Consider the following 57,671-nt stretch of genomic DNA (forward strand, 5'->3'; position numbering starts at 1 on the left):
TATACCGGGAAAGGCGGTTCATTTCACCATATGGTTACGAGGGCAGAGCGAAGCGACACCCTCAGAGAGTTTTTTGTGCAGATATAAGTGCGTTCATATAACGGCTATCATTTAGGCTAAGTGCATTGTTATAAGGATTTCCGCCAGATTTTTTAGTTAGAGAAGTTGGGGACGCCGGCAGTTCTACACTAGCGGTATTAGTAATAAGTCCGATTTCTTTGGCACGAATAAGGGTTGTTTCGGGGCTCGTATTGAAATAGTGGGCAACCTTAATCAGGTCATTCGTGGCAAACAAAGTCCTGAAGGCTGATTCAGGCATTAAAAAAGCGGCCGTAATTTGATTGATATGACGTTCTTCTGTGAGATTGTTATCTCCGTCACGCAGTAATTCATCGGATCCATGGAGTATGTGAATAAATTCGTGAACCAGTGAAAAAATGCGGGCAGTGTACGTATCCTTCTGGTTAATAAAGATGAGCGGAGCATAATCGTCAAGTAAAACGAAAGCACGTAGTTCCTTTATGTTCAAAGGTCGGTTGGTGCCCAAACCGGCATTTCCCTTTTGCATGTTTAAAATACCAATCTGAGCTAGTTGACTTCTCAAATTATTAAATAGTTCCCTTGGACTTTGAAAGTGATGTAAAGTGAGAAAATTAGCGATTACATTTGCGGTTTCAGCATTATCGAAACCCTTGGCGCTGCCGATTAAAGATAATTTATTTGTGGCAGTGCCACTCTCTTCTTTAAACCAGGCTTGCTTACGCTTCATTTCATAAATAATATCACGGACAGTTAAGCTGACCTGCGCAGGTGCATTTTTTTGCGTACGAAAGGCCAATCGGATATCATCCGGTTTCGGTGGCAGTTCTAAAAGAAGGCTACCAAATGGGATATGCAACCTGGTGGCAAATAAGCCAAGCTGTTTGGCAGTAGGCTGAAGATATACAGAAGAATCGGGTTGGAGCCATTTAGATGTTGCTGTAACTTTCTTTTTAGTTTCTTCACTGAGATCAGTAGTGGAAAAAGCCCATTGAATTAAGCTATGCTTGACACGTATTCGCGTAACTCCCATTTTGTAAGCCTCCTTTCTGTTTTACAGTCATTATACCTGAGTCCAGATTGAGCCGCAAAGTTAAGGATTGGGGATTGTGAAATTTGGAAGGGCACACGGATTGTTTGCCGACTAGTGGAGACAATGAGCGTCGGGTTAAGGACCGGCTGGAATAGAAATACTGGCGTTCCAACAGTCGGCGGACGGGTAGTTATGGCACCCGCAGCGTGATGCGTGGTATGGAAAGGCCTTCTAATTTACGCCTATTTTCTATCACATGGTGGCGGAGAACAAGTCATAGTAAAAAGCCGTAACGGTCGACCACCAAATGGGAATAGTCGACCGTTACGGCTGCTTTAATCTGTTATTTTCCAGTTTCAGCCAGTTCGAGTAGGCGTTTCCGGAGGGCATCGTCATATGCGGTCAGGTAGAGACCATACTTGCCGCGCTTCATTAACACGTTGAGGACGTTGGCGATGAACACCTTATATTCGTCACGGGTGAATTGCATGTCCTTGCGCTTCTTGAAGATTTCCTTATGCGAATACTTTTCGGGAATAATGGTCATGGTGTCGGTCTGCGGATCATAGCCAAACGAAGGACCGATAATCATCCCCACATAGTTCAGGTCGAAGCCTTGAAGCGTGTAAATGGTGCCGACCTGTGTGATAGAACCTTCACGCTTTGCCCAGTGTGTTCGTTGCGGGTCCCACTCGTCCCAAGGCAGATTGAAGCTGTCCATTTCGACGTTGTGGCGGCCATCGATCCGGGGAAAACCAGAGGTGGCAACAACGCGGCTCATGCCGTATTCCTTGTTGCGTTTCTTGATGTTTTCGAAGAGCTCGCCAGCGGTATCGAACATTTTAAACTCGAAATCGCTGTTATCTGGGAAAGGTTTCAGCGGTTTTTCGGCGCTCAAATCGTCCATCCAGGCCACTTGTTCGTCACTCGCGACCATTCGGTACTGGAAGTTCATGTCAAACGACTTATGGGGGTGTGCTCCGATTGTCTTGAAAAGCAGGTCCTTGTCCCAGTACATCTTGGACTGGAAGACTTGTTCGAAGTCATAGACGACCACGACCACTTTAGCTAAATTCATCAAATCGGTCAGCTGATTTTGGCCGCGATAGTGCGCGTAGGGTTCCGACTTGGAGTAGAGCAAGTGCGCTTCGTCGACAAAAATGATGTCGTACTTCTTGTTGTTCTTCTGCGCGTAGTTAATCAAAGAAGTTGGCCGGCGAATGTCATTAACCTTCATATTTGGAATTGACTCAGCGAGGTCTTGGTAAGCCTTATACAGTTCGGGATGGTTGACGACTAGAGAGGTCTTGTAGCGATGATCGGTCATGTACTGGCGAACCAGCTCCATCAAAACGACCGATTTACCGGTTCCCGCGGCACCTTGGATAATGGCAACGGAAGATGTATCACCGGTCAGGCCCTGCTTGATGTAGCTATTGATGTTCGTGATAACGTTTTTTTGATCGTCAGCAAGGTCGTCGACGAAAAATTGTGCTTTTAAAATTTTATTCATTCTGGAACTCCTTATGCAATCATTGTTTTAGCGTTAGCGGCGAGAAAGTCGTCTGTGGAAAAAGCTACTGTTCATTATAGCAGGTAAATGCGGGGGTGCTGGAAATTATTGAAAGTTGTGGGGTGAAGGGATCACACTCCGGCTGAGATTGTGTCCGTTGATTTCAAACGTTAAAGCCTAGATAGACGCTAGAGTCAACATCAGTCAATAGCGTTTCTATAGGCATGATCAACGTCGATTTCAGGAGACTGAACTATAAGCCAAGTGGGGTGGTGGTAGATATGGAATCAGGCACGTCGTTTGCACCGTTCCAGCCTATATCTACCGGCCGGTAAGGCGATGACTGGACGACGTCGCCTAATTTTCGCCCAGTATCGCTGTTCTAACAGTCACAGTAGTTGTTTTGAAGACTGCTGACACTATTGCTAACGAAAGAGTGGTGGGGTATGGTTTATGAGTAGCATGACTAATTATGAGACAGTATCTTTAGGCTAATTGTGAAAGGTTGGGAGTAGTCATGAAACGTCAAGAAATTATGAATCTTCTTCGTTGGGCGGCCGTTGCTGATGCACTCGGCGTTCCCGCTGAAATGAGAAAGCGTGGTTCCTACCCAGAGATTACAGCGATGCAAGCGAGTGGTTTTTGGCAGCAACCGGCTGGAAGTTGGTCAGACGATACGTCGATGACGCTTTGTTTACTGGAAAATCTGACCAGTGGCGGAGATTATGACGACATGATGCAACGGCTTGAGAGCTATATGCGGTATGGGACGAATACACCTCGGGGAGAGATATTTGGTGTTGGTCGGACGTGTGCCCATGCAGTTCGCAATTATGCGGTCAATCAAGTGACGCCGCTAGCATGTGGGGACGCCTCACCAGAAGCCAATGGGAATGGTGCGTTGATGCGCATTGCGCCCTTGGCGGTTATGCTCCAGCACGAATCGAGGCTAGCCCGCCGCTTTGAATTGACGCATGACTATACGGTGTTGACACATCGACACGCGCGTTCTGTGGTGGGGAGCTTTATTCTTCTTGAGTTACTGCATCGCATACTTAATGGGCAACATTTGGGACAAGCGCTAGTGACGGCAGGACCTGCTTTGACCGTGTTTTTAAAAGGAACGGCGTACGCTGCGGAATTGCCATATTATCGGGCACTATTTGCTACCGATTTCAGTCAGCTGCCAGCAGAGGCGATTCGAACATCCGGATATGTCGTGGATACTTTAACGGCGGCGGTCTGGTTAGCCTTGACGCAAAAGACGCCTAAAAAAGTGATTTTAAAAGCGGTTAACTTTGGTGGCGATACGGATACCATTGCGACGGTAGCGGCTTCCCTAGTGAGTGCTGAACAGCCCACTGTGCCGGTTGACGCCGAGTGGTGGCGGCAAACATTAAATTCAGAGTTGTTAGATCAGAAATTTTCGGCATTTGCAGATAAATTCGCTGAAGTATCGTAATGTTTTGAAATTGATGGCAATCAGTATTTCCGTGAATTGACGGATAGATTTGGCCTGACACAAGAATGGTATGATTTCCGCACGGTTGCCTATCAGCGCATTGCTAACGACTGGTGTCAGGATAACCAGGTTGAACTGATTGCGGACTAGGTAAATGTAAATGGTCTCTCTGTCTTGAGTTTTTCTCAAGTTAGAGAGACCATTTTTAAATTTTGAATTTGATTAATGGGTATGGTGTGTAGTGGGTTTAAGCAATGTAACGTCCTTTAGTTGTGTCCAACGGGTCTTACCATGGGGACTTTGAACGGCGACATAGGTTTTGATTTTACCGTTGACACTGATTTTGGCTTGTTTAAGTATTTTCCACTTGGCCTTTGGATGCAGACCGGTTTTACCAGTTTTGCCGACTTTGTGCTTCAGGTGAAGATCGAAGAAGTAAGCGCGATGAGCCTTCAAGTGAACAAACTTAGCGTGTTTGAGTTTTTTGACGGAGACGATTTTTACTTTAGTCCGCCGAGATTTTTGCGGTTTAGGTTGGGTGGCGGTTGTATCAGGCTGCTGATTGGTTGCTACCGGTTGAAGCGTTGGCTTGGTGGCGACTTCAGGTTTTGAAGGGGTGGCTGGAATCTGTGGCTTAGGCGTAACTGGCTTTGGTTGTGCGGGATTCACAACGTTAGGGGTTGAAGGCTTTTCGGTTGGCTTGGTCATCCCAGAAGAGACTAAGTATTTCGCCTTCAGAGCGGATTGCTGAGTTGAATCGAAGTTGAGACCGTCTTTGCTAGCGATGTAGTTTTTCATACTGCCAAACTTCTCATCGATCTGACTAAAGTAAGTTTTAAGCCAAGCATAGTCGACCTGTTTGTCAACGTAGTTATTGGACATCAAGTAGTCACTGATGATGTCTTGATTACGCATGCCTAAGATCGACATTAAAATGACCGTTGCGATTCCAGTTCGATCATTACCATGTTTACAGTGATAGAGGACGGGACCTTGTGCGGACAATAAGTCAGTTAGGAAGGCGTGGTAGCCGCTTAGTGCCGTTGCACTAAAGGCGATTGAGCCCCCATTTGCACGATTGTAGTGTTCAACACCAGAAAAGTTATCATCATCAGCTTGTGAATAAATAGAGTCGTCTTTGGAACGGGTTTGACCAATATTTGCATCGACTTTTGTGAGATGAGCTTCTGCCGTGCGTAAATCGATAAGTAACCCAAATTTATAGGCCTTAAGTTTAAGCACATCCGCGGGACTGAGTTTTGTTAACTGTGCTGAACGAAACAAGGTGCCAGGTTTGATCATCTTAGTTTTATCTTGAGTCAGATAACCACCTAAATCACGGGTATTCGCATTGTAACCCTTTTTATCTTTTGATAGCGCAAGGCGTGAACCTGGTTGCCCGGTTGCTGGTACGGTAGGGGTTGCCATGGTTGCTGGCATCTGCTCACCGTTCATCAGGGGCGCTAAATCCGGATCGCCTGAATTGACGCCGTTAGCTGCCAGTTGGGCAGTCGGCACGGTTGCGGCTAGACTGGTGACGACCGGCGTTCCCATACCGAGTAGTGTCATGGTTAGCAAGCTGAGACTTAAAGTACGTTTTAGATGATGAGTCATCGAAATCCTCCAGTAAGCGGTACGCGTATTTTGACTACTGGTTTAAGAATAGCGGACGGACGTAAGGATTTGATGGCCAGCGGGTATGACTTGTGTAAATAATTTATTTATTTTATTTTGAAACCGGATTCGTATGATTAAGGCGCTAGGAACCGTCCTCAAACTATTTCAAGAGAATCATGATAGTGTGCAGATGTACAAGGTGGATAGAAAGATGGTGATCAGAATGGTCATTTGGATTCAGTTCAAAAGGCAACCTAAGCGTGTTTCACATGAAACATTCAGTGGTGACATAAGCCAAGTCGGGTTTGGCCGACTGAACCGAGTCTTTGTGTCAATTTTCTCACTAGAAGGCATACTTAGAAGAGTTAATCTAAACCAAAAATAGTAGCCACTAATGATAACGTTGTGGGCTACTACTTTCTAAATTATTTGAAGCAAAGGTTGAAAACCAAAATGTTCACCCTACTCTTGCGACAGTAGAGGTTATCACCGCTAAAATAGTGGAAAACAGCCGCACTCCGGCTGCCAGGGATTCCGCTTGCTGCGGGGAACGCTTCCAGCTCGCCTGAAAGTCGCCAAGATAAATTCTAGGACATCATATTAACCAAACTGGTCAGCCAAATCATGAACCGGGACTTCAATTGTCATGTCGGATTCCGGGAAGGCGGCACATAGATGAATGTAACCGAATTTTTGATCGGCAGTGCGGCGATAGTCGACGGCTTTAGGCGTATTCACGCGACCTGAGATAACGCGCGCGCGGCACCAGCCGCATTCGCCACTCCGGCACGCCGATGGCACAACGATTCCTGCGCGTTCTAAGGAGACGAGGAGGGGTTCGCGCGTATTGGCCGTAACCGTCTGTTGCGTGTCTTGAATTTTGACGGTGATGGTGACCGTTGCCGGTATCTTGGCGGTTTCTTGGGGTTGGGGGACCTGACCACTGAGTTCCTGGCGGAGGCGACCACCCGGCAAGTGTAGCGGAGATACCTGCTGCGTGACGTATGCATTCAGAGCGTTTGGTCCACAAACGAAGATTGACGTATGATTTAAGTCAGCATATTGCTGCATTAAATCTAGCGTAATCAGGCCATGTTCATATCCTGGATAGTGCTCGTCACTCAGCACGTTTACCACTTTTATATGGTCACTTTGCTTGGCAAGTTGCGCCAGCTCAGTCCCCAGTAGAATATTGTCGTGTCGTCGACTGCCATAGAGAATCGTCAAATCAAAACTCTCGGTCCCGTCAACGATAGCGCCCGCTAGAGCGAGAAACGGGGTAATGCCACTGCCACCAGCGATTCCTAAAACGTGGGATTGGTCGCGGAATTGGTTATAGGTCAATGTTCCCATTGGTCCTGAACTCTCAACCGTTGTGCCGACCTGCCAGTGGTCGAAGATGTAGGGTGTCACGAAACCTTCTGGGACCAATTTGATTGTTAGGATGTAGCAATCGTTGTGGGCATCTTGTGGCGTCGACCGGAGTGCGTACGCTCGGGTCACACGACTGTTACCAATCGCGAAGCGCACGGACAAGTACTGGCCAGCCTTGAAGTAGGCCAAATGTTGCGTCCCCCTGTTCGGATTGGGTTTCAGGTAGAAGCTTTTTGCGTTCGGACCGTGATCAACGACCTTGGTGATACGTAAGTATTGGGTTTCTGGATGTAATTTAGCTGCTAAGTCGTTAATTGGATAATGTTTTGGCAACGGCGTCGTTGCGCCCGCCTTGAAGTGGGCCTGACGTTCGTTGAGTAAGTCAGTTAAAGGATTTGTCATTGTACTGTCGCCTCCTGATTAAGGTTACTGGTTGTCATTTTTGCTGCGAGATAGCCGGATTGGTAAGCAGAACTATAGCCATCCATCAAGAAACCCGTGCCACCGCAGAAATGTAGATTGGGGATGGGCTCATCTTCGTCCTTTAGACTCAACGCCCGGGCCATCATTTGATCCCATGGCTGGCCATAGTAACCGTAGATTTCCCCCTGTGGACCGCGAAGGTAGCGGGCAAAGGTTGCCGGAGTCGCCACTTCAATTTCTTCAATCGCGTCACGAATCTTAATGCCCGTCGCCGCTTCATATTTAGCAACAATGCGTTCGGTCAGCTGATCCTTCAGTTGCGGATAATCTGCTGGCGTGACATCGTTCCAGCTGGGGCCGTCGAATAACTGGGTCGCATATAAAATGCTGGTTCCTTTTGGCGAGCACGCGGGTTCGGCAATGTTTAAGCAATTCATAATCATAAAGTCATTGTCGGTCAGGTGCTGCATGTCCTGATACTGTTGCCGGGAATCCCAAGTGTGATCGATGAAGGTGCTGTAGTCGGTGATACCCAGTTCTTCGGCCGATTTGTTCATCCCCAGGTAGACCAAGAAGCCACTGGTCCCGAGTTTTCGAGCATTTACCTTCTTTAGCTCACTTTGGGGAACCTCGTCTGGCTGCAGGAGGTGACTGTAAACGGTATTGGGATGCAAGTCGGCAATGACCTGTTTGGCGTAGAGGGTTTGATGGGCGGTCTTGACGCCCACGACGGCCTTGTTCTTTACGATCAGTTGTGTAGCTTCCGTGTTGAACCAGGCTTCGCCACCGTTATCTTGCAGGGACTTGATGAGGGCACTCGAAATTTCATGGGAGCGGTGCCGCGGAACGTACGCTGAGAGCGCGACGTAGGAAACGACCATGGACGCAAAGTAGGCAAACTCAAATTCGTCGCCCGGAATGCCGATGTAGCACCAATAAGCCATCAAAATTTCCTGAGCCTTAGTCGATAAGCCAAGCGCGTTCAAAACTTCTTGGTAGGGCTTGTGGCCGTACTGAACGAATTGGGGATGATCTTTAGCCAGAGTTTCCGGCGTTGATTTTGTCGGATCATTGAAGAGTTCCTGAAAAATCGCGGTGCTTTCAGTTGCTAGGGCAAAGAATTTTTTGACCGCGTCTTCGCTACCGGGAGCAGCAGCGTTCAACGCTTGGATAAACGCCGGAATCCCTGTCGGCATGCGGACATCAAAGCCGTCCTTACCGGTATTAATGATCCGATAGGCGTCGGGCACTGGATCTAACTGCACATCCAGATTCAACCAGTCAAATAGGTGGCGGATGCCACCAGGCTGGCCTGCTGGACCATAGCTGGCTAATTCGTGAAGTGAGGGTTCAAATTCAAAGCGACCCCGCACAAAGCTAGTGGCTGCCCCACCAGGCAAGTTGTGGCGTTCAAGTAAAAGCACTTTTTGACCGAGCTTTGCCGCTGTGGCAGCAGCGACCAACCCGCCATTACCCGCGCCAATCACGATTACATCGTATTGTTCTGACACTAGAATGACCTCCTTTTTGTGAAACCTAACCGATTAACAAGTCTATTATTACGGGGATACCCACGGTTGTAAACGGTTTCACGAGGCGTATACTGAAATATGGTGACAATTGTGGTTGTGGTCTGTGGCCCAACCAGAACCAGGAGGTCAAGTATGCAATTCCAACCGATTAAAATCACTAATGAAACGGCACAGATGGTCGCCCAATTTGAGCAGGCTATTTTAACCGGTCAGCTAGCTATTGGCGAACGCCTACCAAATGAGCGTAATTTGGCTCAGTAACTTCAAATTGGCCGAGCCAGCGTCAACCGAGGATTACAGGAGCTATCTCGTTTAGGATTTGTTACGGTCAAGCCGCGTCAGGGAAACTTCATTGCCAATTATAATGAGAATGGAAATTTGGAAACGCTGAATGTGATCATCAACTTTAATGGGGGAACCTATCGGCCGTCACTCCTCTGTTCGATTTTTGCGACGCGTCGGCTATTTGAGAGCGATATGATTATGCATTGCGATGATTCCGAAAAGTTGTCCGCAGTCAGACGTGCTTTGGCAAGTGTCAAGACGGCAGATACGGTTGCTGAGCAATCCCAGAAGATTTTTGACTTTTACCATCAGATTGCTATCGCATCAGGCAATGCGGTCACACCGCTACTCATCCTCCATTTTCAGTCGATCTATCTGACACTTGGTCACTGGCTGTTACAGAGCGGCTATGGCACGGCGCTAATTCACCAAATGGATGCTATGTTGGCGGTATTGTTAGTTGGTGAACGGGATACTACACGGCAGTTGAATGATAAGCTGATTGATTTCTGTTTGACAAGTTTATTACCGGATTAAATTGCAGCGTGCTAGCTATGAATTTAGGTCAAAGTTAATCAGGGGTCATGACACAGCTATTAGGAATAGAATAGTAAAACGCCAGTCATCATTCTCATTTTAGAGGTGATGACTGGCGTTTTACTTGAATTTGTAGTTGGCTATTACGGTAATAATGTCTGAGCTTGTGGCAACCAGGGTGCCAATACAAGGTGGTCTAGTGACACAATTTGATTTTGTCTGAGGTAGACCAGTTGGAAAGTTTGATTGTTGAGATAGAGCTTAACGTTGTCGACAAGTTTAGAAAATGTCGGCAGATTGGCCAGGGATTGTTGGTAACGTTTCAGAATTAAGTCTTCGGGAATACCGTGACCACCTTTAGCAACTCGAGATTTAACCCGTTGAATCGCAACTTGGGGGGAAGAGACAGTAACGTATAGCAAGCTTACTTCGTAGTTGTTCGCATGTGCTTCAGTAATTATCTTTTTTAAGGCGTAACCATTTCCTGCTAGGGTTGTTTCCATGTGAATACTAGTGCCCTGCGCTAAAGCATCATGTATTTCCCTCAGCTCCTCACGCATGGAACGCAAATTGTCAGTGTTATTGTGCCAATCGCCATTTTGGTTTTGAAGAATTTCATCCGCATTGATGCGATGTGTGTTGGCGAACAACTCGTGATTATCTGTATATAATGTAGTTTTACCAGCGCCATTTACGCCAGCAATGACAATAAACGTCGGACGATCCATTAGCGGATAAACTCCTTTTGAGCGATAGTTTTCTTTTGTCGCTCGGCAAGCCGATAGTTATAGAGTGCCAAATAGACAGCTTGTTTTGAAGGGTCTTTTTCATAAGTAACACCATTTAAAAGAGCTGTCATATCAAGCTTTTTTGCAGTGGACAAAACACTAGAAATATCTTCTTTAGACAATAGAATCACCAACTTCCTATGTTGATAGGCTAATTATAGCGTATTTTATCGAATGCGTGACGCGTAATGCCTGTTTGTTTAAGATTCAAAGAGGGGTGTCAAACCACACCTACTATGCCTGTTGTAGCAACAATATTGTGGCTGAAATTAGGTAGCATTGTCCAGCCATCGGCTTACCGGCCGGCAGATATGGGCTGAAACGGGACGAATACAACTTGAAATCTCGATAGTACCGAGTAGCCAAGCTTGGTTTTCTACTAAGGTAATGGGGAAACTCCCCCACTACCTTAGTAGAACGACGCACCTGATCCCATATTTTACGTGGTTATCCTGAGGCAGCATGCGGTTATGCCTATAGAAACGCCATTGATTTAGGCCTAAACTCGAGTATCCATTTGGAGTTCAGCGTTTTTAAATGGACGTGTACAATTTGAGCCGGAAGCCGTTCTTTGGCTGGAGGTGCTCCCCACATTAAGTGGAACACTGGTAGTCGAAGGGGAGATTTTTTTCACTAATTTGGCGGTGATAATCCGTACCGTCGCGAGAGTAATGCGAACATTTTAATTTTCAGATTGGACGCAATAAAAGTGAATCCCCAATTTTTCATAAGCTGGAAATTCACCTCAAAAAGTCTATTAAAGCAGCATCAGTTAAGTTCGCAAATACCCTTTCTCCTGGCTCACAGCCAATTGACCGGCCAAGTTTAGGTAGTTATAGGTGTCGTTAAAGTTTGGCGAGAACAGCATGTCTAGGAAGGCCAGCTGATCGATCGTGCCGTTGTTTTGAATCAAAGCGGAGACCGTATTGGCCGCCTGGGAGACGTCATGCTCGCACATCAACTGGGCGCCTAAAATCTTTCGGGTATTGCGGTCATAAATTACTTCTACCGTGACGGGGTAGGCATCTGGCATGAACTCTGGGCGGTAGGGACCTTGGTAGACCGCGCTGGCCGCATTGAGTCGGGCCGCTTTAGCCGCCGCTAAGGTCATGCCGGTGCAGGCAACCGTATAGTCAAAGATCATCATGCCAGTCGTAATCTGCGTGCCAATCGTCCGCAAGCGACGCTCAAAGGAATTGATGCCGGCTAGAGCACCTTGCCGAATTGCGTGCGAAACTAGCGGTGCGTAAGCGTTTTCACCTGTTGGATTGTAGTGACACATGGCGGCATCACCAGCCGCTAAAATATCCGGGTCAGATGTCTGCATGTAGTCGTCCGTCAATAGAGCACCATTCTTGGCCATCTTGACTTGGCCCTCCAACAGGTCAGTTTGGGGAATCATGCCGGCACTGATGGCCGCCATATCCACTTCATAATCCTGACCATGTTCCGTGTTGATTAAGAGCTTGCCATTTGAGGCGTCCTTAAAGGCCGTCACCTGCGTATTGGTCAACACGTGAACGCCGCGATCCTGCAACACAGCAGCCACTTTTTCAGCCACCAAGGGTTCAACGTACGCATTTAACAAATGGCTTGGCCGTTGAATCAGGAGCACCTCGTGTCCCGAGGTCGCATAGCCTGAGGCCAGCTCAACCCCAACATATCCCCCACCAATAATGGCGATACGTTTGGAATCCGTCGCGTAATCGCATAAATCATGGGCTTGGTCATACGTCTTGCACAGTTGGACCTTGGCGTTTTCAATCCCTGGGATGGCTGGAATCGCGGTAATCGAGCCAGTGGCCATAATTAATTTATCATAGGTCGTGGTCGTCAGCTTTTTCGTCAATAAATCCTGAACTAGCAGCGTGTGGGCCTTGGCGTCAACCCGAACAACATCATGGTTGACTTGCATGTTCACGCCCTGTTTCACGAAGTCCTCGGGATCAGCGTAACGGGCGTCTTCAATGGTTGGAATTGTACCTTCAAGTTGTAAATAAGAAGCGCAAGATAGATATGAAATTTCAGACTGACGCTCATAGACAGTAATGTCTGCTTCGGGGTAATAGGTCAATATTTCTTTGACGGCGGCAATCCCCGCATGGGTGCAGCCAATAACGACAGCTTTCATAGGATTAATCATTTCTTTCCGCTATTAGTTAACTTAGTATAACATATAATTGGCAAAGACAACGCGGGTCAAACAGTTTAGGGGGTCACTTTTGTAAAATTGAGCATTTCTTTCTGTCATTAATTAACCTAGTATAGTGTACTACGCTCAAAGTTAGTTATGGATAAATAGTTAAGGAGGAACGCTTATTGACACCAGTTTATCGATTCTTTGTTCAGCCACAGATTGATACCGCCACGAAGACGGTTTTTGGCTACGAACTTTTAATGAAGCAATTAACGCCGGAAGGGTGGCGGCTGCCAAAATCATTTGTGGATATTGACCCGCAGATCACAGCCGACTTACTCGTTGAAACGACCCGTGTTTTGTCGCTAAAGGTGCGTTATTGTTCGGTCAACGTCAGCCGGGAACAGCTGATGACGACGCCGATCGCCAACGCCATCATTAAGAGTCAAGAACAATTGTACCCGACAAAATTAGTGGTCGAATTGACTGAAGATGACGGCCCGCAGGAGTATCAGACCCACGATCTGATCCCTCAATTGCAGTCCTTTTTGGATCGCGGTATGGAGCTATCACTCGACGATGTCGGCACTGGGGATAATTATTTTTGGGAAATTGAAGAGCTTTTGCCATTGGCTTCCGAAATCAAGTTTGCGCTACAGAACTTTAACCAGCAGTTCAAGGACCCTAACATCCAGCAGAAAATTCGTTTTTGGCGCGCTATCAGTGCAGAATATGGCTTACGGATGGTCTTAGAGGGAATTGAAGATCAGGATGACAATCGCTTAAGCAAGCGTCTTGGTATCAGACTCAAGCAGGGCTACTATTTCAGTCGGCCCCAGTTGCTCCGGTTACCAGAGGATACCTATTCGGCATAGTGTAAGAGACACAGCGTATGAGTAGCCGCGTCGTGAGAATTGCATAGAGATAAAACATTCCGACACTGGAGACAGCTGTCGGATTTTTTGTCGGGTTAAAAATGATAAGGATCATTAATAATTAGATGGTCGACGTGAATAATTGCGTTGACCATCCTTTGTTATAACCGATTAGTTAACAGGTGTTAATCCTCTAACAATGGGTTTAATGATGACATAAGTAGTAGTTAGTAAATATAATTTACATTTGCAATGGTATTCGGACGAAAATGTAAGTATAATATAAATAGACAGGTATTGGAAAATGTAACCTTTAATAAAACAAGGAATTCTAATACGGATAAGTCTCTATAGATGCTAATTTAATAGGCTTTATAGTACGGCATAGACGCAAATAAGTGGCTCTATAGTCATTATAATAATTACAGTATAAAATAAAATCAACATTAATAGAGCCTTTGAATGAACGATTTGGAGCACCCACCAAGTTCTTGGAGGCAGGCAACGGATGATCACCTGAACGTAATCAGTGGGTTTAGCAACCTGTGGGAAGGAAGGGTTGGACGATGAACAAAAAATGGCGTGTGCTTTTTATAGCAATTTTAGAGGTAGTGGTGTTGGGGCTGGGTGGGCTCCAGGTGGCACATGCCGCAACTACGACCACCGTTCCTGGGAAGGGGACACCGAGTGCCAGTGCCACTAGTGTCATGGGTGTGTACATGAATACCGGGTTTAGCTTGCAGCCGGAGGATCAATACGTTGTTATCAATAAGGCGACAACGCTGACAACGGCAACCGGGCATTCGGTACTTGATGCCATTAATTTATTGGCGAGTGATCATTTTCAATGGTATAGTTCAGCTGACAAAGGCGCCACTTGGGCGAAGGTGACTACCGGCATTACGGCTAATTTAACAGTCACACCGACGACGCTTGGAACGACCTACTATCAACAGAGTTTCCAATACTACTCGGGCCTGATGCCACCGATATTGGGAGCGACGACTTATTATTCGCGGGTTGCCGCCGTAACCGCTGTTGCTGCACCTATCCCAGCAACGAAGCTGGATGTGACGGCTGCCAGTGACTATCTATACAATAATCAGTCCACAGCCATGACCACCACCGTCGACGCTACGCCAACACCTGCTGATGCGACGGGTCACGTGACGTGGGGGAGTGATAATACGGATTTGGCTAGCGTCGACAGTACGACGGGGGTCGTTACGGCAAATACCAGTGGTAAATCAGGTACTGTGACGATCACGGGGACCATGACTAATGATGATGGTTCGACTGTTATTGGCAGTACCAAAATCACTATTGGTGGCGGATTGAATGACCAGACTACTGACGAGGGGAAGACGGCCACCTTTGACATTCAAGGGGACTTTAATGGAGACCCAAGTGCCATCGTCTGGCACAAGGTCGATTCATCTGGAAATGATACGGTCGTGGCAAGCGGCACTGATCGCAGCTACACGACACCGGTGACGACCGCGTCTGACGACAAGGCAACCTATTATGCGGTCCTGACAATGGGAACTGGAACAACGGCCAAGACAATAACGACGAACAAGGCAACGCTAAACGTCACGATCAACCGGACCCCTAACGTGACAGTTAAGACTAGTGTGGAGAATTTGACGGATAATTCTGGCAATACGGCCACCGCCGTTACGAATATCATAAATGGTGACACGGTTAAAATTTCAGGGACTGTGACGGAAAATAACGTCAATTCTAATCTGAATGATGCCGATTTTTTATTGAAAGTGCCTTCAAATATTAATAATACGATACTTACAATAGATGGTAAAAACCACAGCTATTATCCGGCGTCAATCGATGGCGAGTCCTACATTGTTGCCAGTGGACTTAATTTTGGGGATCAGAAGAGCCACACTTTTTCATTCCAATTTGATTCCATGGAAACGGAGAATATGACTGCGATAACTAAAGTTGAGTTTCAAGGCTATGACAGCAGTAATACGATGCTGGATACCTTTAGCGGCGACGATATTACCCTAGGCTTCACGGATGGGCAGTTACAAGCCACGGCACACGATGTGGACTTTGGTACGCTGACCTACGATAACGTCAATCGGGAGGTCACGGGAAATGTCGTTGATGGCGACGACCTGCTATCCGTTACGGATAATCGGCGGGATAAAACGGCGATGAACATCACGTTGCAGCAAAAAACGCCATTTAGCGATGGGAGTCATGATATGGCAGCGACGCTGAGCTATGACGATGGAGACGGACTGCTCCCATTGTCGACTGATGCCCAGATAGTTGCTTCAAGCACGGCTGACGCGCCGGTGCCTTCACTGGGAACTAGCACTGGGGCATCACTGAAATTAAGATTAGCGAACGCGGGTATCGTGCCTGGAAATTACGTGACAGTTTTAACCTGGACGATTACGGATGCACCATCGTAGGCGGCTTAAAATGGTCACGTAAGAGTGAAAATTCTAAAATACGACTAATGGACGGTTGTAACACCGATACTGCGGTTAAAGTTAGGCACCGTCGGCCAGTCATCGACGTACCGGCTGGCAGATATAGGCCGGAATGGGGCAATCACTTCTCCTAATTTAGGGGGTGCCGATAGCTACTGTCACAAGAGTAACGTGAATAGTTTGGCCTTCAAATGGTCACCATTAAATTGGTGGCCATTTTTGAGGACACATAAATGTTTCATGTGAAACATTCTCGGTTGTCTGTGCGACAAATGGTTGGCAATTTCCGTTAGTCGGCGTAGGGGGCAGTTTAGTTTGAGAGCCATTTCATGGTATGATTAGTGAAAACTTGTAAACCGTTAAAGGAGAAGTCAGTCATGGCAAAAACAAACGAAGTTGATGCGTTATGGCCCCAGTTTTGCGCGTCAGATCAGTATAAATCAATTGCTGATATTCCGGCCGAATATATTGAAATGTGTGTACAGCAGTTCGGTATGATGATGCAGACAATGTATTCAAGTTCCTTAGCACAATGGAATATTGTGGATGTTCAGCAGGCCTTAACAATGTTAGGTGACACGGCAACGTCAGATTCCGATCCAGAGGCTGGCGAAACTTTACGGGTGACCTATGACAGTATTCAAATGTTCATTGAATTTATGGTGGTTAATCGGAAGACCAATATTACACGTCAAGAATACAATCAATTAGCCAGTAATTTAGCTGAAATCGTTGCTGACATGCCGGATGACGATTCACTTGATGAAGATCTATTTGATACTGATCCGTTTGATGACGATTACTATGATGACGGTTTGCCACAATGGCAGCAATACACGGCTGACGACATTAGCAGGTACACGGCTGAGTGGATTAGCGCTTATGTCGCCAGTCCAGACTGGAAGAAGCGGCCAAAGGGGGTCACCGAAGATTTCCTACGCACCGCGCTCGATACGCTATCTGAAGAAGGCTATAACACGTATCGTAAAACACCTAGGTCCTGGAGCAAGAAGGCAATCGTCGGCGTTTTCTCCGGCTACTTTGTCTCCAATGTCACGTTGGAACCAGAAGAGTATGCGCTGGTTGCACCAGCGTTGTGTGCGCTATTGGGCTTTGTAGGTCAGCAGGGGTGGCTCAATGGCAATAAAGTCAGCACGTATCAACGTCAAATAACGGCTGCTGCGCCAGATATGATCAAGCGGGCACAAGACCCCAATAATTACGGCACCGCCAAACGCACCTGGCGCCAAATGGCTGCAGAGGATGTTGATATAAATGATCCCCAAGCCGTGCAGCAGTTTATGGATAAAATCAACGCACAGGGTGGTTTGGATAGCCTATATGAGGGTGGTAATCGACTACCAAATGGGTTAGATTTATCGGCAGATGAAACTGAAATGGCCTTAGAACGCCCCGCAACGCTCAAACTGGCTGCCGAGGGCTGTGATCCAGATACACACCAGGATTTCTTGAAACAACAACACCTTCCAAAATCCGCAGGTTGGCAGAGAGCAACGGCAATCAAGGTTCATCAAATCGGTGTTCAGGCCGGCGTTCGTCTCTGGCTGACCCGTCAAGATTATGACCTGCCAACGTGGATGAAGACCGCAACTGATTGCATTGCTAACGCTTATGATATTGGTGACCTTTTTTACGCACAATATGGAACAATACCTGCGCAATGGACGACTGAGAGTTGGCAAGAGTTTGGTGCGTGGTCTAAAGAGGGGCAAGCGGCATATCAGGAAAACGGGCACTTTTTTGCTATTGTGATGCAGATGTTGGTTGCTAACGATGATCTCGACGCCAAACAGGCTAAGGCGTGCGCGGATGCTTTCTTTGGTAAAGTAGCCAAGCGTGAAACCGGTAATGTGATCTCAATGAAAGATGCCCGTAAGTTATTGAAAAAGAAGAAGCACAAGAAATAAGAAAGGGATCCTGGCGATGAAACGAATCGTAGCGGGCATTATTGCCCACGTTGATGCGGGGAAGACGACGTTATCCGAAGCATTACTTTACCGTGCTGGCGCCGTACGGCAGTTGGGACGGGTAGATAATGGTGATGCCTTTCTGGACTCGGACGACTTAGAAAAACAGCGCGGCATCACGATTTTCTCCCACCAAGCCAGCCTACAACATGGTGATCTGGACTTAACGTTACTAGACACCCCGGGCCACGTGGATTTTGCTTCCCAAACAGAGCAGGTCTTCAGCGTCCTGGATTATGCCATCCTGGTGGTTTCGGCCACCGACGGCATTCAAGGGTACACGCGCACGCTCTGGCGCTTGCTGGCGCACTACCACGTGCCGACCTTTATCTTTGTAAATAAAATGGATGCACCGACTGCTGACCGCGCTGGCGTATTAGCCCAGCTGCAAGACGTCTTCTCAGCGGGGTGCATCGCATTTGGTGACGCCGATGGAAACACCGCCATTCCGGCCGATGCGACCGAAGACATTGCCATGCAAAATGATGCGGTTCTTGAGCAGTATCTGGATAGTGGTGAATTGACCGACGACGCAGTTCGCCAGATGATTCGACGGCGTGAAGTATTCCCCTGTTACTTTGGGGCGGCTTTGAAATTGGCGGGGGTCGACGCCTTTCTCGCGGGTTTGGAACATTGGACGCAAGCGACTGAATACGCGACTGACTTTGGCGCCAAGGTCTTTAAGATCTCCCACGATGACAAGGGCGAACGGCTGACGTGGTTGCGGTTGACCGGGGGCCAGCTGGCCAACAAGGCCGTTATCTTAGGCGAACAAAAGGTTAATCAGCTCCGGGTCTACAACGGGACGAAGTTTACCATTCGCCAGTCAGTCACGGCCGGCGAGGTCTGCGCGATTCCGAATTTAACGGACACGCACGCCGGTCAAGGACTTGGTACCGCGCAGGATGCGCCCAAGCCGGAGATTCAGCCCGTCCTGACCTATACGTTGGATCCGCAGGGCCATGATAGCCATGATTGTCTCCGTATTTTGCGGGAGCTGGAAGATGAGGATCCACAGTTGCACGTGACTTGGTCCAGTCATCTGCAGGAGATCCGGGTGCAGATCATGGGTGCCGTTCAGTTGGAAATTTTACAACAAATCTTACACGATCGTTTCCAGCTGGATGTCAGCTTTGGTGAGGGGAGTATTCTCTACAAGGAGACCATTTCTCGGCCAATCGAAGGTGTCGGTCACTTTGAACCGCTACGCCATTATGCGGAGGTACATTTGCTGATGCAGCCGGCACCACGCGGGAGTGGGTTAACGTTTGATGCCGACTGCTCCCTGGAGATTCTGGGGAAGAACTGGCAACATCAAGTGCTCTCTAACTTAGGCGCCAAGGAGCACCTCGGCGTTTTGACGGGCGCACCACTGACCGACGTAAAAATGACGTTGGTGACTGGTCGTGCCAGTATCGTCCATTCGGTCGGCGGCGACTTTCGCGAGGCAACGTGGCGGGCAGTTCGTCAGGGCCTAATGATGTTGCAACGGCAGCATGCCTGCCAATTATTAGAACCCTGGTATCAATTTCGGTTAGAGGTTGGTCAAGACCAAGTTGGGCGGGCTATGAATGACATTCAGCGGATGAGTGGTCGTTTTGATGCATCGGCCGAAGCGACGGCTACAGCGGGGATGACGACGTTGACGGGGACAGCACCCGTTAGCGAGATGCAGGACTACTCGCAGGAGGTTCAGGCTTACACGCATGGTCAGGGACAGTTGGAATGTCTGGTCGATGGCTACCGGCCATGCCACAACGCCGCGGAGGTCGTAGCGGGCGCGGATTATGATCCCGTGGGCGACCTAGATAATACGCCAGGTTCCGTCTTCTGTGCGCATGGCGCTGGCTATCCGGTGCCATGGGACGATGTGCCAGGGATGGCCCACGTAGAGTACGCGTATACGCCGGAAGCTTTGGCAGCGCTAAGACCGGAGACAGAGGACTAAATGAATTCGTTTAATAATTAATTATTAGCTATTAATCGCTAAAGACAACATTTAATAACAAAAAAGGAGCCTGGGAAAAATCCCAGACTCCTTTTGTACGTGTGCGGTTACTTTTTCTGTGCTTCCAGCCAGGTTTCCAGGCTAGAACTGTGGTCGATCAAGGTGTTGTAAATTTCAAATCCAGGTAGAATTGTGGCGTCAGGCGCTAGCTTACGGATACGGTCGACACTTTGGCCAAAGCCACTCCCACCATTCGTGCAAAAGGGGATGATATTCTTGCCACTCAAATCATGCGTGTCCAAGAAAGTACGGGACACGGCGGGCAGGTTGTTGCTCCAAATGGGGTAACCAAGGTAGATGGTGTCGTATGCGCTAGTATCTACCGTCGTTGAGAGGTCGGGACGTAGGTCGTTGTCGCGTTCCTGGTGCCACCGGGTCATCTTTTCTTCGAATGTGTCTGCGTAAGGTTCTGCTGGGATGAGCCGTTCAATCGGAAAATTAGTCGTTTCGGCTAACCGTTTCGCCACCGTTTCTGTATTGCCAGTGGTTGAAAAATAAACAATAAGTGCTGACATATAAAGTCTCCTTTACTTAAGTCATTTAAGTTGAATTAAATGTTCCAATAAATGCAAGGAGTGGTAACTAGTAACGGCATAACTAGGTAATCCTGTGATGCATTTTTGCATACGGCTATCCAGAAAGCCACACTGATACCAGTCCACGCCATTTCAGGAGGGCGTGGCGTCATTAGCCGGTTTAGCACCAGTCAAAGACCACGTTGCTTCATTCTCATAGTACAACATTATCAGCGGATAAGCCAAAAAAACTCGGACGATTTCCGTTTTTTGAGACCTAATGACTAACTAAGTAGCTGAGTACTGAGTTAGTCAAACGCGGCGATTAGGGGATTGGCCGTCTGTTGACGACTAATAGTTAAGGGCTGGGAAAAATTTTATGCGGGCAAAAAGAGTCTAGGACGAACCCCAGACTCTTTTGGTATCTCCGAATTTACATTGCTAAAATGTGGGATAAGAGGCAGCTGACTCCGCTTAAAACTGCTAGCTGAAGGTTGAAAGTCAAAATGCTTATTCTACTCTTGCAACCGTAGAAATTGTCACCGCTAAATTAGTGGTACTGGTCGCACTCCGGCTGCCAGGGATTCCGCTGGCTGTGGGGAACGCTTCCAGCTCGCCAGCTAATCGCCTTTTATCCCACTCTCTCGGTGTCATTAGCGTTCGGTTAGGCTGTCAACGGCCGCTAACACGGCATCCGTGGCGCTACTGATCGGCTGCCAGCCAAGGAGCGTCCGTGCGCGTTGGTTGCTCACGTTGTGATTGAGTCGCATCATCAAGCCGACCTCTTTGATCTGCTGGCTAAAGGGTGTGAGGCTTCGGACCAGCCAAGTTGGCAGTAAATGGCGTGTCAGCCCAGTGAGCGCCGGGCGGTTTGTCCGAATAGCTGTTAACATTTCTCGTGCCGTAATGGGGGTGTCGGCGACTGCTAAGATTCGTTTGCCCGCTGCGGTCGGGGTGGTCATCGCTAGAACGTGGATCGCGGCCACGTCGCGGACATCGACGACATTGACCGTGAAGTTTGGGGTAGGTTGTCCCGCGAGTAGTCGTTTGACCAGTCCAAAGCTACCGCTGACGTGGGTACCCAACGCCGGTCCCAACATAGCGCCGGCGTTGACCGTGACTAGTTCCAACTGCGGATGTTTGGCAGCAAAGGCCCAAGCTTGCTGTTCGGCCACTAACTTGGACTGTTCATAGGGAGATAAGCCGGGTTGTTCCGGGTCCGTCCAGTCCGCTTCGGTCACAGCTCCGGTATGGTCGAAGCGACTAAAGCCCACGGCCCCTAAATTAGCAGTCATAATGACCCGCCGAACATGGGCAGTGACCGCAGCCTCCAGGATCCGCAGGGTGCCACTAGTCGCTACTGAGGTCGTGGTGTCAGTCACCGTCTCGCCGTTGACAAAGACCGGTGCGGCGACACTCATCACGGTATCGATGCCGGCCATAGCGCTCTGCCAGCCGGCAGCTTGTGTTAAGTCGGCCGCAACGAATGTGAGATTATGCAAATGGGGTGTTTGGGCGGCGGCTAAAGTATCACGAACGGTCTCGACTTGCGTCAATGTGCGCAGGGTAGCCCGCACCTGGTAACCTTGTGTCAGTAAATTTTGGATGATGTGTAAGGCTAAAAAGCCGTTACCACCAGTAACGAGCACAGTCTTCATTGAAATTCTCCTTGGTTAGTCTTTTAATTGGTCAAACATAGCTGAATCAGTTATGATAGGTTCAGCATAAACCCTCGACCTAACTCCAGGGCAAGCCGTAGGAGGAAAAAATATGATTTATACCATTAAAGCCGTGGCGGAGAAGACCCAATTGTCGATCGATACCCTCCGCTATTACGATAAGGAAGGGCTGTTGCCGTTTGTGAGTCGCAATCGCTCGGGCTACCGCGCGTTTACCGACGGCGATTTACGATTGCTGAAGACCATCACCTGTTTGAAGAATACCGGGATGAAGTTGCGCGAGATTCGCCAGTACATTGCCTACGTCATGCAGGGGCCTAGTAGTGTGCCACAACGGCAAGCTATGTTGACCGCACACCGGGCGACTATTTTGGCTGAACAACAACGTGTTCTCGCGAATCTTAAGGAACTCGATATGAAGCTAGATATTTACAATTCGCCACAGGCTACCGAATTGATCACGGTCGAGCGCGCATACGCCAAGGCTGAGAAGGTAGCCAATGGTTTGCAGGACCCATATCAATAAGATAGAGGCGTAACGGTGAAAATCCAAGAAGGCTTCATGCCATTTGGCCAGTACCAAACGTACTATCGCGTCGTAGGCGACTTAGCTGCGGAACAAGTGCCCTTACTGTTGTTGCATGGCGGACCGGGGTCAACGCACAACTATTTTGAGGCGTTCGATCGGCTTACGGAACAAACTGGGCGGCCAGTCGTGATGTACGATCAGCTGGGTTGCGGACGCTCCTCACGGCCAGATGACCCCAAGCTGTGGCAAGCGGCGACCTGGGTGGAAGAACTAGAGACGTTGCGGGCTTACCTGGGACTTGAGCGCGTCCACTTGCTCGGTCAATCCTGGGGTGGGATGCTGGCAATCATTTATCTGTGTGACCACCATCCGGCCGGCATTCAGAGTTTGATTCTGGCTAGCACATTGTCATCTGCAAAATTGTGGGCGCAGGAACAACACCGGTTGATTCGACTCATGTCGCCAGCGGATCAGCAAGCTATCGCGACAGCGGAGGTCACTGGGGACTTCACCCGTCCCGCCTATCTAGCGGCCAATCAACGATTCATGGAAGCTCATGCGGCGGGACCGGTGACGGCGAAATTACCAGATTTTTTACGACGACCGAAGCAAGCTGGAACGGTCGCCTATAACACGGCCTGGGGACCAAATGAATATTGCCCGACCGGAACTTTGAAGGCGTACGACTATACGACGAAATTAGACCAAATAACGGTGCCAACGCTGGTTACGAGTGGGACTAACGATCTCTGTACACCACTGGTCGCGAAGACGATGGTCGATCAGCTACCAAATGCTGAATGGACGTTGTTTGCCCGCAGTCGGCATATGGCGTTCATTGATGAAGCAACGACCTATCGTGAGCGACTGACGCGGTGGTTGCGGGAAAATGAGTAAAGAAAGAGTGGGACAAAAGGCGATTAGCTGGCGAGCATTAAGGCTAATAACCAAATAATCCCGGTCTTGGGTTATTTGGTTATCAGTTTTAAGCGGAGTCAGCTGCCTTTTGTCCCACGTTTCAGCAATGTAAATTCGGAGATACCAAAAGAGTCTGGGGTTTGTTCCAGACTCTTTTGGTGGACAAAATGTTTCATGTGGAACAATTTTTCAGTTTTCTATTGAAAATGAAAACGATGGGGGTCGGGGATTCCGGCTTACATCGTGGGATGACTTGGGAGAATGCATGAGCTTGCAGGCGAGCCGGAAGTCCGTTCTTTGGCTGGAAGCATTCCCCCACAGCAAGCAGAATCCCTGGCCGCCGGAGTGCGACGGGCTCAACTCGTTTAGCGGTGACAACGCGTACTGTCGTAAGAGTCACATGAACATTTTAACTTTCAGCTTTCAAGCCTTAGCTTTTAACCTTTTAGGGCTAAAGGTCACTAGCGTTTTGCATCATCCGTTCCATGACTTGTGCCAGCGTGTCGAGGTCGGTTTGTGGAATGCCTGCGGTGACTTGCTCGCGAAAGGCCTCCGCGAGAGGAATGGTCTGTGCCAAGAGGTCACTTCCGGCAGGCGTCAAGGTCAACAAGCGCTCGCGGCGGTCATGTGCGCTGACCGTAACCGTGATGAGCCTGGCCAGGTTCAACTGATTGACGATTTTAACCATGCTGGGCCCGGTAATACCAATCAGGTTGGCGAGGTCACGTTGATTGGGCTGTTCCTGCTGATCGATGTAGTAGAGAGCCATCCAGGCGCTGCGATTCAAGCCCATGGGTGCCATGACATCGTTAAATTTATTGGAGAACAGCTTACTGCTGCGGGACGTAATGCACATGATGCAGCTATCTAAATCAAATTGGGACGTGGCCATGGCCGTACACCTACCTCATAACTTTTTTTACATTATACCATTTTTTAAGCGAAAATAGATAGTTAGCTAACTATTGACTTTGCTCAGTATTTCATTATACTGGGGATATAAGCGCTTATCACATTTCGCAATAGGGGGCTACACTGATGGAACGTTATCAAGCTTCAGCCAGAAAAACTGATGCCAGTCTGCAAGTCGATGTTCATTCCCGAGGTATCCATACCACGATTGATGAGCCGGCTAGTCTGGGCGGTGGCAATACGGGGATGAATCCAGTTGAACTGGTACTCTCTGCCTTGGGGACCTCGCTGCAGGAAACGGCAGCGGATCTCGCAGTTAACGACAAATTCAACTATGAACAAATGACGGTCAATCTCGAGGGTGATTTGGACGCAGCGGGCTTTATGGGCGATCCAGATATCCGCAATGGATTTCAAGAGATTCGCTATAACTTACAATTTAAAACTAAAGAGACGCAGGCTGCGTGTGACCAATTTGCCGACCAGATCGAAGCTAACTGTCCGGTAAAGGACATGCTGAGTAACGGGGTCACTATCGCGCTTGACCAAGTTGAAATCGTGTAAAGGGGGAACTGAACATGGCAATGGAGACGTTCAAAGTTAAAGTGACGGGCACGGATCGACCAAAAGCATACCAAGCGGCCGTTCGTGATTTCAAGGTCAACTTCGCTACGGATTCGCCGGCAACGGTCGGCTCCCATGAAGCGATTTTACAGGCACTAGGTGCGTGTGAAGCCATCGTAATGGCCTCATTTAAGAAGCAGCAAAACTTTACTTACCGTGATTTTTATTACACCCTGGAAGGCCGAAAAGCCGACGATTCGCAACGGCTGGGACTAGATAGAATCGGGGTTGCCGTTCATTTTAATACGGATGAAAATAAGCAGAAGTGTCATGAATTCATGGAATTTGCCGAGAACACCTGTCCCGTGATGGATAATTTGACCAATACCGTACCGGTTAAGCGGACTGGGGTTACGGTGGTTGGGTAGCTGGAACGAGAGTGGGATGACCTGGGAGACGCCTGAACTTGTCGGCTTTCAGGTGAGCCGGAAGCCCGTTCTTTGGCTGGAGGCGTTCCCCCACAGGCTACCTTTTGTCCCCCGTTTCAGTAATGTAAATTCGGAGATACAAAAGGAGTCTGGGGCAACCCCCAGACTCCTTTTTGAGATGCTGGTACTTAAATCTCCGGAATATCCATTTCCTTAACCCGACCATGCCGGCGTGCATAGAACAGGACACACATCAGCGAGAAGATCAAGGTGACCGCGAACAGAACGGTCATTTCCGGTAATGCTGAGTGGCCGATCATCAGCGTTTCCCGTAACCCGCTGACCGAGTAGCTCATTGGCAGCCACGGGTGAATTGCCTGGAAGAAGCCATTGGTCAGCTGTAGCGGGTAGGTACCGGCCGAGCTGCCCAGTTGCAGTACCAGCAGGATCATGCTGAAGAACGCGCCGACCTTACCGAAGACTAGATTAAGCCAGTAGACGATGCTCATGAAGGCCGTTCCGGTGACGAGAATCATGCCAAATGTGGCCCATGGATGGATTGGCGCCAGGCCATCGACGCCCGCCATGAATGCCGTCATGAAGAGAGCCTCGCCCAGAACGAAGGCGTTCATGATCGATGACTTGCCGAGCCACCACCCCCAGCCGGTCCGCGGGTATTTACGCGGTGTATACATATCAAACATCAGGTTGAATGCCAGCGCGCCAACGAACAGAGAGACCGACATCATGTACGGCGCCATACCAGTCCCGTTGTTTTGGGCATCGTCATGGTCGCTATGCGTGGTAGTGGTTGGATTGGCAAATTGCCGGTACGTCAGCTGCGATGGGTGAACGGTGGCCTGTTTGCTGGCAGTCTTCAGTGAGGACGCCAGCTTAGCGTTGCCGTTAGTGACGGTGGTCGCCCCCGTGGTGGCTTGGTTGGCACCAGTTGTGAGTGTCGTCGCCCCGGCTGTGAGCTGACCACTACCGGTCGCGGCCGTCTGCATGGCGTTGGTCAGCTGCGGACCACTGGTTGCCAGAGTGGTGAGACCACTGGTCAGCGTGTTTGCCCCGGTTGCCAGTTGGGAAATGCCCTGTTTGAGCTGGGGTGTCTTACCATTCAACGTGTTCAGTCCAGTTGACAAGGCCGTCGCGCCACTGGTTAAGGCGGTATTCTTGGCGATTAGACGTTGCGTACCGCCGGCAAGTTGCCTGCTGCCACTTACGAGTTGTGCCGTTCCTTGTGAGAGGCTACCACTCTTCGTTGCCAGTTGTTGCGTGCCGGTTGCGAGGTGGGTCGCCCCCGTGGTGAGCTGCGATAGACCACCCGTTAAGGCCGATGTTTTACTATTGAGCGTGGTTAGGCCCGTGCTCAGGTCGCTCAGCGATTGGTTAGCTTGTTGCAGACCCGACGTTAGACTTTGGGCACCGGTCGTCAGGGTACCGAGGCTGCTGGTAAGCTGGTTTTGTGCCGTGGCAGCAGTGTTCAGGTCGTTCTGAAGCGTGGTCAACGCATCGGTTGAGGTATCGAGCGTGCTAAGGGCACTGCTGAGCTGTTTCGCTGCCGTTTGCGCTGCGGTCAGCGCAGCGTGACTGTCGTTGCCACTGACGGCTTTGAGTATCGCTGCCTTCTGCGTAGCGGTCAACCTTTGGGCATCCGCCGCTGCGGCCACCTTGCTCTGGAGGTCGTTTGCCTGATTGGCCGTGGCTAGGGTAGTCAGGGCTGTTTGAAGCTGGCTGGCGTCGTTCTTCACCGCCGTCGTGCTCTGCGCGCTTTCGGTAAGCTTACCGACTGCAGATTTGAGCGCGTCCTGCTGACTTTGGGAGGTCTTTAGTCCTTCCTGAACCTGCTGTAGGCCACTAGTGAGGGCCGTGCTGCCGCTGAGAAGCTGGTTAAATTTGCTGGCGAGCTGCTGGCCGCCGTTGGCTAGGGTCGTGATACTGCCAGTCAGCTGGCCGGTGTTCGTATTGAGCGTCGTTAAATTTGAGCTAAGTTGTTGCGTACCGGTATTTGTGGCGGCAATCCCGCTGACGACCTTTTGCGTACCGGTGTTTACCGTTTGACTGCCACCGGCTAGTTTACCGGCCGCCGTATTGATTGTGCTGGCGCCTTGCGTGTAGGCGGTCACGCCACTGCTGACCTGTTGGCCGCCGTTGGCCAGTTGTTGGATACCACTGATCAGTTGATTGGATTGGCTGAGCAATTGGTCAAGACCGGTACTCAGTTGGCGACTTCCAGTCTGGGCCTGACGTACGCCACTAACGTAATCGTTGAGCTTACTGGTAATGGTGTGTTCGCCGTTGGTCAGCTTTACGCTACTGGCGGTCAGGGTGGTTAACCCCTGCGCGATTTTCCGGTCGGCGGTGGTCAACTTTTGGCTGCCAGTCGCCAGCTGTTGGCTCCCTTTTCCTGCGGTAGCTAGTCCGGTTCCCATCTTCTTAATCGATGTAAATAGGGTGTGGGCGTAGCTCTTGGTCACTTGTTCACTAACGGATTGGGCAGCGGACTTGGCAGCCGTGGCCGTCAGTTTGGACGCCGTGTAGTTGTGACCCGCACTGGTCTGGTAGTGCAACACCATCTGCTGCGGCGTCTTTGCCATCAGCGTGGTCGCGTTATACGAGAAGTTACGAGGAATCGTAATCACCATGTAGTATTTACCAGCGACCAGCCCCCGTTCGGCCGCTCGTTTCGTGGTGACCGGCTTGAATTTCATCGCGGTCGAGGTTTTCAAATTCTGGGTGAGGTCTTTCCCCGCCGCCAAATGGGTACCCTGATAGGTGACCGGTCGATCCTGATTGACCACGGCAACTGGCAGGTCAGCTAACTTACCATAGGGATCCCACAATGACTTCAAAAACGTAACGGCGTAGATGGATGGAATCAACATGACCACCACCAACACCACGAGTAAAAATTTGTGCTTGATTAAATACCGCCATTCTGCGTGAATCATCGGCGACTCCCCCCATTCTATGGTATCCTGTGAGCATAAATAGACCTCACATGTGGTCAAATAATACCGAGTCCGGTACTGAACGTCCACAACAAATAAGGGCAACTTGAGGATTAAGCCGCAGGTTCACCACATCTGGGGTCTAACAGGGGGAATTTGATGACGGATCGACGAGTTATCCGAACTAACGAAGCACTGCGAGCGGCCTTCAGAAAGCTGGCTCAGCAGTACCGCTTTCACGAAATCACCGTGCAACAGCTGACCGATGAAGCCAATATCAATCGGAAAACATTCTATCTACATTTCGACTCGATCAACGACTTGGCCGATAGTTTTACGGCGGAAATCGCCGACCAATTACTTAACTTACTCTTACGGGAACCAGCGAATCATGACCCACTCAACCACTCTGGTGTTTGGTTCGACCGGCTGAGCGTGTTCTTTGACCAGGCGCCCAAATTCTATACGTTCGTGTTAACTTCAGATGATTACAGTTTCCTATCACGGCGGGTAAAGAAACGGGTCGTGACGGGACTAGCAGCCAACTTCCAAACGGATTACCAGCTCAGTGAACTCGACGCGCAAATTGGCGTGAACTTTCTGATCAACAGTACGTTGACACTGTTTCGGCTCTACATCACGGGGGAGTTAGCCATGTCTAAGACGGAATTTCGTCAACGGGTGATGGCACTGGATTTGAACGGATTACGGGGATTCTTGCAGACGGTAAAGGGTTGAGGCCTAAAAACAGCAATACTGAGACTAAAATTAGGTAACCTAGGCCAGTCAGCACCTTACCGACCGGAGTGCGGTTAGCGATGATAATTCTTACTGTTGCAAGAACGACGCGAATAGAGCTGGTAAAATAACGTCAAAAAGACCGCTGACGACTTGTCGGCGATCTTATTTTTGGTAAATAAAGACAATTTCACTTGGTGTTGAATGGGTTGGCGAGAATAGCCAATCGGGGTGGTCGAAGTTTTTAATTGCGGCAATCGTCGTGGCTTGGTGTTCGGCCAGGAAGCGGACCATTTCACCGCGCGCCATCTTGGCTAGCGTGGCTTTGGTTTTAAGTTTACCAGCAACCAGACTAGCGAAAACGACCGTGATGAACGGTTGCTGTGGCCGCAGGTAAGGTTGAATCGTCTTGGCATACTCCTGTGAGGCCAGGTTAACGATGGGCTCGATGGTTGGCGTGAGTGCTTGGTACAGACTGTCTTGCCAAAAGGCATATAGGTTAGGTTTGCCGGCAATCGGCAACTTGGCCTGCATTTCCAAGCGGTAGGGAACAATGCCGTCAAAGGGTCGCAAAATACCGTAAAACCCGGAGAGGATACGCAGGTTGGCCCGCACGTAGTTCAACGCCGGGGTGGTAAACAGGTCTGGGGCCATGTATTGATACTGGATACCGGAAAAGGCGAGTAGCGCCGGTGTTAGTTGGCGAGTGAGATCGAGTCGCTGTAACCAGTCGTAATTAGGTTGGGCGAGCTTATCGCTACAGTGCCAGAGTGTTTTGGCTTGAATATAGCTCAGTTGCCGAAGTTCGGCCAGGATTTTTTGCGTTTGTGCTAAGTATTTAGGGGTGTCTTCGCAGCCGAAAGTATCGGTGTCGACGACCATTTTTTTAGCTGGCGCGATGATGATTTTCAAGCGGGAGGCTCCTTTCGGGGGAGAAACTGATGTTTCACGTGAAACAAATCGACTTTAAAATTAGAATAATTTTTCCAAACGGTAGAGTTGTTCGTCGTCTACCTGCTCATGGCCAGCTTTGAACTGATATCCCATTTTTTGGTAAAACCCCAAAGCCGTGATGGAAGCCGGGATTTCCACTCGCTCGGCGCGTTGAAAGTAGGAATCGTGTTCCAGGGTGGAGATGATTAGACGACCAATTCCCTGACCCTGATAGATAGGGAGGACGAAAATGTCGAAGAGACTAAATTCCGTGGAGCTGCCCCAGTAGGAGCCAATGGCGCCGGTGCCGACGATGCAAGCGGCGTCACAAACGACGTAGAAGTGCGTCTGCTGTGCCTTTTCTAGAAAGAATCTTGGTGTGAGTCTTTGAATGGTGTGTTCGATGTAAGCTTCGGTATAATCTTGACGGTTGGTCGTCCGAAGCGTTTTCGCAACGACTTGGGCAACTGCGGCTGCGTCTGTGGGAACGAAACGGCGGATAGTCAACATGAGCAACACTTCCTTTTTTTACAGAATAGCATTTTAAGTCAAAAAAAACAGCCCCGCGCAGAACGCGAGACTGAAGTGGTGAGGTGCGGCGACCTTCGGAATGCTTGCGCACCGATCGCGTACCCCCACCTTGGTTTGGCACCACGAGTAGTATCGCACGCCAGGCTAAGGTAAGTCAAGTAGAAGAGAGTGGGACAGAAGGCGATTAGCTGGCGAGCATTAAGGCTGATAACCGAATAATCCCGGGCTTGGATTATTTGGTTATCAGTTTTAAGCGGAGTCAGCTGCCTTATGTCCCCCGTTTCAGCAATGTAAACTCGGAGATACCAAAGGAGTCTGGAGTTTTGTCCCAGCCACTATGAAATAGCTGGTACTGCACGGTTAGTTGTGGAATAATTGGAGAAAAATGAATTAGCAAGGATGGTGAAGTTAGCATGCGGGTACAAGCAGTAACGGCAAATAATGCACTGATGCCGGTGTATTTCCAAGGCCGCTGGGTTGAAAAGACGATTTGTGGCCAACGAGTTATGTACAGTACAAATTTGGGTGCGGAGTTCTGGTTTCGCGTCGATCAGGCTAGTGTCGTGACGCTCAACATGCTAAATCTAGCTCAAGACGTGAGCGCGTGGATCGCAGTTCAAATCGATGGCCTACCGTATCAACGAATGGCGGTCAAAACGTTGCCGTGGCGCCTGAACCTGGACGGGCATCAGCACGTGATTCGGGTGGTCATGAGTGGCAATACGGATGCAGATCCGCTATGGGCGACCGATGCTGGCTTCGCCGTACAGTCGGTGCGGAGCGATGGTGAGTTGCAGGCGGTCCGACCGGGTCAGCATAGCATTACGTTTATTGGTGATTCGATAACGGCAGGATGCTGGGTGATTCCAGGGCGCCACGCCGCGGTGGATTATCGCGCGGAGGCCAACTATGCCGCCATTGCCAGTGACCTGTTGGGGCTACGTGATGTCCGGGTGGCCTACAGCGCGGCCGGTGTGTCTTGGCCGGGAACTGGTGGTGTGCCGCCACTGCCGCAGGTGTTGACGGCGATCGACGACCGAACGTCATGGCAACCAGAGCAAACGGACCTGGTTGTGGTCAATGTGGGGACGAATGATCGACGAATTACAGTTGCGGCCTTCGAACCACTATTTGAACAATTTTTGCGGCAGATTCAAAACCTGTACCCGCTGAGTCGCGTGGCAGTAATGGTGCCGTTCAATCAGCGTTTTGCTGCAGCGGTCTCAACGATAGCAATACAGGCGGGGGCCAACCTGATTACAACGGCCGACTGGCAACCATCCACGACTGACGGGGTTCACGTGGATACGGCGGGGTCACAGTTGGCGGGTCATAAATTAGCAGAGAAATTACGCGAATTATATCCCGATTTATTAATATCAAATAATTAATTATTAATAACAAAGAAAACTTTAGTATGCCAGAACAACCGCCAGTAGCAATGGCAATAACCATTAAACTTGAGGACGTGATACCCGCAGTTTGGTGGACACCTCTTGTGCCGAGTTCACTGCGTTATGACCAATTGCACGTCCTCCTGTAACTGACATTCAAGTGGGAAAATGAACATCTCTACCTGTTTCAACCCAAAGATAATCCGGATCGCGAACATGTCCCCGTGCCAGATGCTAATTCTATCAATGGGATGTTTGGCATTGAGGAGATTGGCACGAGCGAGGCTTATGGGACTTGGTCAACTGCCCCTGAATGAATTCAGTTAAAACATGTGTTGACCTTTGACGAATCGGCTGGTCGAAAGTTACCGAGTTGTGTTCGGGAATCTGGTACGGTACCTGGAGAAGACGCGCGGAGCATCGATGAAGATGTGTCGACAGCCTATTATCGATCGGCTACTAATGTTAGGCTTGAAAAATGGACGACAGCCGGGAATAACGTGCTGATTAACCTGAGTGATTATTGAAAAGTCGAAATAGTGGTCAGTCAGTGAAACAGTCACGAGTTCTACCAGGGTAATTGACGAATAAATCGGCTGGTTAGTTGCCCCAAAAATCCCTTGACGCGTAACGGATGAACGTGTAGTCTAGCTATTAAATGATAAAACAATTAGAATTCTCATTTATTTCAGAAGTAGAAGGAGTCTTGCGTGTGAAAGTCGAGAGTAAACGGTGGTGGGTCGCCCCTTTTCGACCTAGTGAAACGTTTCGAACATCGCCCAATGTCATCACGTTTTTTATTGGGTGGGGAATTATTATTTTGCTATTAAATTTGAGCTTATTCACGAAACAAGGCTATACACCGGCCATTCCGACACCAATTCATTTTACGGGAAGCTCACTTTTAGATGCGAGCTGGGTCGGTCTACGGTTCGTGGGGGTGCTGGCTCTATTCTCGATGTTACCAGTGAAGTGGCCGTTGGCGTTGCCGGTGATGTGGGGAATCAGTATCAGTGTAAGCAGTCTAGCACAGTTGGGCCTGTCATTTAATGATGGGGTTGCTATCTTTTTGATGCGGATGCTATTGGTCGTCAGTCAATGGGGCATGCTGTACTGTGTCGTGCGGTTGACCCGTGGAACGCAGCTGAGAACTAGAATGGTGGTTAGTGACCACTACATTATCCGGTGGGGAAACGCCTTTCTAACCAGTTGGCGACAAAATTGGGCTGGGGTCGTTGTGACGTTAGCCAGTTATATTTTAGCGCTAGCAGCATTGAATCCGTTGGCGTTGTGAGCAAATTGTTTGCGTTCAAAATACATAATTCGATATACTAATTGTCATAATAACTATTGTCTAAAGCAACTAATCTTAGGAGGCGAACCGCATGAAAAATTTACTGTTAGGTGTTAGTTTAGCGGCTAACGTGGCGTTGGGTTACTTGCTGTTACAGGATAAGGAACAGTTGCAAGCGTTGCGCGCCCATGCTGATAGCGCTGCCGACAAGATGGTGGGTAAGGTGGAACAACTGAAAGGATCAGTCACTGATGATCCAGTTGAACGACTCAAAGGTAAATTTCACGAGGGTCGGGGCGAAGTTAAGGATGCCATCGAAGACGTTCGGGAAGATTTAGCAGAATAAGTTAGGTAGCGGCGCCAGAAGTGATTGGTGGCCGCTTTTTTGTTTCACGTGGAACAAAAATACACTTATTTTTAAGTAATTAGAAAAACAGTCAATATCAGTGACATCGGTTCATGCTATCTCCCAATCTAGACGTGTATAATAGATAGTGGAGTCTTAATTTAGATGAGGTGAGTTTTTGAAGAAGTTAGCACCCCTATTTGTGGGGTTAGGCGCGCTTAGTTTTGGTGTGCCCGCGTCGTTATTTAAAATTGCTGCTCGCGAAGGCGTTGTCAACGGGCCGTTATTGTTCTGGTCCTTTTTAAGCGCCGTCATTATTCTTGGCGTGATCCATATTGCCCGCCGGCGATGGCTGCGGTACCAACATACCAACTGGAAACAGATCTTGCTGGTGATTGCCGCTGGGACGGCGTCTGGATTCACGAACACGTTCTACATACAGTCCTTGAAATTAATCCCGGTCGCTGCCGCCGCGGTCATGCTGATGCAGGCCGTCTGGTTGTCAGTCCTGTTGGGAGCGATTATCCACCGGCAATGGCCGACACGACTGCAAGTGCTGAGCATTGTCTTGGTCTTGATTGGGACGGTATTGGCCGCGGGGCTTTTTCCAATTGAACAAGCACTCTCACCGTGGGGGTTATTCCTCAGTTTTTTGGCGGCTTGTGCCTACGCCTGCACGATGCAGTTTACGGCCAGCTTGGGCAATAACCTTGATCCGTTGAGTAAGACCTGGTTGCTGTGCGTTGGCGCCTTTCTCCTGATTTCCATTGTCTGGGGACCACAAATCGTAACGGCTCGAATCACGGCACCGACGATTGGGTGGGGGATGTTGATTGCACTATTCTCCATGGTCTTTCCATTGGTGGCCTATTCGATTTTTATGCAGTATTTGGACTTGGGTATCGGCCCGATTTTATCTTCGCTGGAATTGCCGTCATCCATCACGGTGGCCTTTATTTTGTTAGGTGAAACTGTGAGCTGGCTACAAATGCTGGGTGTGGTGATTATTATTTCGGCCGTTGTTTTGCCCAATGTATGGGGCATGCAGCGCCGCGGGCAACTCGACTAAAATGTTTCATGTGAAACAAAAGGGCGATGACGATTTGTCATGGCCCTTTTAGCTTGTTTGCTGCACGAGAACAATTGATGGTTCGATGGCTTGACTACGGACAATGCGATGGCCCAACACGATACTGGCGGTAGCGCCCAGAATAATAATGGCGAGAATCATCTTCAACGTTTTACTCATGGCCTGACCTCCTCACCGGTAGTTTACCATGAATCGGCTATTGTGAGGGAAAAGTCGTTACGGTCGGTCACCATTCATTGCTACGCGGTTTGATTGACCGGGTACGATGGGACTGCTAGGTTGAAAGGAAGAGCAGAATCGTCTAGACCGCGGGGAAAGTTTTACGTATACTGAAAGAAAACTAAGAGGAGGCCGATATCATCGCCGTTACTTTATCCGACAAATTAAGAGACCTGTTGTTAGCCAGCAACCTGGGATTGAGTCGCGACCATCGACTGGCAGGTTGGAATGTGCTGACCATTTTATACCACGACGGCGCAACGAGTGGCGTCGTGACAACGCTGGGGACTCTGCTACAGGCATACAATGCCAACTACCTTGAGCTGGACGAGCGGCCACTGACCGATGTCGTCTTGAAGCGGATTTTGGACGTATTGAGTGATCAGGCTAAATTGGTCGAGGTGGCGCCACGAAAAGTGCGCTTACCGATGAAGAATGGGGCCTATCACATTCAGCAATCGTTCGTGTATAAGATCACCAGTAGCGGCATCGAATATTTGAGCATGATGCAGCGGGTCATCGATGCCGACAACACGGTGACCGCCAATATCACACGGATTCAAGAATACTGTGATTTAGTCGTAAAACTGACGGACCCTAGTCTGGCTGCAGATAGTACGCAGTTGTACAACGACTTTCAAAATATGCTAGCAGCTTACGCGGATGTGATGAAAGGGATGCATAAGTTAGACGAGGACCTCAGCGAACTGGCAAATGACTTGGCCTTCAACCATGGTGGGGAGGCGGCCAATCACTTGCAAGAAATGTTGCGGGATCGTGCCATTCCGGCATTTCGAAAATTACTCGCGCAGGGGCCAAGGCTACAGGCGTTGGCCAATTCAACAGATTTTAGCCAACGAGTTGCTCGTAGTCAACAAGGGAGCGATGACTTAGACGCCGCGCATGCCGTGGGTGATCAAGGGAAAATGTTGATTCGGTTTCGGAACGCACGGGATTATTCGCAGCGGCAATTAGATCGCTTAGCTGCCAGTTTCGATCCCAGCCCAACCGCAATCGATAGCAGTATGGACACGGTCTATCTTCTCTTTCAAACAATTCTGGATGCGATTCGCCTGCTCAGTCAGGAGTACGACCACATTCAGGGGCAAACGGTCGATATTCAAGCATTGACGGGTAAAATCGATGAGTTGCTGACACATTATCAAGCAATCGTGGTTCAGCAACCGTTGCCACGGCACCTCCCGCAGGATCGAGAAGTGGACGATGCCGCTGATTTGTTGGACGCCACGACGATGGGAGCCGTCGTTTACGAAGCCATGCCGCAGCGAACCGTTGCCGTTACTGAGGCGGACAACCCGCAGTTAGCGGATGATGATCCAGACGTAGCGGATGATCAGGAAGGTCTGGCAGAGTTTCAACGTGTGGTTATGCAGCGTACTGATTATGGCGTGGTCGACCACGATTTAGAGATGACTTCAATTCATGCACGTGATGAATTGATTCGGCTGTATAGTGCGACTGGAATTGACCATTACGATAGCTTTGCGCCGTTTGGCCGACCGGTCGTGAAAGTTGAGGCTTTATCAAATAGTCACCCAATTCACGTTCATTGTCGGGGCGAAGCGTACACGGTGACCTTGCCGAGCGGTTTTGCGGTTTGGTTTTCACCGACGACGGATACCTTATAGGAAGTGGCAGATAACTCATGAGCTGTATTAGGCGAACGGTCTGTACCGAGTTAGTAAAGGTTGTATTGTTTATGTAAACGAGAACGTTTGTTCGGATTAGCGTGCTATACTGACAAAACAGAGAAAGGAAATATGTAAATTTGATAAGCTTGGTGCGTTATTTTGACCGACCAGACTTTTTCATCATTTGCATAGCGGGTGCCTATGAGTGATTTACACGGACCAGAACAACTAATCGTCAATGAACTACTAGATCATGGTATTTTCACCAGTACCATCACGCCACAAACCAGTAAGCAAAGGGCGGATGCGATTAATGCCTTAAAACGGCCCTTGACTCAGCAACGGCTAAATAGCTTTTTCAAGGGCCTACTAGGCGTTGTTCCAGACAACTATCAGGAAAACCTCTTGTTCCTTCTGAGTAACCAGCGACTGGACGCCGATTCTGTCCATGTCTTGTTGGCAACCCTCAAAGCCGTTATTAATTTACCGGAATTACAGAATCAGCAAAGTGACCGCGTCGTCTTGACCCAGACAATTGTTCGTCAGGTTCACAGCGAGGTTGTGAATCTCGATGAAAAGGAAATTCGGCGACGGATTACGGCGTTATTTGTTGACCGATTTGGACTGTTCACACCAGATATGCCTGAGGTCAGCGCCGTTGAACGAACGGAAGAAATCGATGATTACTGGGACGTTAGCGCAGACTTCAACTACGTGGCGGCTTGTTTGGTGGAACATTTGCAGGCTGCTACGGTGGCCCCAGAACCAACACCGTTGCAACGGGTGAACCGGACCTTACTGACACAACGGTATGTGGATCGGTCGTCACGTGTCTGGTTAGATTTGGTCACGCATAAGACAGAGATTGCCGAGCAGTGGGCGCAATTGGACCGGTTTGATCTTGAGTGTGGGGATGACTATGCCCCATTATTGGATAAGTCACGGAAAAAAAGTGAAGCGAAACCCGCGGTCGTTGCTGTCGCAGTGGCACGTTCACTGGGAGTGGGGCTACCAACGGATATGGTGACGACACGGATTCATCAGATTGTTCATCAGTTGTTCCCAGAGAGTACGATCAATGTCACACTGGTTAAACAAGCCTTAACTGATATGGCGTTAGTTCGTGAGCGCGACGGGTATGTCAGTCCGACCCCGATTGCCCACCGATTTTCCATGCGGACACAGCAAGTTACAACGGAGGAAAAGTAAATGAAATTAAGAACCCAATTAACGCCAGTGAGCTTTCACCTGCGAAACTTTAATAAGTATTCGAGTTTAGACTTAGCCGCTGCAGAAAATGGGAATCTCACGCTGATTGGGGAAAATGCGGCCGGAAAAACAACCCTAGCCAATTGCTTTTTCCCGATGTTGATTGACGGATCAATCGCAACGCCATCGTTTAATTCTGCCAAAGGGACTGATCGCTTAGAGAGTACGGGAGCCCCGCGGAATAGTCAGCGAGACACACGGAATTTCGAGAGCATGCTACTGGGGTGGGGACCAGGTGCGATGAAGGTCCGTACCGGCTATAGTTATTTGTTGCTGCGGTCAAAGACACGACAGGTCATCTTAGGCCTAGGTGCCCACCGTGCTGTGGGTGAGCTACGTAAGCCAACCTGGTGGTTTGTCGTCATCAGTAATGAGACAACGACTGGTTTAAACATCGTAACCACCAATGCTGACGACAATAGTCTGGATGAAGATGCTTTTCGTGCGGCTAATGCTGGACTGGGGAAGCAATTACATATTTTTAATCAAGCACCGGCTTATCGCGAGTACGTTGCCACCCAGGTTTACGGTTTTTCGAACGGAGAAGCTTTGGGCAAGCTGGCCGCAGTCTATCGGTTATTGGCGTCTCCTATTTTGACTGGGGGAAATGCACGCTTTACCCCAATCAGGGAAGCCCTGAAGAATGCACAAGAGGGTATCGATTCACAGGTAATCAGTCAGGTCGCGGATAGCCAGCGAGAGGTTAATCGGACCAAGGGTGTGCTCCAACGGCTGAAGAAGGCAGAAGAACGCCTTCAACGGATGAAAAAAGAAATTTTTTGGCGTAATTTGAATCATTTACGAGAAGCCGCTTTAGACCCCTATAGTCAGGTACACCAGGACTTTGAGGGCAAACAAGAGACGGTGAGTCAAAACCAGCAGACCATTGGGCGGGTCACGCAACAATTAACATTGATGGCAACGAACCTCACGAAAGTTGAAGATACTTTGAAGGGGTTACGTCAAGAAAAGGCCAATCAGAATGGTATTGTGCAGCGCCGGCAAGAGTATGAGCAACAGATTACTAGTCTCCAGCAACGGTTGGTGACGTATCGCAAGCAACAGGAACAGTTGACAGACTTGCGAAAGAAGTTAGCAGTAGTTACGACGCAACAAGGTGAACTGACAGCCCAGCAACAGGCGCTAAACGAGCAAGAGTTGCGACCGTTATTGACCAAGTTAGCCGCTCAGGCAACCGAGCTCCCGGAATTGATGGACGTGGTCACGGAGGTCGATTCGACTAAGTTGGCCCAACGGCTGGGCGAGTATCTCCAGCAATTCAAGGATCTCCGCAATCAGTATGAGGACTGTGAACGAGCCAAGGAACGAGTTAGTAAGGATGTTCAAATCGTCGTGGAAATGCGGGATGAACTACGTGGTCGCATTGATGAACATGCCCAAGGACCACTATATGGTCGTGTAAGAAAGGATATTCACCAGGATAACCAGGAGGTCCATGATGCCGGTGCGACCCAGATGAACGGTGAATTTCAGTTATTATTGGCAAAACAACAGCAATTGCTGAAAGACCACCCAGACCTAAAGCGTATCCTTAAAGCGCCAGATTTCTTGAATGATTTACGTCAGCAACGCCGACGATTGACGGAGCTGTTGCAAGAAATGGCTGAGGGTCAACGACAACTTGACCAACTGACGCAACAGCAGCAATTCTTTGATCAACAGATTACGGATGTACTAGCAGCCGTTGAGCCCGATTTCGATGAACAGCGCGTGACCGCAGAAGTAAAGGATACGCAACAGCGGCGTGACGCGTTAATTGTTGACACTGAAATCGACAAAAAGATTCAGCAAACAGAGGCAGAACAAACACAGTTGAATGGGGAACAGCAACGACTAAACAATCAACGGGCCATAGCTGAGGGGAAAATTGCAACGGCCAAGGAAGATATGGCGCGGTTGACGACCCGGCTAGAGCAGTTGGCAGAACAGGGACGGGTTGCGTTGGAAACGTTGGCACCCTACCAGCCACAAGATGCACGCTTAACGACGATTACTAAGGCGATTGAATTTGTGCAAGAAAATCGGAGTATCGTTCGGAATAGTAGTTACGGTGATATCAGTGATTGGATTGGCCGGTTGATTCATCACAATGACAGTAACGGCATCGACCGTAATGCTTTAGATACCTTGTTTGAAGAACGAGGATACGCTGATTTTGCTAGTGCCATGCGCCAGCAGCGTTCTATTAATCAGAACGGCTTGACGGTAGTTGCTTTTGATATCAATCGGGCATTATTGTTGATGACCACAGATCAGAACCACGTGACAAAATCTTTGAAGGAACTCACGACGGGAAATGATGTCGCGCAGGATACGTACTTAACGGCCGCAATCCAGCGAATTACGGCGCAATATCGATTGATTGCAGACTATAACCGGATGTTAACGGAAGGGGTTAGCCGCGAACAAAGTATCAAACTGAAGGTTGAGCTGACGCCAACTGAAGTCAGTGATCAAGTCATTAAAGAGGCTTGTGATCCACTGACCGATAAGCGGCCGGCCTTGGTTGCGGAGATTCGTAATCGGCTTGAGAAATTGGCTAATGACTTAACGGTTGCTGATGATGACGATCTGTTTATGGATGCGGCCCAGCGCTTGCTAGATACGCGTCAATGGTCAGCCTTTAAGGTACTGATCAAGCGGCGTCAAAGCGCAGAGGACAACTATGAAGAGGTTGATGATAAGTTCGTTCAGTCTGGGGGATCAGGAGCTGAAAAGGCTCAGGCGATGGTCTTACCATTGTTGCTAGTTCCGAAGATGGTCTTGCAGCGTGCACAAAATGAGGATGCCCCATATTTAGTGATGTTTGATGAGTTTGCTGACAAGTTAGATCCTGAAACAGCAAAGTCATTTGCTAAAACGATTGCGCGTTTCGGATTCAATTTCATTGCGACCATGCCGAGCGGTGCGCAGAACAAAATTTTGGCCGACCGGGTGGACAACATCGCGTACGATGTGATTGCGCCACAAAATCAAAATGACGGCCGGTTCCATCGCAATATCATCCGGGAAGCTTTGAGCTGGGGGGATGCGCATGCCAAGTCAGTATCGTAAGCGTTATGTTGCGGAAACGGGGAAGGTCGTACCAAAAGAAGCCAGCCAATTGGATAGTCTATTTGACAGGATTGCGGTGGGAGAGACTCTACCACCTCGTGGTCAACAGGCAGTCGAAGCAGGATTAACGGCACATAGTTTAAATGATGCGCAGGAAAATCCAGCTGTTTATGAGTACTATCAGTGGGTGCTAGCCAATTGCTTTACCGGACAACAGGTTCACGAGGTGACGGCGAAGTTAATTGGGATGGCGTTTATCTGTGCTAATATTTTTGAGACGGATTTGCCGCAGCCACTGACATTGAATCCATGGCAGATTGCAGCAATGAAGGACTTTCCTTTGCGTCATCGGCGGGTCGTAATTGTTGAAAATAATGGTGTTTTTGCTTGGTTACTTCGTCTCCACCCAGAATGGCCGCTAATTGATCAGTGTGGAAATGACTTCAACGCAGCGTACATGGCATTGATGCGAAATTTAGTGAAGCGTGACGTACAGTTCACCTATCTCGGTGATCTCGACAGTCGGGGTATTCAGATTGCTGATCATTTATTAGGCGAATTGGCGGTTGATCCGGCTACATTCACGGCCTTGCAGACACCAGAAAATGTATTGAAATGGGTGACATTAAAGGGAAAAGTTGACCCACAACGGACGCGGCCAGTGACGGTGACCGCATCAGTGTTTCAACAGGAGTTAAATTCGCTAACGTTAGTCAAAAAGTTCGTGGAACAAGAACAGCTGATTGCGGCGTATGAAACGCTGATTACCGAATGGTTGAAGGAAAACTAGGGAAATTAGAAATGGCGTCGAAAACTCTCTATCTGAGTTCTCGACGCCATTTTGAATAAAAATCAAAGTTGTTTGTCATGAACAGTCAAATCGCCAGCAACCTGACTTGTTCCTAAAGTTACCAGGGTAACGGTAATGAATAAAGCGGCAAAAGACGCAATTAATTTAATCAACATGGGCCTTACCTCCTGACAAGATTGGGTGCTTATCGAAAGTGTACCACGGAAGTTGAGCGCGTGGGAAAGAGTCGTTTTGCCCGTTAATACGAGTTCTTGGATAACTAATCAGTGGGCAATTATTTTGCGAGACGTGTATTTAGGCGCTATGGCAATGAGCGAGTACACTGGACCTAACAGTTAGGGGGGACCAACGTGATTAGTATAGAACCGGCAGTCGTAAGTAGGGTAGAACCCATGATCAGTGAAATTTTTGATCAGCAATTTCAAGCGACTGGGTTGGCACAGCCTAGGAAAGCAGCCGGATTTATTGCGTTTGGTGTATATGACAAAGGACAGCTAGTTGGCGGTCTGATTGCGCGTCACCGCTATGATCATTTAAAAATTACTGAGTTGGCCGTAAAGCCTGCCTATCAAGGTCAACGGCTTGGCACACAACTCATCCAAACGGCAGAGGCATTTGGCCGGCAACATCATGTCGTGACGATTACGCTGGGCACGCGTAGCTATCAGGCCGCCGATTTTTACCGCAAATGTGGTTACCAAGTTTACGGGGAGATTGTTGACCTACCGATGCGTGGTGTGACGACCTATTACTTTGTGAAGCGTTTGTAATTAAAAAGGCGAGCTATGTCAACTCGTCTCACGACATTAACCACTAATGCCATCGTATCCAATAAATGTAAAGTAGCGGGTCCCATCAACCAAGTAGAGGCTGTTGAAGGTTCCGGCAATACCGTTATCTTCGTCACCTAACGTATGCTGAGGATCATGCAAGTTCTTCAAGGTTATGCGGTATTGATAAGCACCAGTCTGACTGACTCGCTTGGTCTTGATACCCTTGATATCATGGCTAAAGTAAAGTCGCCGGTAAGGGTCGTGGTAGTCCGTCTTGGTGATTTTTGCCAGACCCGTTGGTTTTTGGTAAAAACCTAGGCCAGCACTCGCCGTGGGATCGTAAGTCAGGACTTCGGCATAGCCATCCGGTGTGATTCGTAGACTCTTGCTCGCGGGCTCCACGGGACTCAATGCGGCTTTAGCACCACCAATGTAAAGGTCACCGTGACTATAACCAGGCATGTAATCAGGAACCTTAACTCGCTTAAATGCAGTGAGTTCGGTTGTAGCTTTTAAGGTGATCTGCGGGTCGTAAGCACCGGCGCCAGGATCAATCGTATAGCCCTTGGGCGCACTTTGCTGAAGCAAGGGATAGCTAAGGCGTGCTAAGTAAAGTTGTAGGCTGGGGACCAAATAGCCGTGCCGTTTAGTGGTAGTCAGTGACCCGGCAACCACTGTCCCGGCAGGAAGTGTCAGTGCCCGTTTGACTGGCGCACCTACCTTTTTCGTAGGGACATAGGCCACTTTGACAGTGACGTCACGAGTCGTCTGAAAGTACTGGCTCAGGTTTAAAAAGTCCGTGCTGGCAGCGAAGTCGCCTACCTTGACGATGGCACTTGGCTTTTCAGTTTGCGCGTTGCCAATCAGCGTGCTCATTAGAAACGTGGCACACAATGCGAATAAGCCAAGCCCAAATTTACCAACTTTGCTCAAGATATTTTAGCCTCCTCAATTTTGATGGTACACTCAATTATACCTGATTTAAAGATTGATGATAGCAAACAAACGTTCCGGGTGTGGTCGCTTGTTTTCCTTAAAATCTTGCGCTAAGATAAGCACAAATGAGAACTTGATAAGCGTCACGGATCCTTAGTCCTTACTAGGTTTGAGGGGATCCGTGACGCTTTTTTGATGGGAGGAATGCGCTTGTTTCGAATTGTGATGCAACATATCCATCATGGCGCGCGCTGGTGTTTTTTTCTAGCCCCGTTAATTATGTTAGGTGAGGTCTTCTGTGACTTGCAGCAACCCACATTGATGTCGCAGATTATCGATAATGGATTGGCTAAGGGCGACTTGGGCTATGTTATTCAGCACGCGACTTGGATGTTGGCATTTGCCTTGGTAGGGGTCCTTTTTGGTGCCAGTAGCGGGGTACTGGGAAATTATGCCTCGTTGAAAATGGGAGAGGCGTTGCGCAGTCACCTTCTTCAAGTCGCGTTGATTGATCGTAATCCAGCTGGGTTGGAACCGGCCACGCTAATTACCCGGATCACGAATGATGTTATTCAAATGCAAAATCTCGTGATGATGGTCACTCGGGGTCTAGTGCGTTCGCCGATGTTGCTACTCGGCGGGATTGTGATGTCAGCAATTGTTTGTCCAGACTTGGCGCCCATCCTATTTATCATCATGCCTTTGCTAGTTATTTTCTTACTGATTGTTGTCCGCCGGAGTGTTCCGCGATATACGCGGATGCAGCGAGCTGTCGACACGGTCAATCGGGTTATGCGGGAAAACTTGCAAGGTGCCAAAACTATTAAGGCCTATGTTTTGGAGAATCATCAGCGACACCAATTTAATCAAGAAAATAGTCATTTACGACAATCAAGTCAGTCGGCGGCGATGGCGACCGTCATTCTTTCACCAGTTATTCAGTTGATGTTAAATCTTGGTGTGGTGATTGCACTGAGTTATGGTGGGAGCTTGGCCATTAGCAAGACGATCAGTGATGGCCAAATCATCGCATTTGTTAACTATATGATTCAAATTACGACTGCAATGGTTCAAACGGTCAATATTATCACGTCCTTTTCACGGGCGATTACCAGTGCCAATCGCGTTCAGGCGGTGTTAGACGAAGAACCCGCCGAGCAACGGTCCACACCAACTGCGCAACGGCCCACCGGTAGTAGCATCGACTTTGACAATGTAACATTTGGCTACCAGCAAAGTAAGCCCATCCTCAATCAACTCAATTTTCACGTGGCAGATGGTCAGTGGCTGGGTATCGTCGGCGCGACTGGTTCCGGGAAAAGTTCAATCATCAAATTGTTGACGGCCAGTTTTGATCAGTATCAGGGCACGATTCGGATTGGCGGTACAGATATTAAACAGCTAGACTTGCCAGTAATTCACAGTAAAGTGGCAGTGGCCTTGCAGGATTCCCTGTTATTTTCCGGAACTGTACGGGGAAATTTGACATACGGTGCACCTGGCACGGCGGCCCAATTAGCGCAAGCAGCCACGATTGCTGACGCCGACAAATTTATTGATCGGTTGCCGGGACGGTACGATGCAGCCGTCGAACAAAACGGGAAAAATTTCTCTGGTGGTCAGCGGCAACGGTTAAATATTTCCCGGGCAATAATTCCCGATGCGGATATTTTGGTGTTGGATGACGCGACAAGTGCGGTTGATCAGGAAACCAATGCCCGGATTAAGTCGCGCTTGGAACAGGCCAGAGCGCAGCGAACAACAGTGATTATTTCGCAACGGGTCACCAACGTCATGGCTTGTGACCAAATCATTGTGTTAGCTGATGGGAAATTAGTTGCGCAGGGAACCCATGCGGAATTAGTGCAGCGCTCTGATTTTTACCGGCAGCTGGTTCATACGCAGCTAGGAGGTGGTAACAATGGACATGCATAAACGCGTTCCCCGTAACATTCATCGTGAGAAGGTCTCACTGGGTGATTGGCGGCAAACAGTTGCGCGGATTTGGCACTACTTAGCGACTCGGCGGCGACAACTGGCAATCGTTTTTCTTCTGACGATAGTTACCACGGTGGTCACTATCGTCGGCAATCGACTCAATGGGGTCGTAGTCGACAGCTATATTAGTAAGAACAAGCTGCGGATGCTGCTGATTGTCTGTGCGTCGATGGCTGGTATGTATTTGATTTCCAGTGTTTTTACCTACTTTCAAAATTCTATCATCATCAAGGTCGCGCAGGACACTAGCGCGCATATTCGCCGCGACGTTTTTGCTAACCTACAGCGTCTGCCCATGCGTTATTTCGACACGCACGACAACGGCGACGTCATGAGTCGGCTGACCAATGATGTCGATAATATTAATACCGCCTTGATGCAAACATTCGTCCAACTCTTTACTGGAATCATCAGCGTGATTGGTATGGGGTTGGCGATGTTGCTGTTGTCACCACTGCTGACAGCAATCACGTTGCTCAGCCCAATTGCCACGTATTTTTTCTCACGCCGGATTGCCAAAGTCACTCAGAAAGTTTTTATGACCCAACAACAAGCACTGGGAAACCTGAACACTCAGATTGAAGAATCCGTTTCGGGTAAACAACTGGTTCAGCTCTTCGACCACAGCGAACAGACCATGGCCGACTTTAATCGGACAAATGCGGAGTACACCAAAGCAGCCTTTCGCGCGCAGTCTTTTTCGTCTGTCATTGGGCCCTTCAACAACATGACAAATAATCTGGCCTACGTGCTGATTACGGCAGCAGGTGCTATTTCCATTCTTACTGGTCATGGTGGCATCACCGTTGGGATTATTTTTACGTTCTTGATTTATTTGCGCAATTTTACTGGTCCCATCAACAACGTTTTGAATCTGATCAATACACTGCAGTTATCGCTGGTCAGTGCGCAGCGGGTATTTAGTCTCATCGATGAACAACCAGAAAAGGATGTCCCCGGTGCGGTTCACGTGACGCAAACGGCGGGAAATGTGACTTTTGATCACGTTTCTTTTGCTTATGAGACACGGCCGATTCTGCGAGACGTAAATTTGACCGCCAAACAGGGCGAGGTTGTGGCGCTAGTCGGACCAACGGGTGCTGGGAAAACGACCATCATGAACTTACTAACAAATCTGTATCCGCTCCAACAGGGCAAGGTGCTGTTAGATGGGCGCGATGTCACGACGATTAAACGGCAGGACTTGCGGAAACTAGTCACAGTTGTGCAGCAAGAATCGTTTCTATTTTCGATGAGTATTCGCGAAAATATTCGTCTGGGCCGATTAGATGCGACCGATGATGAGGTGGTCGTGGCTGCCAAACGCGCTAACGCTGATTTTTTCATTAGCCAACTACCTGACGGGTATGAGACGGTGCTCAGTGAAAATGCCAGCAGTCTATCTCAGGGACAACGCCAATTGTTGAGTATCGCACGGGCCTTCATCACTGGGGCGCCAGTTCTGGTGTTAGATGAGGCGACTGCCGCCATCGACAGCAATACCGAAGCTGACGTACAAACGGCGATGACCGCACTGATGGTAGACAAGACCAGTTTCGTGATTGCCCATCGCTTGTCGACCATTCAGCGGGCCAACCAAATTCTAGTCATCAACGACGGCCAGGTCATTGAAAAAGGAACCCACGCCAGCTTATTAGCGAAACAAGGATTTTATGCAGGTCTGTATAACAGCCAGTTTGACACGCAGAAATGAGTGGAAATAATGCAAGTGAGCTTCGGAAAATTTGCGCGGGTTAACCCGGGTTATAATGTCCGGGAAATGAGCAATAGAGACGGAAAATAGTTAGACCAGTACAAGTAGCCCGACTGGATTTACAGCTACCTATTCGGACAACTAAGGTCTGTGGCCGCAATTTTTAGCTGCTAATTTTAGAAATCAAATTCTAAATGACAAGTTTAAATAGCCAGCAATGTGGGGCAGATTACCCCTGTTGCTGGCTATTTGTGTATCTAAGTGAGACTGGTTGTCGATTTTTATAAGTAGTAAAAGCGAAAATTAATATCCTGATCATGATTGCCAAAACCCTTACCATACAGAGTTAGGCCACCAACGTGTTGCGCCGACTTCTTGACGGCGAGTCGTAGATTCCAATATTGCGTTTGGCGGGAGAAGTCGTCGATGGTCACGTCGGAAATCTTCTCACCACTGACAAACGTTCCCGCGTGCGTGACCTGTAGCGTCTTCAATAGGCCGTACTGGTTCATGTTATTCGGCCACCATTCTGGGTTTAGTTCACCGCGGACATCCGCGTAGTCGCCGGGACTTTCCCAGAAACCCAGATCGATACCATTGAGTTCAAAGCTGATATCTGACGGCCAATTATCATTGGTAAAGGGAAATTCCGAGGCCACTTCAAAGCTGATTTCAACTTGCTGAATCGTTTGTGACCGGTCCAACAGGTTAGGCACCTTGTAGTCAACATACCCCTTAGCAAACCAGAGAATACCGGCGTTGACGCGGTCGGGGTCCATGAAATATTTCGGATCGTCTAGATGGCCGATGTAGCTCTTAGTTGTCGCCAATCCACAGACGGGGTCAACATCGTAGTCAACGTAGTGGCCGATCGGTAGACGCGTCTCGTAGTGCGAATAGGCCGATTCCTTACGGTTGGGGAAGTTGATGCCCAGATAACTGACGCGGAGCCGCGAAATTTTTTGGACGCCGTTTTTACCAGGTTTCCGCGTGGTCTCTATGATCTTAGCGCGTTCCAGTTGGTTCACGTGAGAACTCACGATGGACTTGCTGAGGTGCAAATGGGCGCTGAGCTCCTGAATATTCATTTCTCGTTTGGAGAGTAGGTCGATGATGCGGAGCCGAATTGGACTGGCTAGAGCTTTCAGTACGTCAACGGACGACTGATTTAGGTCGATTTCCATTAAATATTCACCTCGTTTGCATATTATGTTCATATATATATTAACATAAAGCGGCCACAAAGCCCGTAATTAGGCTAAAAATAGCGTTACTAGTGAACGTAACCCCAAGATTTACTCATTTAGTTCTTCTTTTTGTTAATCATCTATTGACAGCGCTTACACGCGACTGATACTATGAATTCGGAAAACGAAGGAGGGGGTGAATTTATGCAAGGAAAACTTTATGCAACGGACTTATTTCCCATTGGTCAGATTGACCACCGAATTAATTCGTCGCTAGCAGAGCATATGGGGCGCAGCATTTATGGCGGTATTTACGATCCAGACAGTCCATTAGCGGATGACGCGGGACTACGAAAGGACGTCATGGCGGCCGTGAAAGAACTCAATGTGCCCCTAGTTCGGTATCCGGGTGGTAACTTTGTTTCCAGCTACCATTGGGAAGATGGTATCGGGCCACGCGACCAGCGCCAGCAGAAGGTTGACTTGGCCTGGAAGAGTGTCGAATCCAATCAATTTGGTCTTGATGATTTTATGGACTGGACCACGAAGGTCGATGCTGAAGCCATGATCGCCGTCAACTTGGGGACACGGGGAATCGAAGACGCCTGCAACTTACTGGAGTATTGTAATCTCGATACGGATACGTATTGGGCGAACAAACGCCGCGAGAACGGACACTCAGAACCCTATCACGTGAAGTTTTGGTGTCTCGGTAACGAGATGGATGCGCCATGGCAGATTGGCCATAAGACCGCGCATGAATACGGACAATTGGTCAATGAAACTGCGAAAGCCATGCGTAGTCTTGATCCCAGCATTAAAATTGTTGTCTGCGGTAGTTCTAATGAACATACGCCTACATTTGGCAAGTGGGAGACGACGGTTCTGGATGAATGCTATGACAACGTAGATTACCTGTCGATGCATCAATACTATGAACTGCCATCGCAAGGGACGATGCACCACGTGGCTAAGGCGATTCGGATGGATCAATTTATCAATTCCGTCGTGGCACTCTGTGACGCGGCGAAGGCGACGAAGAAGTCGGCTAAGACACTCAACATTTCCTTTGATGAGTGGAACGTTTGGTATCATTCTAACGAACATGATGCGCACCTCAAACCTTGGCAGCAGGCACCGCACCAGTTGGAAGACGTCTATAATTTCGAAGACGCACTGCTAGTTGGATCGTCGCTGATTACGCTGTTAAAGCACGCGGATCGAGTCAAAATTGCCTGTTTTGCACAGCTGGTCAACGTAATCGCGCCGATCCTAACGACGAAGGAAGGGGTGTTGAAACAGACCATCTTTACGCCATTACGCGACGTTTCTCAATACGCTCATGGGACCGCGCTGCGAACCAGTGCACAGTCACCAACGTATCAGGTGCCGGAATTCGGCGACGTACCGTACCTGGATGCCGTTACTGTTAAGAACGATGCGCACCACTATACGATCTTTGCGGTCAATCGGCACCAAACAGAGGCGCTGAACCTGATCGTGAAACTCAACGATGATCGTTACCAAGAGACCAGCCATCTCAGCTATAGCTGTTCTGATCCGGAATTCAAAAACTCAGCGGACCAAGCAGTACGCGAGGAGAATATTCAGGATGCCGGTCAGATTATTTTGAAACCGTTTTCTTGGAACGTCATCACGTTTACCGTCTAAGCGAATTAGGCGGGCCACACAATTTTAAAAAAGAAAGTGTGATTTACAATGGATGCTACAAAAACAGCTACCCACAAGAGTAAGATTTGGCCAGTCGTCAATTTTGCTTTTGGGAACTTTGGTCATTCTGCGTTATCAATGATGTTTGGGACTTACTTTATGATCTACGTCACGACGGCCATGTTTACCGGCGTGTCAAAGTCTCAGGCCACCAAGTCAATTGCCATGATTACGGGACTCATTTTCGTCCTCCGAATTCTTGAAATTTTTATTGATCCAATCATTGGGAACATCGTTGATAATACCAACACGCGTTGGGGCCGGTTTAAGCCTTGGTTGATCGGTGCGGGGACGGTTTCCGCTTTACTACTGATCGTCTTGATGTCTGGGATCTTCGGACTGTCACGGTCAAATGCAACTTGGTTCATGATTCTCTTTATTCCAATCTTTACGATTTTTGATATCTTCTACTCGTTCCGGGACGTTTCCTACTGGGGCATGATTCCCGCTTTGAGTGAAGACAGTCACGAACGGTCCATCTTTACGGCCGCTGGGAACTTTACCGGATTTGGTCAAAATATCGTCACGATGTGCATTGTGCCGGTCGTAACCTACGTGACTTACTTGGCCACTGGGAAGCATAATGAAGGCCAAGCTGGTTGGACGGCTTTCGGGATTATTATTGCCGTTGTTGCTATTATTTGTTCATTTATCGTTGCCTTGGGGACTCACGAAAAGCAAAATGTTTTGCGGAATGCTGCTAAGGATAAGACGAGTTTGAAAGACATGTTCTGGGCCTTGGCACACAACGACCAGATGCTCTGGACTGCACTGCCTTACTTAGTTTATGGGTTCGGGAATGCTGCGACTGCTGGACTGATGTTCTACATGTTCAAGTACGTCATGGACAAGCCAGGTCTGTTCTGGATTGCCGGGTTGATTCCAACTATTTCTGGTTTCTTCACGTCACCCCTGTACCCCATCATTAACAAGTGGGTCACCCGGAAGACGATTTATGCCGTCAGCATGTGTGCCATGATCTTGGCCTACATCATCTTGATCGTCTCAACCGACAACTTATTCATGGTCATGACCGCCTTGGTTCTGTACTACGTGCCACAAGGTTTCATCTTCATGGCCGTTATCTTGACGCTGACCGATACCATCGAATATGGTCAACTGAAGAATGGGACGCGGAGTGAAGCCGTGACGTTGGCGATTCGGCCAATGCTCGACAAGATGTCCAGTGCGATTTCTAACGGGGTCGTTGGTTGGGTCGCTGTTGCTGCCGGGATGACCGGGACTGCCACAGCTGCTTCCATTACAACCAGCGGTATTTCCTTGTTCAAGGCCGTGGCTTTCTGGGCTGGCTTAATCGTCCATATCCTGGCGTTACTCATCTACGTCTTCAAGGTTAATATCTCCGAAAAGAAACATGCCGAGATCGTTGAAGAATTGCAGAAGAAGTTAGGTGCTGAAAACGTCAACTAGCGTGAACTGACCGGACTCCGACCAGTTATCACCAATCAAAATAACCAATTAGTCTAACGCATAAGTGACTAAACCGGTCGTCTTAATGATGAATTTGGACAAAATCGGTTTAGTCACTTTTCATATTACAATTTAATCTGACTTCGCTGGCATCACAGCTCTTCTGTTGTATAATTACCAGTGTAAGCGTTTTTAAAAAGGAGGAAGACTTTTGAAAGCAGAAATTTCATGGCTGGATGATCCTCAGACTTTTCGGGTCAATCAGTTACCAGCGCATAGTGATCACCGCGGTTACGCGACGGTTGCCGAAGTTCTGGCCAAACAGAGTAGTTTGGTTCAAAGTCTCGACGGTTCCTGGGAATTTTCTTTTGCGAAGGATCCCCAACACCGTCCAATCGGCTTCTATGAGACCGACTATGACCGTTCCGGCTTCGATCGTTTGACCGTTCCGGGTCATATCGAACTCGCCGGTTATGGCCAACTTCAGTACATTAACACGACCTATCCTTGGGAAGGCAAACACTACCGTCGTCCCGCCTACAGCATGGGTGCCGACCGTCCCGAAAAGGGGATGTTCAGTACCGACCCCGAGAACACCGTTGGGGCTTACGTCAAGCACTTTACGTTAGACGCCGCGCTCCAAAGTAAGCGGGTCAGCATCGAATTTGATGGGGTCGAACAGGCGATGTATCTCTGGTTGAATGGTCAGTTTGTGGGCTACGCCGAAGATAGTTTCAGCCGTTCTGAATTCGACTTAACGCCATATCTCCAAGCTGGGGATAATGTGTTGGCCGTTGAGGTCTTCAAGCACAGCACCGCCGCTTATCTCGAAGATCAGGATATGTTCCGTTTCTCTGGGATCTTTCGCAGTGTGCGGTTGGTTGCTAAGCCCGCCCTCCACGTCGAGGATATGACGATTCGTGCCGGCGTCGACGATGCGTTTGTGACCGGCGACTTGCGGGTTAATTTGAAATTATCTGCCACCGATAAACTAGTGGGGGCCGTTAACGTTAGCCTCCTGAACGACACGGGTGAGGCCATCTGGACAACCGAAAATGAAGTTACCGACACGTTGGACTTGTCCGCAACCATCAATCACGTTCACCTCTGGAACCACCACGATCCGTACCTTTACCAGCTGCAAGTTGAATTGCGCGATGTTACGGGAAATCTGGTCGAGGTCGTGCCTTATCAAGTCGGATTCCGCCGCTTTGAACTGAAAAATAAAGTCATGGAACTCAACGGGCAACGCTTGATCTTGAATGGGGTCAATCGTCACGAATGGGACGCCCACCGTGGTCGGGCCGTCACGCAAGCCGACATGGACGACGACCAACAAATTTTTAAGGAAAATCACATCAACGCCGTGCGGACCTGTCACTATCCTGATCAGGATGCTTGGTACCATCTGTGTGACCGCAATGGGATCTACATGATGGCTGAAAATAACCTCGAAACGCATGGCACTTGGCAAAAGATGGGCGCCGTTGAACCCTCCTATAACGTACCTGGAAGCTTGCCACAGTGGCAATTAGCCGTGCTTGACCGGGCCAAGAGCAACTACGAAATGTTTAAGAACCATCCGGCCGTTTTAATCTGGTCGTTAGGGAACGAATCCTACGCTGGCGATGATATTGCGGCCATGGACAAGTACTACCACGACGTTGACCCAACGCGGCTGACCCACTACGAAGGTGTTTGCCGTAATCGGGATTATGCGGATCGCATCTCCGACATGGAAAGCATGATGTACGACCATCCGGATGCCATCGAGGACTATCTGAAAAATGACCCAGCCAAACCGTTTGTGAACTGTGAGTACATGCACGATATGGGAAATTCCCTGGGTGGCATGAAGAGTTATACCGATTTAATTGATAAGTACTCCATGTATCAGGGCGGTTTCATTTGGGACTACATTGATCAGGCACTCTGGGTCAAAGATGACGTTACCGGACAGCCCGTTCTTCGCTACGGTGGGGACTTCGATGACCGGCATGCCAACTATGAATTCTCCGGTGATGGTCTGCTCTTTGCGGACCGAACGCCGAAGCCAGCACTACAGGAGGTGGACTACTACTATGGCCAACACGACTAAATTAAACGTGATTTATGGCGACGAGACTTTGGGGCTGAGCGGTCCCGGGTTCCACTACATCTTTGCTTACGATCGACGGGGCTTGGAATCGCTGGTCCAATATGGCAAGGAGTGGTTGTACCGGACACCGACCCCGGCTTTCTGGCGCGCCACGACCGATAACGACCGTGGTAATGGCTTCTCCACGAAGTCTGCGCCGTGGCTGGGCGCCGATCTGTTCAGTGCTTGCACACAGATCGACGTTGCAGTTGACGGGGAACCGATTCAGCTGCCAATTGCACCGGTCAATAATCAGTATTCCGACCACGAAACGGCGGATACAGTTGCGGTGAAATTTACCTATATGACGACCACGACACCAGCCACTACGGTGACGGTCGAATACGTCGTTGCTGGTGGTGGCCAGATTACCGTGAATGTTCATTACAAGGGTGCGACCGGCTTACCAGAGCTGCCAACGTTTGGTTTGCGGCTGGTCATGCCGACCGCTGCTACTGGATTCGACTACCAAGGCCTCTCGGGTGAAACGTATCCCGACCGGCAAGCGGGTGGTCGTCCAGGTACGTATCACGTTGACGGGCTACCTGTCACACCGTACATGGTGCCACAAGAATGTGGCATGCACATGAACAACGACTGGGTTAAGGTAACGCGGGCCACGACGCTCAATAACGCCGACCCCGACCACCAGCCATTCAGGCTGACGATCCGGCAAGCGGGGCATCCATTTGCCTTTAGCTGCTTACCCTACACGCCAGAAGAACTAGAAAGCGCCACGCACATTGAGGAGTTGCCGCTGGTTCGCCGCACGGTCCTGACCATCTTTGGCGCCGTTCGGGGCGTTGGTGGCATCGACAGTTGGGGCGCTGACGTTGAACCGCAGTACCACATTGCGGGTGACATCGACCATGACTTTAGCTTTGAAATTGCTGGAGTTAAGGATTAGCGTAAGTTGAATAGAGATAATAAAAGTTGCTTCTTTCAGAGTCATCAGATTCTGAAAGAAGCAACTTTTTGAGTTATGTTCCAGACGCTTGGTAGCTCCGAATGTACATTGGTGAAACGTGGGACAAAAGGCAGTTGAGAGGTCGGCAGATATGGGATTAGGCGCGTCGTTCTACTTAGTCAGTGGGTGATTTTCCCACTGTCTTAGTAGAAAACCAAGCTTGGAGACTCAATCCTTTCGAGGCCTAAAGTTGTGTTCGCACCGATCCAGTCCATATCTGCCGGCCGGTAAGGCGATGGTTGAACAACGTTGCCTAATTTTAGACCCAGTATCGTTGTGACAACAGTCATAATGAGTGTTTTGGGACTTTCAGCCTTAGTGCTCATCAGCTAATCGCCTTTTGTCCCACTCTCAATAAAACGTTACTTCACCAACCCCAACGATATCAATCGGTCCGCTGCTGCCAGCACCGTTTCTGTCGGTGTGTGTTGTGTCCAGCCGAGGTCGTGTTCTGCGGCAGCCGTGGTGTGGTGATAACGGCGGTCGAGCATGGGAACTAGCGAACGCAGGGCAGGCATGGGCTTGGCCAGCAGACGGGTGGCCCAATTAGGGAGTGGCCGTGCGTGAACCCTAAGTTGCGAGTAGTTTTGTTGATACAACTTGGCCACGGCCGGCATCGAAATGGTTTGTGAAGCGGCCAGGTAACGATTACCAATAGCGGCTGACTGCTCAAAGGCTAAGCGGTGAAGGACGGCGAGGTCGCGGACATCACTGACTTCTAAGGGGACTTTTGGGACGGCAGGGAGGCCCTTGAGAAGTTGGCGTAAAAGTCCGTTTGAGCTGAGATTGGCAGTCATGACTGGGCCGAAGATGGCGCCAGGCAGAATGGTCGTCAGGCTGAGATCGTGTTCCTCGGCGAACGCCCATGCGGTTCGTTCGGCCTTAACCTTTGAGATACGATAAGGGTCCAGTTCGGGATTAGCGAGATCCGTCCAGAGGCTTTCATCGAAGGTTCCGGTTGCGTGGCTATCCGGCGTCGAAGCGGCTTGAGAACTGGTCATGACGATTCGTTTGACCCCAGCGTCAGCAGCGGCTTGAAAGACGTTCAGCACACCATCGCGAGCAACTTCAACCAGCTCTGCTGTGGATTCGGTGCCATTCCCCAATGGTGAAGCAACATGAATGACGCCGTCAGCGCCGGCCATGCCTGCTTGCCAGCCAGCTGGACGCGTCAGGTCGGCTTGGAAGAAACTTAGGTTGGCGAGTTGGACAGCCGAGACATAGCGACTGAGTCCTTGCTTGATTCGTTCGGCCTTGTCGAGGGACCGTAAACTGGTCGCCACCGCGTAACCGTGTGTGAGAAATTCTGTAATGACCCAGCTGGCCACAAAACCGGAACCGCCAGAAACAACAACTTTTTTCATAAATAAAAACTCCTTTGAAATTTAATTTAGACAAATAATATAACATATTGTCTAAAACGTCAAGAAATGTTATTCTAAAGTCATAGGAGTTGAATGCCATGATTGACCAAAAAGAGCTGACAGTCAAGCTCAATCACGTAATTTTAATTAAAGGATTTCAAACATTATCTATGAGTAAACTAGCAGCGGATGTGAACGTTAGCCGTGCGAGTCTCTATCTATACTTTAAAAATAAGGACGAAATCGTTCAAGCCGTGGTGGCTCGCCACCTGCAATTTATCGCGGAACACCCCGTTCCTCGTCATTTTGCGCCGGCAACATTTCTGCCAATTTGGTTGGATTCCTTACTACTGATGGGGTCGACGACCGAAACATTTACCGCAGAACTGAAGAAGGCCTATCCGGCGTTGTACCAGCAATTTACGGGTGCTTACCGGGTGTATTTCGGCCAATTGGAGGTTTACGTCGATCAGGCTCAACAGGCTAATTTTATCGTCAAAGAGCTCCCGGCAGACTACGTGTTGTTCCAGGCAGAGGCTTTGGTTCAGACAGTCTTACAGCGCGTACAAAGACATCGGCTAACGCTGAATCGCGCCGAGGCTTATTTGGCAGCCACGTTGCGGTTTCAGTTGATTGGACTGCTAGTGCCAGCCGTTCAAGAACAGCTGGATATGAAACAGATCGAAGACTTTAAAGCGACTATCTTGCGAGAATTTCGGGCGACGTATGCCTTGATTGCGTAGGACCTTTAGCAAAATGGCGTAAAGATTATAGCGAAGTTTTAGAACACCTAGTATGACTGCTGTAGTAGAATACTGCGGCTAAAATTAGGCAACGCAGTCCAACCATCGCCTTACCGGCCGGCAGATATGGGCTGGAACGGTGCGAATACAACTTGAAGCCTCGAAAATGCCGAGTCTCCAAGCTTGGTTTTCTACTAAGCCAGCGGGAAAAAACACCCACTGACTAAGTAGAACGACGCGCCTGAGCCCATATTTGCCGACCTCTCGGCTTACTTGGTTGTTCTAAGACAACATAGATTATGCCTATAGAAACGTTATTGATTTACGTTAAATGTTAGCACTCATCTGGAACGCAACATTTGAAATGGATGGGTACAGTCAGAGCTAGAGGCGTTCCCCACAGCAAGCGGAACTCCTGCTAGCCGGAGTGCGCCTGTTTTCCATTATTTTAGTGGCGATCGTCTCTACCTATTGTAAAAGTAACGCGAGCATTTTAACTTTTAACCTTCAGTTATAGCGACTAGTAAGGGGCACAACCAACGCGTAGTGGTAGCGGTCTGTGGCTCTTGTTTTCGCGTTAAAAGAGTCCTAACAGTATATGTATATGAAGATGAGGCAGTCTGGTGCGCTCTGACAGGCTGAAAAGAGTCCCAAACGATGCTTTCAATCTTGCGTAGGCGGAATCTCTAAATAAAGGCGATTTAAACGAAGTTAGCGGCACTGAATCTAATGCGCACTGGGATGAGAGGTGCAAGTTAGTTGC

Annotated in this window: 46 protein-coding genes; 28 read left to right on the forward strand and 18 right to left on the reverse strand. The window is 49.1% G+C overall.

Translation table 11 applies throughout. The features are described from left to right. Positions 1 to 61: 61 nt before the first annotated feature. Both EKM89_RS07490 and EKM89_RS07495 read right to left on the reverse strand, forming a co-directional pair. Positions 62 to 1,072, reverse strand: coding sequence for an ImmA/IrrE family metallo-endopeptidase (locus tag EKM89_RS07490; protein WP_125687220.1), 1,011 nt, complete (start codon positions 1,070 to 1,072; stop codon positions 62 to 64). Between the two features lie 343 nt (positions 1,073 to 1,415). Next, positions 1,416 to 2,585, reverse strand: a complete 1,170-nt coding sequence (locus EKM89_RS07495) for a DUF2075 domain-containing protein (RefSeq protein WP_125687222.1) — start codon at positions 2,583 to 2,585, stop codon at positions 1,416 to 1,418. Positions 2,586 to 3,102: 517 nt separating this feature from the next. Between EKM89_RS07495 and EKM89_RS07500 the strand changes: the two genes are divergently transcribed. Further along, positions 3,103 to 4,047 (forward strand): ADP-ribosylglycohydrolase family protein, encoded by a 945-nt coding sequence (locus EKM89_RS07500; protein WP_125687224.1) that lies wholly within the window; start codon positions 3,103 to 3,105, stop codon positions 4,045 to 4,047. 222 nt (positions 4,048 to 4,269) lie between these two features. Here the strand turns inward: EKM89_RS07500 and EKM89_RS07505 are convergent, their stop codons facing one another. The 3 genes from EKM89_RS07505 to EKM89_RS07515 form a co-directional block, all read right to left on the reverse strand. Beyond that, positions 4,270 to 5,661, reverse strand: a complete 1,392-nt coding sequence (locus EKM89_RS07505; protein ID WP_125687226.1) for a tyrosine-protein phosphatase — start codon at positions 5,659 to 5,661, stop codon at positions 4,270 to 4,272. Between the two features lie 603 nt (positions 5,662 to 6,264). Next, complete coding sequence (locus EKM89_RS07510; protein WP_125687229.1) at positions 6,265 to 7,440, reverse strand: iron-sulfur cluster-binding domain-containing protein; 1,176 nt, start codon at positions 7,438 to 7,440, stop codon at positions 6,265 to 6,267. Then, a complete protein-coding gene (locus EKM89_RS07515) occupies positions 7,437 to 8,972 on the reverse strand; it encodes a phytoene desaturase family protein (protein WP_125687231.1) in 1,536 nt (511 codons plus the stop codon). The genes EKM89_RS07510 and EKM89_RS07515 overlap by 4 nt, the downstream gene beginning before the upstream one ends. 153 nt (positions 8,973 to 9,125) lie before the next feature. Between EKM89_RS07515 and EKM89_RS07520 the strand changes: the two genes are divergently transcribed. Further along, positions 9,126 to 9,254, forward strand: coding sequence for a GntR family transcriptional regulator (locus EKM89_RS07520; RefSeq protein WP_164510539.1), 129 nt, complete (start codon positions 9,126 to 9,128; stop codon positions 9,252 to 9,254). A 117-nt stretch (positions 9,255 to 9,371) separates the two neighbouring features. Then, positions 9,372 to 9,815: a hypothetical protein gene (locus tag EKM89_RS07525; RefSeq protein WP_164510540.1), complete on the forward strand. Its 444-nt coding sequence runs from the start codon at positions 9,372 to 9,374 to the stop codon at positions 9,813 to 9,815. Between the two features lie 143 nt (positions 9,816 to 9,958). Here the strand turns inward: EKM89_RS07525 and EKM89_RS07530 are convergent, their stop codons facing one another. The 3 genes from EKM89_RS07530 to EKM89_RS07540 form a co-directional block, all read right to left on the reverse strand. Continuing rightward, complete coding sequence (locus EKM89_RS07530) at positions 9,959 to 10,543, reverse strand: zeta toxin family protein (RefSeq protein ID WP_125687237.1); 585 nt, start codon at positions 10,541 to 10,543, stop codon at positions 9,959 to 9,961. Further along, the gene (locus EKM89_RS07535) at positions 10,543 to 10,725 is read right to left on the reverse strand and encodes a hypothetical protein (protein ID WP_125687239.1); all 183 of its coding nucleotides are present in this window, start codon (positions 10,723 to 10,725) and stop codon (positions 10,543 to 10,545) included. Before EKM89_RS07535 ends, EKM89_RS07530 begins: the two co-directional genes overlap by 1 nt. 650 nt (positions 10,726 to 11,375) lie before the next feature. Then, positions 11,376 to 12,734, reverse strand: a complete 1,359-nt coding sequence (locus tag EKM89_RS07540; protein WP_125687241.1) for an FAD-dependent oxidoreductase — start codon at positions 12,732 to 12,734, stop codon at positions 11,376 to 11,378. 188 nt (positions 12,735 to 12,922) lie between these two features. On the opposite strand from EKM89_RS07540, the gene EKM89_RS07545 reads away from it, so the two are divergent. The 4 genes from EKM89_RS07545 to EKM89_RS07560 all read left to right on the forward strand — a co-directional run bounded on the left by EKM89_RS07545 (position 12,923) and on the right by EKM89_RS07560 (position 20,016). Further along, a complete protein-coding gene (locus EKM89_RS07545) occupies positions 12,923 to 13,615 on the forward strand; it encodes an EAL domain-containing protein (protein ID WP_125687243.1) in 693 nt (230 codons plus the stop codon). A 566-nt stretch (positions 13,616 to 14,181) separates the two neighbouring features. Next, entirely contained in the window at positions 14,182 to 16,059 is a 1,878-nt protein-coding gene (locus EKM89_RS07550; RefSeq protein ID WP_125687245.1) for a hypothetical protein, read from the forward strand. Positions 16,060 to 16,457: 398 nt separating this feature from the next. Beyond that, complete coding sequence (locus tag EKM89_RS07555; protein WP_125687247.1) at positions 16,458 to 18,008, forward strand: hypothetical protein; 1,551 nt, start codon at positions 16,458 to 16,460, stop codon at positions 18,006 to 18,008. 16 nt (positions 18,009 to 18,024) lie between these two features. Continuing rightward, positions 18,025 to 20,016: an elongation factor G gene (locus EKM89_RS07560; RefSeq protein ID WP_125687250.1), complete on the forward strand. Its 1,992-nt coding sequence runs from the start codon at positions 18,025 to 18,027 to the stop codon at positions 20,014 to 20,016. Between the two features lie 107 nt (positions 20,017 to 20,123). Here EKM89_RS07560 and EKM89_RS07565 read toward each other — a convergent pair whose 3' ends face one another. Together EKM89_RS07565 and EKM89_RS07570 are read right to left on the reverse strand one after the other, a co-directional pair. Beyond that, complete coding sequence (locus EKM89_RS07565) at positions 20,124 to 20,591, reverse strand: flavodoxin (RefSeq protein ID WP_125687251.1); 468 nt, start codon at positions 20,589 to 20,591, stop codon at positions 20,124 to 20,126. 653 nt (positions 20,592 to 21,244) lie between these two features. Beyond that, entirely contained in the window at positions 21,245 to 22,249 is a 1,005-nt protein-coding gene (locus EKM89_RS07570; RefSeq protein WP_125687253.1) for an NAD-dependent epimerase/dehydratase family protein, read from the reverse strand. Between the two features lie 112 nt (positions 22,250 to 22,361). Here EKM89_RS07570 and EKM89_RS07575 point away from each other — a divergent pair, with 112 nt between their 5' ends. Both EKM89_RS07575 and pepI read left to right on the forward strand, forming a co-directional pair. Beyond that, entirely contained in the window at positions 22,362 to 22,796 is a 435-nt protein-coding gene (locus EKM89_RS07575; protein ID WP_125687255.1) for a MerR family transcriptional regulator, read from the forward strand. Between the two features lie 15 nt (positions 22,797 to 22,811). Further along, complete coding sequence (gene pepI / locus EKM89_RS07580) at positions 22,812 to 23,696, forward strand: proline iminopeptidase (RefSeq protein WP_125687257.1); 885 nt, start codon at positions 22,812 to 22,814, stop codon at positions 23,694 to 23,696. A 472-nt stretch (positions 23,697 to 24,168) separates the two neighbouring features. Here the strand turns inward: pepI and EKM89_RS07585 are convergent, their stop codons facing one another. Further along, a complete protein-coding gene (locus EKM89_RS07585; RefSeq protein ID WP_125687259.1) occupies positions 24,169 to 24,609 on the reverse strand; it encodes a MarR family winged helix-turn-helix transcriptional regulator in 441 nt (146 codons plus the stop codon). Positions 24,610 to 24,755: 146 nt separating this feature from the next. Between EKM89_RS07585 and EKM89_RS07590 the strand changes: the two genes are divergently transcribed. Together EKM89_RS07590 and EKM89_RS07595 are read left to right on the forward strand one after the other, a co-directional pair. After that, positions 24,756 to 25,193 carry an OsmC family protein gene (locus EKM89_RS07590; protein ID WP_125687261.1) on the forward strand — a complete coding sequence of 146 codons (438 nt, stop codon included), beginning with the start codon at positions 24,756 to 24,758 and terminating at the stop codon, positions 25,191 to 25,193. A 14-nt stretch (positions 25,194 to 25,207) separates the two neighbouring features. Beyond that, positions 25,208 to 25,621: an OsmC family protein gene (locus EKM89_RS07595; protein WP_125687263.1), complete on the forward strand. Its 414-nt coding sequence runs from the start codon at positions 25,208 to 25,210 to the stop codon at positions 25,619 to 25,621. Positions 25,622 to 25,809: 188 nt separating this feature from the next. Here EKM89_RS07595 and EKM89_RS07600 read toward each other — a convergent pair whose 3' ends face one another. Further along, complete coding sequence (locus tag EKM89_RS07600; protein WP_125687265.1) at positions 25,810 to 28,575, reverse strand: YhgE/Pip domain-containing protein; 2,766 nt, start codon at positions 28,573 to 28,575, stop codon at positions 25,810 to 25,812. A 159-nt stretch (positions 28,576 to 28,734) separates the two neighbouring features. On the opposite strand from EKM89_RS07600, the gene EKM89_RS07605 reads away from it, so the two are divergent. After that, positions 28,735 to 29,313 (forward strand): TetR/AcrR family transcriptional regulator, encoded by a 579-nt coding sequence (locus tag EKM89_RS07605; protein WP_125687267.1) that lies wholly within the window; start codon positions 28,735 to 28,737, stop codon positions 29,311 to 29,313. Between the two features lie 165 nt (positions 29,314 to 29,478). Here EKM89_RS07605 and yaaA read toward each other — a convergent pair whose 3' ends face one another. Then, positions 29,479 to 30,225 carry a peroxide stress protein YaaA gene (yaaA, locus tag EKM89_RS07610; protein WP_125687269.1) on the reverse strand — a complete coding sequence of 249 codons (747 nt, stop codon included), beginning with the start codon at positions 30,223 to 30,225 and terminating at the stop codon, positions 29,479 to 29,481. Positions 30,226 to 30,285: 60 nt separating this feature from the next. Further along, the gene (locus EKM89_RS07615; protein WP_125687271.1) at positions 30,286 to 30,756 is read right to left on the reverse strand and encodes a GNAT family N-acetyltransferase; all 471 of its coding nucleotides are present in this window, start codon (positions 30,754 to 30,756) and stop codon (positions 30,286 to 30,288) included. Positions 30,757 to 31,190: 434 nt separating this feature from the next. On the opposite strand from EKM89_RS07615, the gene EKM89_RS07620 reads away from it, so the two are divergent. The 4 genes from EKM89_RS07620 to EKM89_RS07640 all read left to right on the forward strand — a co-directional run bounded on the left by EKM89_RS07620 (position 31,191) and on the right by EKM89_RS07640 (position 34,880). Then, positions 31,191 to 32,168: a GDSL-type esterase/lipase family protein gene (locus EKM89_RS07620; protein WP_125687273.1), complete on the forward strand. Its 978-nt coding sequence runs from the start codon at positions 31,191 to 31,193 to the stop codon at positions 32,166 to 32,168. A gap of 715 nt (positions 32,169 to 32,883) precedes the next feature. Further along, positions 32,884 to 33,465 carry a hypothetical protein gene (locus EKM89_RS07630; RefSeq protein WP_164510541.1) on the forward strand — a complete coding sequence of 194 codons (582 nt, stop codon included), beginning with the start codon at positions 32,884 to 32,886 and terminating at the stop codon, positions 33,463 to 33,465. A gap of 91 nt (positions 33,466 to 33,556) precedes the next feature. After that, a complete protein-coding gene (locus EKM89_RS07635; protein WP_125687280.1) occupies positions 33,557 to 33,811 on the forward strand; it encodes a CsbD family protein in 255 nt (84 codons plus the stop codon). Positions 33,812 to 33,989: 178 nt separating this feature from the next. Then, a complete protein-coding gene (locus EKM89_RS07640) occupies positions 33,990 to 34,880 on the forward strand; it encodes an EamA family transporter (protein ID WP_125687282.1) in 891 nt (296 codons plus the stop codon). 48 nt (positions 34,881 to 34,928) lie between these two features. Here EKM89_RS07640 and EKM89_RS14310 read toward each other — a convergent pair whose 3' ends face one another. Continuing rightward, a complete protein-coding gene (locus EKM89_RS14310; RefSeq protein WP_263853925.1) occupies positions 34,929 to 35,060 on the reverse strand; it encodes a hypothetical protein in 132 nt (43 codons plus the stop codon). Between the two features lie 200 nt (positions 35,061 to 35,260). Between EKM89_RS14310 and EKM89_RS07645 the strand changes: the two genes are divergently transcribed. From EKM89_RS07645 to EKM89_RS07665, 5 genes are all read left to right on the forward strand, one after another. After that, positions 35,261 to 36,769 carry a hypothetical protein gene (locus EKM89_RS07645; protein WP_125687284.1) on the forward strand — a complete coding sequence of 503 codons (1,509 nt, stop codon included), beginning with the start codon at positions 35,261 to 35,263 and terminating at the stop codon, positions 36,767 to 36,769. A gap of 204 nt (positions 36,770 to 36,973) precedes the next feature. Beyond that, positions 36,974 to 37,981 (forward strand): hypothetical protein, encoded by a 1,008-nt coding sequence (locus EKM89_RS07650; protein WP_125687286.1) that lies wholly within the window; start codon positions 36,974 to 36,976, stop codon positions 37,979 to 37,981. Further along, entirely contained in the window at positions 37,982 to 41,116 is a 3,135-nt protein-coding gene (locus EKM89_RS14200; protein WP_164510542.1) for an SbcC/MukB-like Walker B domain-containing protein, read from the forward strand. After that, positions 41,097 to 41,906 carry a DUF2399 domain-containing protein gene (locus EKM89_RS07660; protein WP_125687288.1) on the forward strand — a complete coding sequence of 270 codons (810 nt, stop codon included), beginning with the start codon at positions 41,097 to 41,099 and terminating at the stop codon, positions 41,904 to 41,906. The genes EKM89_RS14200 and EKM89_RS07660 overlap by 20 nt, the downstream gene beginning before the upstream one ends. A gap of 371 nt (positions 41,907 to 42,277) precedes the next feature. Then, positions 42,278 to 42,697, forward strand: coding sequence for a GNAT family N-acetyltransferase (locus EKM89_RS07665; RefSeq protein ID WP_125687290.1), 420 nt, complete (start codon positions 42,278 to 42,280; stop codon positions 42,695 to 42,697). Between the two features lie 36 nt (positions 42,698 to 42,733). Here the strand turns inward: EKM89_RS07665 and EKM89_RS07670 are convergent, their stop codons facing one another. Continuing rightward, complete coding sequence (locus tag EKM89_RS07670; protein ID WP_225421845.1) at positions 42,734 to 43,633, reverse strand: hypothetical protein; 900 nt, start codon at positions 43,631 to 43,633, stop codon at positions 42,734 to 42,736. A gap of 213 nt (positions 43,634 to 43,846) precedes the next feature. Between EKM89_RS07670 and EKM89_RS07675 the strand changes: the two genes are divergently transcribed. Next, positions 43,847 to 45,571 (forward strand): ABC transporter ATP-binding protein, encoded by a 1,725-nt coding sequence (locus EKM89_RS07675; protein ID WP_125687294.1) that lies wholly within the window; start codon positions 43,847 to 43,849, stop codon positions 45,569 to 45,571. Then, positions 45,558 to 47,348, forward strand: a complete 1,791-nt coding sequence (locus tag EKM89_RS07680) for an ABC transporter ATP-binding protein (protein WP_125687296.1) — start codon at positions 45,558 to 45,560, stop codon at positions 47,346 to 47,348. The genes EKM89_RS07675 and EKM89_RS07680 overlap by 14 nt, the downstream gene beginning before the upstream one ends. Before the next feature lie 281 nt (positions 47,349 to 47,629). On the opposite strand, the gene EKM89_RS07685 is transcribed toward EKM89_RS07680, so the two are convergent. Then, entirely contained in the window at positions 47,630 to 48,532 is a 903-nt protein-coding gene (locus EKM89_RS07685) for an ArsR/SmtB family transcription factor (RefSeq protein WP_125687298.1), read from the reverse strand. A 207-nt stretch (positions 48,533 to 48,739) separates the two neighbouring features. Between EKM89_RS07685 and arfA the strand changes: the two genes are divergently transcribed. From arfA to EKM89_RS07705, 4 genes are all read left to right on the forward strand, one after another. After that, positions 48,740 to 50,206 (forward strand): arabinosylfuranosidase ArfA, encoded by a 1,467-nt coding sequence (gene arfA, locus EKM89_RS07690; RefSeq protein WP_125687300.1) that lies wholly within the window; start codon positions 48,740 to 48,742, stop codon positions 50,204 to 50,206. A 48-nt stretch (positions 50,207 to 50,254) separates the two neighbouring features. Then, positions 50,255 to 51,697: a glycoside-pentoside-hexuronide (GPH):cation symporter gene (locus EKM89_RS07695; protein WP_225421846.1), complete on the forward strand. Its 1,443-nt coding sequence runs from the start codon at positions 50,255 to 50,257 to the stop codon at positions 51,695 to 51,697. A gap of 211 nt (positions 51,698 to 51,908) precedes the next feature. Beyond that, positions 51,909 to 53,795 (forward strand): glycoside hydrolase family 2 TIM barrel-domain containing protein, encoded by a 1,887-nt coding sequence (locus tag EKM89_RS07700; protein ID WP_125687302.1) that lies wholly within the window; start codon positions 51,909 to 51,911, stop codon positions 53,793 to 53,795. Further along, positions 53,779 to 54,741 (forward strand): beta-galactosidase small subunit, encoded by a 963-nt coding sequence (locus EKM89_RS07705; protein WP_125687305.1) that lies wholly within the window; start codon positions 53,779 to 53,781, stop codon positions 54,739 to 54,741. Before EKM89_RS07700 ends, EKM89_RS07705 begins: the two co-directional genes overlap by 17 nt. A gap of 422 nt (positions 54,742 to 55,163) precedes the next feature. Here the strand turns inward: EKM89_RS07705 and EKM89_RS07710 are convergent, their stop codons facing one another. Continuing rightward, entirely contained in the window at positions 55,164 to 56,165 is a 1,002-nt protein-coding gene (locus tag EKM89_RS07710) for an NAD-dependent epimerase/dehydratase family protein (protein ID WP_125687306.1), read from the reverse strand. Between the two features lie 98 nt (positions 56,166 to 56,263). Between EKM89_RS07710 and EKM89_RS07715 the strand changes: the two genes are divergently transcribed. Then, positions 56,264 to 56,908: a TetR/AcrR family transcriptional regulator gene (locus tag EKM89_RS07715; protein WP_125687308.1), complete on the forward strand. Its 645-nt coding sequence runs from the start codon at positions 56,264 to 56,266 to the stop codon at positions 56,906 to 56,908. Positions 56,909 to 57,671: the final 763 nt, after the last annotated feature.

Origin of the sequence: Levilactobacillus fujinensis (assembly GCF_003946335.1) — a bacterium.
GTDB lineage: Bacteria > Bacillota > Bacilli > Lactobacillales > Lactobacillaceae > Levilactobacillus > Levilactobacillus fujinensis.

Coding starts and splice junctions, on each gene's coding strand:
- EKM89_RS07490 (WP_125687220.1), bottom strand. CDS start 1,072: ATGGGAGTTACGCGAATACGTGTCAAGCATAGCTTAATTCAATGGGCT.
- EKM89_RS07495 (WP_125687222.1), bottom strand. CDS start 2,585: ATGAATAAAATTTTAAAAGCACAATTTTTCGTCGACGACCTTGCTGAC.
- EKM89_RS07500 (WP_125687224.1), top strand. CDS start 3,103: ATGAAACGTCAAGAAATTATGAATCTTCTTCGTTGGGCGGCCGTTGCT.
- EKM89_RS07505 (WP_125687226.1), bottom strand. CDS start 5,661: ATGACTCATCATCTAAAACGTACTTTAAGTCTCAGCTTGCTAACCATG.
- EKM89_RS07510 (WP_125687229.1), bottom strand. CDS start 7,440: ATGACAAATCCTTTAACTGACTTACTCAACGAACGTCAGGCCCACTTC.
- EKM89_RS07520 (WP_164510539.1), top strand. CDS start 9,126: ATGCAATTCCAACCGATTAAAATCACTAATGAAACGGCACAGATGGTC.
- EKM89_RS07530 (WP_125687237.1), bottom strand. CDS start 10,543: ATGGATCGTCCGACGTTTATTGTCATTGCTGGCGTAAATGGCGCTGGT.
- EKM89_RS07540 (WP_125687241.1), bottom strand. CDS start 12,734: ATGAAAGCTGTCGTTATTGGCTGCACCCATGCGGGGATTGCCGCCGTC.
- EKM89_RS07550 (WP_125687245.1), top strand. CDS start 14,182: ATGAACAAAAAATGGCGTGTGCTTTTTATAGCAATTTTAGAGGTAGTG.
- EKM89_RS07555 (WP_125687247.1), top strand. CDS start 16,458: ATGGCAAAAACAAACGAAGTTGATGCGTTATGGCCCCAGTTTTGCGCG.
- EKM89_RS07560 (WP_125687250.1), top strand. CDS start 18,025: ATGAAACGAATCGTAGCGGGCATTATTGCCCACGTTGATGCGGGGAAG.
- EKM89_RS07565 (WP_125687251.1), bottom strand. CDS start 20,591: ATGTCAGCACTTATTGTTTATTTTTCAACCACTGGCAATACAGAAACG.
- EKM89_RS07570 (WP_125687253.1), bottom strand. CDS start 22,249: ATGAAGACTGTGCTCGTTACTGGTGGTAACGGCTTTTTAGCCTTACAC.
- EKM89_RS07575 (WP_125687255.1), top strand. CDS start 22,362: ATGATTTATACCATTAAAGCCGTGGCGGAGAAGACCCAATTGTCGATC.
- EKM89_RS07585 (WP_125687259.1), bottom strand. CDS start 24,609: ATGGCCACGTCCCAATTTGATTTAGATAGCTGCATCATGTGCATTACG.
- EKM89_RS07590 (WP_125687261.1), top strand. CDS start 24,756: ATGGAACGTTATCAAGCTTCAGCCAGAAAAACTGATGCCAGTCTGCAA.
- EKM89_RS07595 (WP_125687263.1), top strand. CDS start 25,208: ATGGCAATGGAGACGTTCAAAGTTAAAGTGACGGGCACGGATCGACCA.
- EKM89_RS07600 (WP_125687265.1), bottom strand. CDS start 28,575: ATGATTCACGCAGAATGGCGGTATTTAATCAAGCACAAATTTTTACTC.
- EKM89_RS07605 (WP_125687267.1), top strand. CDS start 28,735: ATGACGGATCGACGAGTTATCCGAACTAACGAAGCACTGCGAGCGGCC.
- EKM89_RS07615 (WP_125687271.1), bottom strand. CDS start 30,756: ATGTTGACTATCCGCCGTTTCGTTCCCACAGACGCAGCCGCAGTTGCC.
- EKM89_RS07620 (WP_125687273.1), top strand. CDS start 31,191: ATGCGGGTACAAGCAGTAACGGCAAATAATGCACTGATGCCGGTGTAT.
- EKM89_RS07635 (WP_125687280.1), top strand. CDS start 33,557: ATGAAAAATTTACTGTTAGGTGTTAGTTTAGCGGCTAACGTGGCGTTG.
- EKM89_RS14310 (WP_263853925.1), bottom strand. CDS start 35,060: ATGAGTAAAACGTTGAAGATGATTCTCGCCATTATTATTCTGGGCGCT.
- EKM89_RS07650 (WP_125687286.1), top strand. CDS start 36,974: ATGAGTGATTTACACGGACCAGAACAACTAATCGTCAATGAACTACTA.
- EKM89_RS14200 (WP_164510542.1), top strand. CDS start 37,982: ATGAAATTAAGAACCCAATTAACGCCAGTGAGCTTTCACCTGCGAAAC.
- EKM89_RS07660 (WP_125687288.1), top strand. CDS start 41,097: ATGCCAAGTCAGTATCGTAAGCGTTATGTTGCGGAAACGGGGAAGGTC.
- EKM89_RS07680 (WP_125687296.1), top strand. CDS start 45,558: ATGGACATGCATAAACGCGTTCCCCGTAACATTCATCGTGAGAAGGTC.
- EKM89_RS07685 (WP_125687298.1), bottom strand. CDS start 48,532: ATGGAAATCGACCTAAATCAGTCGTCCGTTGACGTACTGAAAGCTCTA.
- arfA (WP_125687300.1), top strand. CDS start 48,740: ATGCAAGGAAAACTTTATGCAACGGACTTATTTCCCATTGGTCAGATT.
- EKM89_RS07695 (WP_225421846.1), top strand. CDS start 50,255: ATGGATGCTACAAAAACAGCTACCCACAAGAGTAAGATTTGGCCAGTC.
- EKM89_RS07705 (WP_125687305.1), top strand. CDS start 53,779: ATGGCCAACACGACTAAATTAAACGTGATTTATGGCGACGAGACTTTG.
- EKM89_RS07710 (WP_125687306.1), bottom strand. CDS start 56,165: ATGAAAAAAGTTGTTGTTTCTGGCGGTTCCGGTTTTGTGGCCAGCTGG.
- EKM89_RS07715 (WP_125687308.1), top strand. CDS start 56,264: ATGATTGACCAAAAAGAGCTGACAGTCAAGCTCAATCACGTAATTTTA.